This window comes from Streptomyces sp. NPDC041205, from assembly GCF_055591765.1.
On the sequence record NZ_JBVIZH010000004.1, the window covers coordinates 251816 to 308638 of the forward strand.

A 56823-nucleotide genomic window follows, 5' to 3' on the forward strand; every position below is an offset into this window, starting at 1 on the left:
TGGCCGTGTTCCGGACGGTCGCCTGCTCATCGCCCTGTGCCATGCAGAGCCGAATCGGCCGCCTTGGACTTCCAGTCCTTGCACACGCTGTCGGTCGCCCGAAGGCCGGCCGGCCGCCCTTTGGCTGGTTCATGTTCCCGCGTCCGACTTTCCACGCAGCTTCACGGACGCTGTGCTGGCGTTCTTGATGGCCGTCTCGATCTGGGACATCGAGGAACTGGACGTGAGTCCCGGCACCTTCGCGGTGTTGAGGGCGTAGAGCGTGAACGTGTACGGGTGCGAGGAGCCGCCCGGGCACGGGCCGAAGTACTGGCGGGAGTTGGCGCCGCTGCCCATGGCCTTCTGCTTCGCGCCGTCGAGGCCGGGGACGTCGAAGCCCGACCCCAGTTTCTCGGGGAGCGCGGGGCGGGCCGCGGGGACGTCCCAGAGGGCCCAGTGGAGCTTGTTGCCGTTGTTGGCGACGTCGGCGAAGACCACGGCGTAGGCCCTGGCGCCGGTGTCCCCCGCGCCCCAGGCCAGCGGCGGTGAGGTGTCCTGGCCCGCCGTGCCGTCCCCGGCGCAGGTGTACTTGTCGGGGATGGTGGCGTTGTCGGCGAAGGCGGTGCTGGACAGCTTGAAGTCCCCGGGCTGCGGGTCGGGTCCGCCGGAGTAGACGACGTCGATGAGCAGGATCCGGTCGTTGCCCGCCGTGCCGTCCTTGTCCGTGGAGGTGGTCAGCCAGATGTCACCGTCCGGGTCGACCTCCACGGTGCGCAGCCGGTCGTACGTCCCCTGGAAGTACGTCTTCTGCTCGACCAGGTTGGAGCTGGAGTCGATGCGCAGCCGGTAGACGCGCTGACCCTTGGTCGTGGCGACGAAGACGTGGTCGTTGACGATGGTCAGGCCGCTGGGAGAGGCGGACGCCACCGGCCAGGTCTTCTTCGGTGCGATGTAGCCGGAGCAACTGCCGCTGGTGCCCTCGCAGTTCGGCCAGCCGTAGTTGCCGCCCCGCTGGATCAGGTTGACCTCGTCCATGGTGCCGTCGCCGAACTCGGCCTGCCACAGGCGGCCCTTGGAGTCGAAGTCCAGGCCCTGCGGGTTGCGGTGGCCGATGGACCACACGGCGTTGCCGTACGGATTGTCCGAGGGGATCGAGCCGTCCGGGTTGATGCGCAGGATCTTGCCGTTGGGGGAGTTCTTGTCCTGCGCGCGGGAGTCGTTCTGGGCGTCGCCCATGCCCGCGTACAGCTTGCCGTCAGGTCCGAACCGCAGCCGCCCGCCGTTGTGGAAGCGGCTCTTGGCCATGCCGTCGAGCAGCACCTTGTAGCCGCTGAGCGTGTTGTTCTCCAGCGTCATCCGGGCGATGCGGTTGCCGTCGGACGAGGTGTGCAGGAAGTACACGAAGTGGTCGGTGGCGAAGTTCGGGGACACCTCCACGCCCATGAGGCCGCCCTCGCCGCCCGTGGTCTGGGAGTCGGGCACCTTGCCGAGCGGCGTCTTCTGCCCGGACTTGGTCAGGCGGTGCACGTTGAAGGTGTTCCGCTCGGTGAAGATCCCGGAGCCGTCCGGCAGGAACGCCACGCCCCAGGCGACGTCCACGCCGCTCGCGAGCGTCCTCACGGCGCCCGGGTCGGGGGTGCCGCCCGGCTGGGAACCAGCGGTGGTGACGCTGATCTCCGGCCCGAACGCCGACTTGTTGCCCTTGGCGTCGACGGCCCGCACCTTGAACGTGTACGCCGTGCTCGCCGTGAGGCCCGCGACGGTCGTCGACGCGGTCTCCGAGGTGCCGGCGGCGGCGCCGTCACGGTGGATCTCGTATCCCGTGACCTTCATGTTGTCCCTGGACGGCGTCCAGGCCAGGTCGACGCTCGTCGCCGTCTTGCCCGTCGTGCGCAGCCCCTCCGGGATGCTCGGGGGCTCGTCGTCGGGGGGCGCAGGCAGAGTGGCGATCGTGACGGCGTTGCTGGCGTCGGAGACGTTGGAGGCGGCGTCGCGTGCGAAGACGGTCCAGTCGTAGCTGGTCTCGGGCGTCAGGCCGGTCACCGTGGTGGCCAGGGTGCCGCCGTCGACCTGCTTCATCAACTGGCCGTGCTGGTACACGTCGTAGCCGGTGACCTTGACGTTGTCGGTGGCCGCGGCCCAGGCGAGGGACACGGAGGTGGTGGTCGGCTCCTTGTCCTTGCGCAGGTCCTTGGGAGCCGTCGGCTTCTCGGTGTCGGCCGGGCCCTGCGGGGTGACGGTCAGGCTGTCGAGGTTGGGGCCGTCCACGCCCGAGGTGGTGGCGCGGATCTTGTTCGGGCCCGACGTCAGCGTCGTGGTGACGGTGGCCGTCTTCCAGGTGGTCCAGGCGCCGGTGCCGGGGAAGGCGAGGTTGTCGGCGGCCTGGGCGCCGTTGACCGTGACGTCGAGCGGCCGGTCGGCGGACGAGCCGTTGGCGTAGCGGAAGTCGAGCTTCGTGGCGCCGGGCCGCTCCGCCTCGACGGTGAACTCGACGTACGCGTCGGACACCACGTCGAAGTTCACGAAGCCGGTGCCGGTGTGACCGGCGTGGTTGGACTCCACCTTGCCCTTGACGACCTGGGCGGACTCGGCCTCGTAGGTCGCGGCGCGGGGGAGGGGAGCGGAGTGGGCGGTGGGCAGGGCCACACAGAGCGCGGCGGTGGTGGCCACGGCCACCAGGGCGCCGAACGCCCTGGACGACCGGGGGCTGGTGCGTCTCACGGTGTCCTCCAGGGGAGCTGGTGCTGGGGGGAGGGGGGAGGAGGCGAGGTGCTGGACGCCGAGAAGGAGTTGGCGTCGGATCTGAACCGTTAGGAAGCTTTCCTGTCAGGTGAGGGAGCACGCTAAGCCTCGGATGTGTACCTGTCAACTGATCGCGTAGGACCCCGCACCCGAGCCCTCTCGTGGCCCTGCCACGGTCATGTGACTGACCATCTATACGGTGCATAGCGGCTAAAAACACCCGCACTCTAGGCGCACTCCGCTTCGGTCGTGATGGTCATTCACATGAATGAATGCCCCGAGGGGCCGGTGCGCGCCCCGCCCGCAACCGAGCCGCCGCCCCTTCCGCCGGACCGAGTGGACCCTGGAGCCCACCGTGGGCCCCGCCGTCCGGGGCCGCAAGGGACGTCTCTTCTGGTGGGCGGTGTGGTGGCCCCTCGGATGGTCCGTCGCCCTGGTCGTGACGATCACGACCCTGCTCGGCGAGGGAGACGGCGGCTTCGGTCCGCCCCGCCGGGTGATCTGGCGTGACGGGGCGGGCCGCGCCCACCTCGTCTTCCGCGGCATCGCCGACGAGTACCAGGTCCTGGAGGAGGGCTGGGACCCCCCGCCTGGTGAGCGCGCTCGTCGGCCTGCACCAGTCCTTCGACCCCTCGGACGGCGCGCCGTCCGACGGCTGGTACGGCGGGTGAGCGCGCCCCGGCACACGGGCCGGACCGCGCTCACGTGCCGCCGCGCTAGTCCCTGCGGTACTGCGCGGGCGAGTTCTTCGTGCCCTCGTCCTCGTAGGAACCGGCCTTGCCCCGGTCCACGTGGAACGTCGTCAGCGTGCTGACGGGCGAGCGCGGGTCGCGGCGGTCGCCGATGACACGCATGTGCGCGCTGAAGCGCTCCGGCGTGACCTCGTACACGTCGTAGCCGTACCGGTTGCCCTCGAAGTACTTCAGATGCGGGTTGGCCTTGCCCATCAGGGGGCCGTTGGCCGCGTTCCACTCCGCGGAGTACGCGCCGGACGTCACCGAGTGCGCGGTGAACTCCGTGCCCACCAGCGGGGATTCCGGCTGGTCGAAGTCGGTGCGGACGTCGTCGACGAACGCCGAGTGCCAGTCGCCGGTGATGACGACCAGGTCCTCAAGGCCGCTCTTGTGCACGTGCCCGAGGACCTCCTTGCGCTCGGCGAGGAAGCCGTCCCACTGGTCGGTGAACATGTACGAGCCGCCGGGCCGCCCCCGGAGCTGGCTCAGCATGATCGAGTTGGCCCAGACGTGCCAGGCGTCGGGGGCGCGGTCGACGGTCTTCTTCAGCCACGCCTTCTGCTCGGCGCCGAGGATCGTGCCGTCGGGCAGGTTCTGCGCCGAGCGGTACGAGCGCAGGTCGAGGACGGCGAGTTCGAGCAGGTCGCCCCAGCGGCGCACGCGGTGGATCTCCGGGTCGGGCAGGGCCGACCCGCCGAAGGAGTCCCGGTGCGGCATGTGCTCGAACCACGCCTGGTACGCGGCCGCGCGCCGCCGCATGAACGGCGCGCCGCCGCCGGTGCCGCTGTAGTCGTTCACGACTTCATGGTCGTCCCAGGTCAGGAACCACGGGTGAGCGGCGTGCGCCTCGCGCAGCGACGTGTCGCCCTTGTAGAGAGCGTGCCGTTTGCGGTAGTCGGCGAGGGTGAGGATCTCCGGGCCGTCGTGGTCGCGCACGTGCTTCTCGGGTACGCCGCCGACCTGGCCGTGCTCGTAGATGTAGTCGCCGAGGTGGACGACGAAGTCGATCTTCTCGCGGGCGATCCCGCGGTGCGCCGCGTAGAAGCCGTCATGGAACGCCTGACAGTTCGCGGCCGCGAAGGTCACCTTGGAGACGCGGCCGCGCGGCGCCGTCTTCGTACGCCCGACGCGGCTGGTCCTGCCGAGCGCCTTGAACGCGTACCAGTAGTGGCGCCCGGGCGCGAGGCCGCCGACCGGCACGTGCACGCTGTGGCCGAGCGTCGCGGACGCGGGCGCCGTGCCGCGGGCGACGACGCGCCGCAGCCCCGGGTCCTTGGCGACGACCCAGTCGACCTCGACGACCTCGGGCAGTCTCTGCTCCGCAGCCAGGGGTTCGGGCGCGAGTCTGGTCCAGAGCACCACCGAGTGCGGTTGCGGATCACCGGAGGCCACGCCGAGCGTGAAGGGCGCGCGGTCGTACTCGGCGCCCAGGTTCTCGGCCGCCTCGCGCGCCTGCGCGGGGGTCAGGCCGGAGGCGAGCGGCCAGGCGAGGCCGAGCGCGCCGGCGGCCGCGGCGGACTTGAGCAGGTCACGGCGGTTGACGGTCATCGGCGGTCTCCGGCGGGCTCGAGGGTGAGGGAAAGGGCGTCCGCGTAGCCGTCGTTGGAGGTTCCGCCGCCGCTGCGGGTGAAGACGAGGAGGACCCGCGCCGAGCGGGCCGTGGGCGGCACCGCCGCCTCGGCCGTGCGCTCAAGCAGCCCCGTGCGGCCTTCGCGGTCGGCCGCGCCGACGGGGCCGAGGACGCTGAGGGCGACCGGGGTGCCCTTGGCGTCGCGGAACTCCACGGAGAGGCGCGCGCCGTCCTCCTGCGTCGCGTAGCCACCGAGCCACGCCGTCACGGTGTACCGCACCTTGCCCGCGTCGACGGCGCGCCGCCCCGTGGGGCCGCTCCGGGGCAGGGGGATGTCCTGGACCAGCGTGGTCCGCGGGCTGTTCCCGCCTGCGAAGAAGCGGCTGCCGCGCCGGGCCGGACCGGGGTCCGCGGGCGTCGGGTAGCCCCCGCCGAGGCTGTAGGCGATGAGCGCGGGGGCTCCCTGGGCGACCTTCCAGCCGCGGACCGTCGCGACGGGGTCGGCCGTGCCGCCCGCCCCGCTCTCCGCGTCGCCGTTGACGACGAGATTCACGCACGCCTCCTGTTGATCGGTGAGTTGAGCGCGGTCAGCCCACCAGCCCCGCATGAACCAGGAGAAGCGTTTCGGCGAATTCTGTTACCGGCCTGACGCCGGAGCCGGGGTCCCCTCCGTTCCCGTGACGCCATGACCACAGCGGGCTAGGTTGAGGGCGGCAGGGGCCGACCGACCAGGGGGAGTCGTCATGACGTACGACGTATCGCTCATCAACAGCAACGTGCCGCACTCGGCGCGCATCTGGAACTACTGGCTGGGCGGCAAGGACTGCTACGAGGTCGACCGTCGGGTCGGCGACGAGATCCGGGCTGCCAACCCGGAGATCACCGAGATCGCCCGCGCCCAGCGGGCCTTCCTGGCACGCGCGGTGACCTACCTCGTCGCCGAGGCCGGGATCCGGCAGTTCCTGGACGTCGGCACCGGGCTGCCCACCGCGGACAACACCCACGAAGTCGCCCAGCGGACCGCCCCCGAGTCCCGGATCGTCTACGTCGACCACGACCCGATCGTCCTCGCCCACGCCGCGGCCCTGCTCACCAGCGCCCCCGAAGGCGCGACCGACTACATCCAGGCCGACCTGCGCGACCCCGGCACCATCCTGGAACGCGCCGCCGCCACCCTGGACTTCACGCGGCCCATCGCCCTGATGCTGCTCGGCATCACCGCCCACCTCACCGACGACTCCGCGTACGAGGTCGTGGCCCGCCTGACCGGCGCCCTGCCGTCCGGCAGCCACCTCGTCCTGTGCGACGACACCGAGGTGATCCGGCCCGAGCAGATGCGCCGGATGATCGAGCAGTGGAACGAGGCGGGCGACAACCCGCGCGTCAACCGCAGCCCCGAGGAACTCGCCCGGTTCTTCGACGGCCTGGACCTCGTCGAGCCCGGCCTCGTCTCCGTGTCCCGGTGGCGCCCGGAGCCCGGCGGATCCACGCCCCCCGCGGAGGTCGACGACTTCGGGGGCGTCGCCCGCAAGCCCTGACCCTGGCCCTGACCACGGCCGGGCGGCATTTTTTCCATCTCTTCCTCCCGCGCATCAACCTCCCGTGCCCGAGATGACTCTTCCTTCGCAACGGCCCTCGTCCTGACCAACTGACCAGGGGGCCAGAACAAGGAGGGGAACTGTGCGCACGCACAGATGGAGAAACGCCGCTCTTGCCACCGGCATGGCCGGGGTGCTCGCCGCCACCGGAGCGACCGCCGTCGCCGAGACGGGCAGCACCCAGGCCACACCCCAGGTGCCCGACCTGCGCGCCGACGTGAACCGCGACGGCACCGTCGACGTCGAGGGCACCGCCGACTCGGCCGGCGAGAACACCTGGACGGCGACCCGGGGCGCCGTCGTCCTGCCGAACGTCGACGACGACGCCAAGCGCTGCCCCGTCAAGGACGCGCAGGGCGAGCCCCTGACGGACGCCAAGCTGGCCCGCTGCAACGACGCGTCGGACACCAAGGTCAACGGCGCGCGCGACGCCGCCGACCTGGCCCGGCTCAAGACCGTGCCGCTGCCCAAGACCCCGGCGGGCAGCCACGGCACCGCCAAGACGGTCGGCGCCGGCGCCAAGAAGTCCCGTCTGTTCATCAAGCGCGACGGCCGCTGGACCCTGCTGCGGCCCACCGACAAGCTGACCACCAAGGAACTGCGCGACGGCGTCGAGCTGGGCGTCGAGGCGACCGACGTGGTGCGCGACGCGGCGAAGTGGAACGGAGAGGTGAAGGTCCGCTTCACCGTCACCGGCGGCGGCACGTCCCGCTCCGACGACGTCGTGCTGCGCACCGCCCCGGTCCTCACCCACCACCACCTGCAGCGCACCGAGGAAGTCCTCGTCACCGAGGTGCAGGGCCAGGGTCCCTACAGCCGCGCCCAGCAGAAGTTCGTCAAGGACCTCGCCAAGAAGGTGAAGGACGCCGGGATAGCCAAGCCCATGACGAAGTTCACCAAGTACGCCGACCCCTGGGCGCAGGACTTCGTCGAACCGGCCTACGCGAGCGTCCCGGGCCCGGGTGGCAAGCAGCACACCATGCGCGTCCTCATCCGTTCCGCGCAGCCGGACCGGGACGCCGGACGTGAGCTGTTCGAGAAGCTGCGCGGACCCGACGTCGGCGTCGTGCAGGTCAACGGGGTGCGCGACAGCGAGGAGTGGACGCTCAACTCCATGGGCAACCTGGAGACCATTCCGCCGTACACCCTGAACGGCAAGAGCTACCCCGCCGGACGCATCATCCAGGGCTACCGCGCCGACTCCGGCTCCAAGCCCGCCAAGGCGATGCGTACGTTCCTGAAGTCGCAGGGCGTGCAGGCGCCGCTGCTGCTCGACACGTCCTGGCTGACCGTCGGCCACGTGGACGAGTTCATCCAGTTCCTGCCCGCCGACACCCCGCGCGGCTGGCGCATCGGCGTCGCCGATCCGGCCATGGGCGTGGAGTTGCTCGCCAAGGCCAAGCGGGACGGCCACGGCGCCAAGAAGATGTTCTCCGTACCGAGTTCCCCTGACGTCCCGGCCCCCAAGGAGACCATCGACAAGGTCCTCGCCTCGTCGAAGTTCCACGCCGACAACAAGCTGGCGGCCGAGCGCATCAAGGCGAACCTCGACATCCTCAAGCGCGAGACCGGCATCACCGACGACGAGATCGTCAAGGTGCCCGGCCTGTTCACGCGCGACGGGGACGAGAGCAGCGCCCTCAGCGACAGCCGCAAGCTGCGCCGCATGGGCCCCGACCGGCTGCAGAAGTTCAACCAGCTGCGCGGCGCCGACGAGCAGAAGGACCGCGGCGGCGACGGCGCGGCCGCCCGCCAGGCGCCCACCCGGACGCACAGCGCCTACGTGCCGGGCGCCGTCAACGGCGTCCTGCTCACCCCGACGCGCTACCTGGCGCCCCAGCAGTGGGGCCCGGTCATCGGCGGCCGTGACATCTTCACCGACGCCGTGACCTCGGTGTACGCCAAGGCGGGCTTCAAGACGACCTACATCGACGACTGGTACACGTACCACCTCGGCATGGGCGAGGTGCACTGCGGCACCAACACACTGCGCGACGCCACCGCGCCGTGGTGGCCCAAGGCGTAGGGCCGTCCCCGCGGGACCGGCGCGCCACCACGGGCGCCGGTCCCGCATCCCGTCACCGGGTCGAGCCGCCGTAGCGCGTCTGCCGTCGGCGAATCTGCCGACGGCCAAGAAGCAGGCCGGGCCGCCTCCTCGCGATCCACAGTGGATCTCACCGACCGCACCACGACGAGGAGGCCGTGCGATGACACCGCCGTACACCCTGCCGCACACCGCCGGGACGCCCAGGCCGGCGTTCCCGCGCGCCGAGGACGGGGACACCCCCGCCAACCGCTTCGACGACCAGCTCGCCGCCCAACTCCTCGGCCAGCGCATCGTGTTCCTCGGCACCCAGGTCGACGAGGTCTCCGCGAACCGTGTCTGCGCCCAGCTCCTGCTGCTGTCCGCCGAGGACCCGCGCACCGACATCAGCCTGTACATCAACAGCCCCGGCGGCGGCGTGTACGCCGGACTCGCGATCTACGACACGATGCGGCTCATCCCGAACGACGTGTCCACGCTCGCCATGGGATTCGCCGCCAGCATGGGCCAGTTCCTGCTCACCGTCGGCACCCCCGGCAAGCGCCACGCGCTGCCGAACGCGCGCGTCATGATGCACCAGCCGTCGGCCGGTGTCGGCGGCTCCACCGCCGACATCGCGATCCAGGCGGAGAACCTGGAGTTCACCAAGCGGACCATCGAGAGGATCACCGCGGAGCACACCGGGCAGTCCCCGGAGACCATCGCCCGCGACGGCGACCGCGACCGCTGGTTCACGGCCGAACAGGCCAAGGAGTACGGCATGGTCGACCACGTCGTGACGTCGCTCGCCGACGTCCGCCCGGCGGCCTCGAAGCGACGGATGGGGCTGTAGAGATGGACCACTCCACGCGGCAGGCGGGCCCGTACCCGATGACCATGAGCCAGTACACGATCCCGACCGTCGTCGAACGCACCCCGCAGGGCGAGCGCGCGTACGACGTCTACAGCCGACTGCTCTCCGAGCGCATCATCTTCCTCGGCACCGAGATCGACGACGGCGTCGCGAACGTCGTCATCGCCCAGCTCCTCCACCTGGAGTCGGCCGCACCGGAGCACGAGATCGCGCTCTACATCAACTCGCCCGGCGGCTCCGTCACCTCACTCATGGCGATCTACGACACCATGACGTTCGTCGGCGCGCCGATCTCGACGTTCTGCGTCGGCCAGGCCGCCTCCACCGCGGCCGTGCTGCTCGCGGGCGGCGACCCCGGGCGGCGGTTCGTCCTGGAGCACGCCCGGGTGCTGCTCGGCCAGCCCGCAAGCGGCGGCCAGCAGGGCACCGTGTCGGACCTGAGCCTGCACGCCAAGGAAATGGTCCGGATCCGCGCCCAGGTGGAGGAGGTCCTCGCCCGGCACACCCATCACGACGTGGCGACGCTGCGCGCGGACACCGACCGGGACAAGGTCTTCACCGCGCAGGAGGCGGTCGCCTACGGACTCGCCGACGAGGTCGTCAGCCGCCGCCGGGCGGTGGCGGTCTGAGCGGCGCGCCCGCCGCGTACCGGGTGACGACCGGCTCCAGATAGTCGGCACGGCGCGCGGGGTCGGCGTGCGGACCGGCCAGCTCCGCCACCTCGGCCCGGGAGCCGACGAACGCGATCCGGTCCAGCTCCGGCTCGCGGCCCCGGGCCGTCTCGGCGGACACCACGGCCGCGAAGCGCTCGCGCAGCAGCACGGCCGCGCGGGGCGGAGCGAGGAACAGCACGCCGACGCTGCCGTGCGCCCCGCGCGTCACGAGCCACAGCCGCAGCTCCCCGGGCACCGACTCGACGCCGGTCTCCTCGGCCAGCTCCCGGGCGGCGTGCCCGCGCAGCGCGGCCAGGTCGAGGACCTGGCCGTCGGCGGGCGGCTCCACGCAGCCGCCCGGCAGCAGCCAGCGGCCGGGCGTGGACGTCGAGGGCCCCATGCGGCCCACGAGCAGGCGGCCGTCGCCGGTCGGCTGCACGACGTCGACGAAGAGCCCGGGCAGGCGCGCGGTGGCCCCCGGGACCCACCGCAGCGCGTAGCGCCGGTACGTCGTCCTGGCCCAGGTGAGGACCACGCCGTGCGAGCCTTCCCGGGTCAGCCCCGTGCACGCCGCCACCGGTCCGTCGAAGAGGCTCGGGTTGGCCCGGACCGCCTCGTCCCAGACGCGGTCCATGGCCAGCCGCTCCCACGGCGGCGGCTCGGGCGCGGGCGCCTCCACGAGGCGGACGCGGTGTACGTCCAGGAGCTCCACGCCGGGCGGGGGTGACGCCGGACCGGTCGTCCCGGCCGGGATTCCGGGCACCCTGGGCCTAGGCGGCGAGCCGGAGCTGGGCCCGGTGCGTGCCGTGGTTCGTTGTGCCGCGCGGCGCCGCGAGCGGGGTGGTGACGATGGACACCGCGCGCTGCTGGGGTGCCGTGGCCGGGCGCTGCCGGGCCGTCGCGGTGGGCGTCGCGACCCGCTGGTCCCGGGCGCGCGGGCGGCGCGCGGCGGCGAGCAGTTCGCTGTGGGCCAGCGCGAGGAGGTCGGCGAGGTCGAGGCCAAGGGCGGCGGCCGCCGCGGCGAGCACTTCGGAGGACGCCTCCTTGCGGCCGCGCTCCACCTCGGAGAGGTACGGCACCGAGATCCGCGCCGCGTCCGCGACATCCTTCAGCGTGCGCTCCTGGGCGCGGCGTTCGCGGCGCAGCACGTTCCCGACGAGGTGGCGCCACAGGGGCTCTTTGGGGGCGGGGCCGGGGCCCGGGGTGGCGCCGGGCGCGGGCGCGGTGGCCGGGGTGGCTTGCGGCGCTGCGGCCTCGGGGTCCCGGGACGGGCGCGCGGGGCGCGCGGGCCGCAGGGGGATGACGCGGGCGGCGGCCCGGCCCGCCTGGTGCGGAGGGCTCGTGGGATTCGTCGGGTTCGTCGCGTGGCTGCTCACGGCTTCAGGTTAGGAGTGGTGTTCCCGCGGTGGTTCGCGTTCTGCCGATGGCGTAGCGCGTTCTGCCCAGGGCGAAGTGCAAGGGAGAAGTCCAAAGGGGAAGGTCCAGGGCGAAGTCCTGGGGTGGGCGCGCCGCATGGCCGAGCCGGGCACGGGGCACGCTCGTCCGCGACACGCCGGAGCGCGTCGTCGGGAACCTAATCAATTGCCCCGCGCGTTGAAGCGGTTGGCGCCCCGGGCGCCCACCGCACACCGACCTCGCACCGAACTCCACGTCCCCACCGCTCGCGTCCCACCCGCTCACGTACGAACCACACGTACGAACCACCTGCCCGCTCGCCGACCGCCGCCGATCACACGCCGCTCCGGCACCGACTCGACCAGGAGGCCCCGCGTGCCGTATCGCACCCGGTCGGCTCGGCTGGCCGCGTCGCTGCTCTCGGCCGTCGTCGCCGTCCTGGCGTTCGCCGTACCGTCCCGCGTCGCGAGCGCGGCCACGGGACCCGCCGTCCAGGCCTGGACCGCCGCGACCCAGCCGAGCCCTCCGCACACCTCCAACTCCCCGGGCCAGCAACGCCCCAGGCCCCACGGCCCGTACGTCTCGTCCGGCCAGGACACCCCGCGCGCCGTCCACGCGACCGTCGCGCACCTCCACCACGCCCACGTCCCGCACCCGCCGTACCCCGGCGCCGCCGGCCCCAGTGCCGACCACGCGCCGCTGCGGGCCCTCGGCGGACCGGACGCACACCCGAGTACCTCCACACCGTCCACGCGGTTCGCGGACGCCGCGCCCGAGCCGCGCGGACCCCCGTCCCGACAGAGCTGACGACACCTCACCGGACGCCGCCCGCCAGGCCGGACCCGCCGGGGCACGAGCCTGCCCCGCGCCCGGACCGGTCCCCGGGCCGTCCCCCTTCGTCATGCCTTCCTCGTGGACCTCACGCACCCGTGAACCTCACGCACCCGTGAACCCCACGAACTCATGGACCTCACGGACTCCTGGCCCGCCCGGACCGATCGGCCTCACCGCCCCACGGCCCCCGGGCCCCATGGGTCCCCGTGGATGTGGAGAACTCCCATGCCCCGCGCACCCTTGTGGCGGGCGATCGTCGCGCTCGTCGCCGTCGCCGCCTCGCTGTACCTCGCCCTCACCCAGTCACCCCGCCTCGGCCTCGACCTCAGAGGCGGTACGCAGATCGTCCTGCAGACCAAGGACTCACCCACCGTCGAAGCCGACGCCGACGCCACGCGCAGGGCCCTGGAGGTCCTGCGGCAGCGCGTCGACGCCCTCGGCGTGTCCGAGCCGAGCCTCGCGCAGGCCGGGGACCGGCGGATCGTCGTCGAACTGCCGGGGGTGCGCGACCCCCGCGAGGCCTCCGAAGTGATCGGCCGCACCGCGCAGCTGACCGTGCACCCGGTGACCGCCGAGACCGACCGGAAGGGCTCGGCCCGGCCCGCCGCCGACGGCTCCCGCACCCTGCCCGACCCCGACCGGCCCGGCGGCTACGTCGTGCTGGGCCCGACCGCGCTCACCGGCGAGGGCGTCAAGAACGCCGAGGCGACCCTCGACCAGCAGTCCATGAACGGCTGGTACGTCACGCTCGACTTCCGTGGCAAGGCGGGCGGCGACTGGGCGCGGGTCACCGGTGAGGCCGCGTGCGCGCCGCAGGGCGCTCCCGAACGGCGCGTCGCCATCGTGCTCGACGGCAAGGTCATCTCGGCGCCCGGCGTGAACGCGGACGTCCGGTGCGGCACCGGCATCACCGGCGGCAGCACCCAGATCACCGGCGGGTTCGACGAGGACGAGGCCAAGGACCTGGCCGCGCTCGTCAAGGGCGGCGCCCTGCCGGTGCCCGTCGACGTCGTCGAACAGCGCACCGTCGGCCCCACGCTCGGCGCCGAGGCCATCGCCGCGAGCACCCAGGCCGCCCTCATCGGCCTGGCCCTGACCGCCCTGTTCATCACCTTCGTCTACCGGCTCCTCGGCGCGCTCGCCACCGTGGCGCTGGCCCTGTACGGACTCATGTCGTACGCGGCCCTGCTCGCGCTCGGCGCCACGCTGACGCTGCCGGGGCTCGCCGGATTCGTGCTGGCGATCGGCATGGCGGTCGACGCCAACGTGCTGGTCTTCGAACGCGCGCGGGAGGAGTACCTCGGCGCCCGCGCCACCAACCCGGACTCCCGCGACCGGGGCGCGGGCGCCAGAAGCCTCCCCAAGGCCCTGCACACCGGCTTCACCAAGGCCTGGAGCGCCGTCATCGACTCCAACGTCACGACGCTGCTCGCCGCGGGCCTGCTGTTCTCCTTCGCCACCGGACCGGTGAAGGGCTTCGGGGTGACGCTGTCCATCGGCGTCCTGGTGTCGATGGTGTCGGCGTTCGTCGTCACGCGGGTGCTCGCCGAGACCGCCGTCCGCCGCGGCTTCGTGCGCCGTCGCCCCCGCCTCACCGGCCTCGCCACCTCGGGGCGGCTGCGCACCCTGCTGGCGCGCCGCGAGCCGCAGATCGTGCGCCGTCGGCGCCGCTGGCTCGGCGCCAGTACCCTGCTCGTCGCCGTGGCCGTCGCGGGCATCGCGCTGCGCGGCCTCGACCTGGGCGTCGAGTTCACCGGCGGGCGCCTCGTCGAGTACAGCACCAGCAAGCAGGTCGACGCCGACACCGCCCGCAAGGCCGTCGCCGACGCCGGTTTTCCGCGCGCGGTGGTGCAGGAGTCCGGCTCGGACGACATCACCGTACGGACCGGTGAACTCACCGACGCCGAACAGGAGAAGATCAAGGAGGCCCTGGCCGAGAAGGGCGGCGGCCGGGCCACCGTCGAACGCGACGAGCGGATCGGCCCGAGCCTCGGCGACGAACTGCGCCAGAAGGCGCTCATCGCCCTCGGCATCGCCGTGGCCGCCCAACTGATCTATCTCACCGTCCGGTTCCGCTGGACGTTCGCGTCGGCGGCCGTCGCCGCGATGGTCCATGACGTGCTGCTGGTGGTGGGTCTCTTCGCGTGGCTCGGCAAGACCGTCGACAGCGTCTTCCTCGCCGCCGTGCTCACCGTCATCGGCTACTCCGTCAACGACACGGTGGTCGTCTTCGACCGCGTCCGCGAGGCCCGACGCCGCGACCCCCGCGCCGACCTGGCCAAAACGGCCAACACCGCCGTGATCCGAACGCTCCCCCGCACGGTGAACACCGGCATGGGCGCCCTGTTCGTCCTGGCCGCCCTCGCGGTCCTCGGCGGCGACTCGCTCGCCGACTTCTCGGTGGCCCTGATCGCCGGCGTCGTCGTCGGCGTGGCGTCGACGGTGTCCGTGGCGGTTCCGGTCGCCGTGTCCCTGGAGCGCCGCAAGCCCGCCCCGCCGCGCCGGCGGCCCGCGGGGGAGCGGGACCGGCCGAAGGACGGCAGTCCGCTGGAGGCCAAGCGGCACCGTGGGACGGGCGCGGTCGTCTGACGGCATGCGCAAGGGTGCCCGCCGGGTTCGCCGCTCCCTGAGGAGTCCCTGAGGAGGCGGCGACCCGGCGGGCACCCCCGTCGGTCACGCGATGTCACCCGGCCGCACGGTGTCACCCGGCCGCAGGGTGTCTCAGCGCGCCACCCGCCACGTCAGCGACCCCTTGAGCAGCTTCCGCAGCTCCGGGGCGCGGACCGCGCGGGTCGGGTCGGTGGCGCGCACGGTGACCTTGTGGGCGCGGCCGTCGGCGGGGACGCCCAGGGCCTTCGGCGTGATGGACCGCGCGTCGACGCCCTTCTTGACGGCGCGTCCGTCGACGGACCAACGCAGCCGGACGCCCTCGGCGGCGAGGACCTTGACGCGCTGGCCGCGCCGCACCTCCTTGTCGGTGGGGGTGACGGCGGAGACGGCCGAGCCGTGCCGGTGGAAGCCCGCGATCATGGCTTCGCGTCCGGGCGAGTTGAACTCCCGGCCGAGGGTGCGCATGATCGAGTTGTCCGTCGGCCGGTAGAGGCCGCGCGGGTAGTAGCCGCCGCCCTCGTACGCGCCGACGGTGCCGCCGTCGGGCGAGGACTGGCCGATCCAGCGGTACCACTTCTTCTTCTGCGCGGTCAGCTGGGCGGCGGTCAGCTTGCTGATGTTCGACTCCCACGGCTCGGCGCCCGTGTACGTGCCGTACTCGTCGTACACGTACTCGTCCGCCAGCTTGCCCAGGGAGTGCCCCGTCTCGTGCACGACGACCTGCGAGGACTGTTCGTTGTCGGAGGAGGCGGTGGCGATGCCGTCGTAGCCGGACGGCGAGGTGATGTCGTTGTAGCCCGCGCCGCCGTACTTGGTGGAGTTGGACAGCACGATCACCAGGTCGGGATCGGCGGCCTTGCTCGCGTACGCCTCCACCTTGTTGGTGTCGACGCACAACAGCCGCTCGATGCCGTCGCAGTAGAACGCCGAGCCGAGCGCGGTGTCCTTGCGGACGTCGCTCGTCGGGTCGCCCGAGATCCCCGACTGGCGCGAGTGGGCGTCCACCGCCCACACGTTGAAGAGGTTCTTGTACGAGGCGTACGGCTCGACGGCCGACACCTCCGCCCACTTCGTGCGCACGTCGGCGTGGAAGTCCTCCTGCTGGGCGGCGGTGTAGCCGTCGCCGATGAAGACGACGTCGGCTTTGGAGCCGACCGGGCCGTTCTGCACGATCGGGACGACGGTGCCGTCGTCCGCGGCGGTCCTGCGCTCCTTGGCGGTGAGCGGGTCGGGAGCAGGCACCTCGGTGTGCCGGGGGTGGCCTTCCGGGCCGGTGAAGTACTCCACGTGCTGGGTGGAGTCGGCGCCGCTCCGGGGGGAGGGCGATTCGGGCTCCGCGGTCGCGCCCGCGGTGGCGGCGAGGGTCGCCGCCAGGGCGATCCCGGCGGCTGTCGCGATCTTGAGCGGCGTACGTCTGGCTATGCCGGACTTGCGTCTGCGCATGGTGGGGGTCCTTCCGAAGTCCGCCGTGTAAGTGGCGAGTTAAAGCCGTTTAAGGCGTCGCTCAACGTAGAGGCTTCGGGGGCGTGCAGGCAATGGCGAGGCGCAAGATATGTAATGAGACAGATGAGTTCACGCCAGGGGTGGCGGTGGCCGTGGCGCCACGAGGGGCGGCCGCGGAGCCGGAACGCCCGCTCACCGGACACGGGTTCCTGGTGGCCGTACCCTTGACAGACACCTGAATTCCCTCCGGCATCTATGCATGACCGCCGTCATCGACTTAGCTCAGGGCCTGACCTAGGGAAGGGGAGAGGTGGCGGAGAACAGTCCCGAGGCCGCCCGGTCCGAGGAAGCCGTCGAGATCGGCCGCCGCGTGCTGAGGCTGCGTACCGAACAAGGGCTCACGCAGCGGCAGGTGGCCGAACCCGCCTACACGGCCGCGTACGTCTCCACGCTGGAGTCGGGCAAGGTGCGGCCCTCGGAGGCCGCGCTGCGACACCTCGCCGGACGCCTCGGCGTCGACTACGAAGAGCTGGCCACGGGCCGCCCCGCCCGCCTGGCCACGGACCTGCGGCTGCGCCTGACCGACGCCCGGCGCGCCCTGGCCACCGGCGCCCCCGAGGACGCCGCGGAACTCTTCCGCGCCCTGCACGAGGAGGCCGTGGCGCACACCCTGGTCGAGGAGCAGGCCACCGCCCTCCAAGGCCTCGGCGACTGCCTCCTGGAGTCCGGCGAACTCACCGACGCCCGCGACTGCTTCGCCGCCGCCGAACGCCTCCTCGCCGACCAGCCCCTGCCCGTGCGCGTCCCCGCCATCCGCGGCCGCGCCACCGCCCACCTCCTGACCGGCGAACTCCGCTACTCCTGCTACCTGCTCGAAACCACCCTCGACGAACTCAACGCCTCGGGCCTGCACGACCCCGACGCCCTGCTGCTCCTCTACACCGCGTCCATCGCGCCCTACATGGACATGGGCGCGCACGCCCGCGCCGCGCACGCCGCCGAACTCGCCCTCGCGCTCGCCCCGAGCGTCAGCGATCCCGCGCTGGTCGCCCATATGCACCGCGGCGTCGCCCGCACCCTCATCGCCGAAGGCCGCACCGCGGAGGCCGACGCGTCCCTCGCCAAGGCCCAGGAGCTCTACCGGCACCTGCACATCCGCACCGAACTCGCCCACTGCCACTGGATGCGCGGCTACGTCCACGCGCAGGACGGCGATCTCCAGGGCGCCGAGACCGAACTGCGCACGGCCCGCGACATGCTCGCCTCCAAGCGCGCCGCCCTGTTCACCGTGCAGGTCGAGGTCGAACTCGCGGACGTGCTGCGGCGGCGCGGCAAGGCCGACGAGGCGGAAGCGCTGCTGCGGCCCCTGCTCACGTCCGGCGAGGACGTCGGCGCCCTCGGCGCCGAGCGTGGCGCCGTGCACGCGGGCGGCGCCCACCGGCTGCTCGGCCTGATCGCCGAGGAGCGCGGCGACACCGACAGCGCCGAGGAGCACTACTGCGCCGCGCTCTCCCTCCTGGAACGCTCCAGCGCGGCGTGCGACTTGGCGGACCTGTGCCGCCTCCTGGGCGACCTGCTGCGCCGCACCGGCCGCGTCGAGGCCGCCCTCGACGCCTACCGCACCGGCCTTGGCCACCGCGCGGCCCCCGGCACCACGACCCTCGGCCCGGCCCCGGCGACACCCCCGATGTGAGTCCCTGCCGCCTCGGCCGTCCCGCTCGCGATGCCCGCGGACGTCACCCGCGCGGGGTCCCGGGGACCCGGGCCACACCCACGTAGAAGCCGCTCAGCTCACGCTGCGGGGCGGGCCCGTCCCTGAACCACTCGGTGGCGGTCACCAGGCCGGGCTCGACGAGGTCCAGGCCGTCGAAGAAGCGCTCCACCTCGGCGCGCGAGCGCATGCGCAGCGGCACCCGGCCGTCCTTGTAGGCGGTCGAGACGGACTGCTCCAACTGCGGGTGCTCGTCGGCGGTGCCGTGCGAGAACATCAGGTAACTGCCGGACGGCAGGGCGTCGACCAGGGCGCGCGCGAGCCCGTACGGATCCTCGTCGTCCATGATGAAGTGCATCAGCGCGATCAGGGACAGCGCGACGGGCTTGTCGAAGTCCAGGAAGCCGTGGGCGTGTTCGAGGATCGCGCCCGGCTCGCGGACATCGGCCTGGATGTAGGTGGTGGCACCCTCGGGCGCGCTGACCAGCAGTGCCTCGGCGTGCCGCAGCACGATCGGGTCGTTGTCGGCGTATGCGACCCGGGCGGCGGGCGTGATCGCCTGCACGATCTGGTGCAGGTTCGGCTCCGTGGGGATGCCGGTGCCGATGTCCAGGAACTGGTCGATGCCCTGGCCGGCCAGCCAGGCCGCGGCGCGCTGCATGAAGGCCCGGTTGCGCCGCGCGTTCTCGCGCGACTGCGGCGGCAGCTTCTGCGCCAGCTCCTGATCGACCAGATAGTTGTCCTTGCCCCCGAGCAGCCAGTCGTAGACCCGCGCCGGGTGCGGCTTGCTGGTGTCGATCACGTGGGGTTCGGATGCTGCCGTCATACGTGACTCCAGTGCGGGTGGGGCAGGGAGGGGCCGCGGCGCGGATGATCAGGATTATGTCAGCGCGCAGGGGGTGGTACGACGGGGGTTCGGGACTCGAACGGGTGCGTGAGCAAAGGGTGAGGGGCCGAGGTCACGCCTGTTCGGGCGTGTCCTGTACGTCGCCCAGGGTCGACGCGGCCAGGGGGTCGCCCTCGGCGAAGTCGCCGGGCGGGATGCCGGGGTGGTGGCCGCCGGACGCGGCGTCCGGCGGGGTGGTCGGGGCGAGGGCCAGGCGGGAGACGATGCGGTAGCGGTCGCCCCGGTAGAGGGAGTGGACGTACTCGACGGGCTGGTCCGCCGCGTCCGTGGTGAGGCGCTCGAAGAGCAGGGCGGGGGACAGCTCGGGCACGTCCAGGAGGCGGGCCTCGGAGCGGGTGACGACGGTCGGCTCGATCGTCTGCGTGGCCTCGTGGACCCGTACGCCGTGCCGCTCGCGCAGGTGCGCGTACAGGTCGCCCGACTCCAGCTCGCGCGCTGTCAGACCCGGCACCAGATCCGCCTTGAGGTGCAGGTGCTCGACGGCCATCGGCGTGCCGTCGACGAGCCGCAGCCGTGCCACGTACACGATCCGCCCGGCCGGTGACATCCGGAGCCTGCGGCCCACGCGGGCGCCGGCCGGGACGGTGGTGAACTCCAGGAGGCGGCTCGACCAGGTGCCCGCCGCCTGCGGCACCGACAGCGTGGCGCGGCCCGAGACCAGCTCCTGGGTGATCTTCTCCGGCGCGACGAACATGCCGCGGCCGTGCTCGCGGACGAGCAGTCCGGCCGCGACGAGTTCGTCGACCGCGGCCCGCAGTGTCGGCCGGGACACGCCGAGCTGGGCGCACAGGGCGCGCTCGGAGGGGATGCCGTCACCGGCCTGCCGGGACTCGATCAGTTCCAGGACGAAGTCGCGCACACGCTCCCGCTTGAGCACCGTCCCCGGTGCGTCGGTCTCCATGGCGTCCTCCGTCACCTCGCTGGTCAGGTGAAGTGTAGCCATGGTGCCGGTGTACGGAACCTGTCAACTCGATACGAGAGTAGGTGAGTTGGGGGCTGTGTGGTCTCGCGCGTCCAGGGTTGACGGGTCCCTGGTGCCGTGCCACCTTCATTCACCGGCAAGAGGTCAGCTGACCAGTTGTCCAACTGGTCAGTTCGAGGGTCGTCGGACCGGCACGCCGACCCGACCGGTTTCCCCCCACAGTTCCGGAGAGGAACGCCCCGTCATGACCCAGCACTTGACGCCCGCCTCGCCCCCGCCTCCCGCACCCGCCCGGCGCCCGCGCCGCCGCGCCGCTGCCGCCCTGGCCTGCGCCCTCGGCTGCGCCGCCCTCGCCGTCCTGCCCGCGGCCGCGTCCGCCGCGGACTCCCCGCGGGGCGACTCCCGGCAGGCCGACGCGCGCGGGGCGGCCGACGCGGTCCTGTTCGACGACTTCTCCTACACCGCCCACGACGACCCGCGCGTCTCCGCGCACGGCTGGAGCGTCCGCTCCGACTCCGGCGGCCCCGGGGTGCCCGGAGCGTCCTGGGTGCCGCGGAACATCACGTTCCCGTCGACCGGCGGCACCTCCGTCATGGACCTGGAGACGAAGACCGCGGGCACCGCCGCGAGCACCGAGCAGACCGAGATCCTCACCCGGTCGACCAAGTTCAGGAACGGCACCTACGCGGCCCGCGTGAAGTTCAGCGACGCCCCGGCGTCCGGCCCCGACGGCGACCGCGTCGTCCAGACGTTCTTCACCATCAACGACCTCAAGGCCCCGATGGCGGACGACTACGCCGAGTACGACTTCGAGTACCTGCCCAACGGCGGCTGGGGCGAGCCCGGCAACATCCTGTACACGACGTCCTGGGAGACCTACGCCCCAGACCCCTGGCAGGCCGTCAACCAGCACACCGAACGTCGCGAGAGCTTCGCGGGCTGGCACGACCTCGTCCTCACCATCGACGACCGGGCCATCACGTACTACATCGACGGCCGGCACTTCGGCACCCACGACGCCGCCTACCTGCCCGAGCGTCCCATGTCCATCAACTTCAACCACTGGCTGATCGACCTCGCGGGCCAGCCCGCCACCCAGCCCCGCTCCTACCACCAGCAGGTCGACTACGTCCTGCACGTCAAGGACCAGGTCCTCACCCCGGCACAGGCGACCCAGCGGGTCGCGGCGTACCGGGCCGCGGGCACGGCGTTCGAGGACACGGTGCCTGCGCCGTAGCGCACGCACCGGACCCGGGCGCGCACCGGGCGGGGCCGCCCACGGGAAGTGACGGGCCGCTGTGCTGGGATGAGTCCATGACAGCACCACGGCCCACGCCGCCCCGGACGGCCCCTGCCCGTACGGCGGTCGACTGGCCCGTCTCCCTCACGACGCCGCGCCTGACCCTGCGTCCCGTCGAGCAGCAGGACGTCCCCGACGTGACCCGACTGTGGACGGACCCGGAGGTACGCCGCCACCTCGGCGGCCCCGTCGCGGAGGATGTCGTGCGCGCCCGCAGCGAGCAGTGCGCGGGCGCGCCCGGCCTGTTCAGCGTCGTACGCACCGCCGACGGCGCGGTCCTCGGCCTGGTCGTGGCCGAGCCGGACGCCCGCGACGGCCGCACGGAGGTGTCGTACCAACTCCTGCCCGAGCACTGGGGCCACGGGTACGCGCGCGAGGCCGTCGGCGCCGTCGTGGACTGGGCCCGCGGCGGCGTCCGATCCTCCGCGCCCGGCGTGGTCGCGGTGACACAGCGCGCGAACCTCCACTCCGTGCGCCTGCTCCAAACCCTCGGCGCCCGCGAGGCGGACGCCTTCGTGGAGTGGGGCGAGCCGCAAGTGCTGTACGTGTTCGGCCCGGAGGCGCCATGACCGTCACGCTGCGCGTGGGCGCGACGGACGGGGTGCCCGGCATGGTGCTGCGGCCCTGGGAGGACGGTGACGCGGCGGCGCTGATCGACGCGTACCGCGATCCTGTGTTGCGGCGGTGGACGCGGATGCCCGTCCACGACCACGCCGACGCCGCACGCTGGTTGGCGGTGCGGCACAAGGGGTGGGCCACGGAGGACTACGTCAGCTTCGCCGTCGAGGAGGAGCGCGGGGGCGAAGGACGGGAGCTGGTGGCCAACGTCGCGCTCAAGGAACCCCGGAATGCCACCGGGGTCGGTGAGGTCGGGTACTGGACGGTGGCTGCGGCGCGCGGCCGGGGCGTCGCGTCGCGGGCCCTCGACGCGCTGACGGACTGGGCGTTCGGGACGTACGGTGACAGCGGGCTGCACTGGCTGCGGCTGCTGCATCAGGTCGACAACGTCGCCTCGTGCCGGGTCGCGGGGAACACCGGCTACGAACTGCACGCGGTGCTGCCCGTCAGACCGCCGTTTCCCGCGCCGGGGCATCTGCACGTCAGGCGGCGTGTCGCACCGGAGGCCACTCACAAGTGACCTGTAGTTGTCGGACGGGGAAATGCCCTGGTGGCCAACGGCGTTAATCAGCCGTTGTCTCGACGGTGAATTCCGTTGATTCGTGAAGCCCTCGACACTCGCTATTCCCGGCATTGAAAACGGTCACCGATGCAGCCTTTGCGGACCTCGTCGATCTGCGCTTGACTGCCGTGCGTCGGATGCCGAGACCAGCCGGGGGGACCTTCCTGTGGGGCACGCTCACACGCACCACGACGGGCACGATCACCAGGCAGGAGGCCATGGCGGGCACAGCCATGGCGTCTCCGCCGACGCCGACCGGCGATGGCTTTCGCTGGCGCTTGTATTGATTGGCGTTTTCATTTCGGTGGAGACGGCGATCGCATTCATATCCGGTTCGCTCGCGCTCCTGTCCGATGCCGTCCACATGCTCACGGACGCTTTCTCCATCGTCCTCGCCCTGGTCGCGATGCGGCTGGCCGCGCGGCCGGCGAAGGGCACGTACACCTTCGGGCTCAAGCGCGTCGAGATACTCTCCGCGCAGGCCAACGGCCTCACCCTGCTGCTCGCCGCGGTGTGGCTCGCGTACGAGGCCGTCGTGCGGCTGCTGCACCCGCCGGAGGTCACCGGCTGGATGGTCCTCGCCACCGCGCTCACCGGCGTCGCCGTGAACCTCGCGGCGACCTGGTGCCTGTCCAAGGCCAACCGCGCCTCGCTGAACGTCGAGGGCGCCTACCAGCACATCCTCAACGACCTGTTCGCGTTCATCGGCACCGCCGTCGCCGGTGTCGTCGTCATGACCACGGGCTTCGCCCGCGCCGACACCCTCGCCACGCTCTTCGTCGTCGTCCTCATGGTCAAGGCGGGCTGCGGGCTGCTGCGCGACTCCGGCCGGATCCTGCTCGAAGCGGCGCCCGCGGGCCTCGACCCCGACGCCATCGGCGACCGGCTGGCCGCAGCGCCCGCGGTGGCGGAGGTCCACGACCTGCACATCTGGACCATCACCTCCGGCGAGCCAGCCCTGTCCGCCCATGTCCTCGTCCACCCGGGCGGCGACTGCCACGCGGTACGCCGCGACCTCGACCACGTCCTCGCCGAGACGTACGGCCTCACCCACACCACGCTCCAGATCGACCACGAGGACGACGCCCCGCACCCCGCCGCCGCGTCGGCGTCCGCGTCCACCGGCGGTGCCACGGCACCCCACTGCGCCAACGGCCACGGCCCCACGCATCGGCGTGAACCACACGCTCACTGACGGCCGGTGACAACTTCGGGCGCCTACCGGCGTGCTCAGACGTGCAGTTCGGGCGACAGTCCGGTCCAGCGGAGCTCGGGGGGGGCAATGCCCGGTGTCGTTGTGGAGGAGCAGGGACGCCGGGCGGCCGGGTGCGTAACGGATCACGGTGAGGCCCGCGTTGGTGTGGTTCAGGCCGAGCCGGCGCCACGCGGGCGCGTCGAGTGCGGCACGCGCCAGCCAGCCGATTAGGAAGTTGTGGGTGACCACCAGCTCGTGGCGGGGCGTGTCGCCCTCGACGGGGCCGGTGAACCGGTCGCGGGCCGCCTGCGCGAGGGCGGGGCCGCGCTCCCGCTCGCACGCGGGGAAGGCGGCGAGCCGGTCCAGCACGGTGGCGTCCGAGTCCTGCGGAAACTCGCCCCGGGTCGGCAGGTGCGGGATGTAGTCCCCGGCGGCCTCGGACAGCGTGAGGGGGACGTCGGGGAGTTGGTCGTGGACGAGCCCTGCGGTCTGCGCGGCGTGCGGCAACGGGCCGTGGCTGATCTCCGCCGGCGGGGTGCCGCGGCGGCGCTCGCCGAGGAGGACGGCCTGGCGGCGCCCGCGGTCGGTCAGTCGGATTCGTCCGGGGACGCCTCGCCTTGCCGGGCGAGATAGAGGTAGCGGGCGGCGGTCGCGGTCATCGAGGTGCTCCTGGGTGGTGGGCGGTGATGGTTCCGGTGGGGGTCATGGGGCCGAGACCAGCAGGTGGACGGCCAAGGCGACGATGAGGGCGCTGGACGCCAACGCCGTGCCGAGGCGGCCACGGCGGCCCGTGAGGGCCCGGCCGACCAGTGCGCCACCCCCGGCGAGCAGCAGTTGCCAGCTCGCCGACGCGGCGAAGGCGGCAAGGGTGAACACCGCCTGGTCCAGGCGGTCCGGCGCCGCGTCGGTCTGGCTGCCGACGACGAGCGCGGCGAAGTAGATGACAGTCATCGGGTTGAGCAGCGTGAGGGCGAGGAGGCTCGTGTACGCCCGGGCGGGTGTCACCGGGTTCTCGTCGCTCCGCCCGGCCGTGTGCGGTCGGCGGTACGCGGCGAGGGCCTGCGTGGCCGAGCGCAGCGCCAGGGTGATCAGGACGCCCGCGGAGATCCAGCGCAGCGGGCCGATGAGCGGGCGCACGACGGGGGCCGCCGTCGCGCCCGCGACCGTGGCGACCAGCGCGTACACGCCGTCGGCCGTGGCCACCCCGAGGGCCGCGCAGGCGCCGGTCCGCAGTGAGGTGCGCGCGGTCAGCGCCATCAGGTGGGCCGCGACCGCCCCGACCGGGATGGCGATGCCGTACCCGGCGAGGAGGCCACCGACCAGATACCCGGTCACCGTCGCGGAAGCGTCGGCCCCCACCGTCGGCCGGACCGCTGCTGCCGCTTCACCGGACGACCGGTGGAGGCGGGCGACAGCGGGGCGGCGGAGAGCGTGCTCAGGGGCACGCGCGGGATGAACGACATGGGCAGATCGTGTGGCGAGGGTCGGCGCTCGGGCAAGTGAATTTGTGGAGTGGTGTGGGGCGGAGCCGGGTGGTGCGGGGCGGCGGTGCGGTGCCGGGTGGTGCGGGCGAGCGGGGTGCGGCGGAAGGGGGGCGGTCCCGTGCGACGTGGGGCGGTGCTCGGCGCGCTGTGGCGAGGGAGGTGCGGGGTGGGCGGAGCCACCCCGCACCTGGCGAGTCCTCGGCGTAAGCGCGTCCGCGTCACCGCGCCCGGGTCACCGCGTCGGCGGCGGCGCGCCAGGGCCGAAGCGCCCACGTCACCGCTCCGGGTCCAGCGCGCCAGGCCCGAAGCGTCCACGTCACCGCGTGGCGTTCGCCAGCGCCCGGCGCGTCGACGGCATCATCGCCGTGCCCGCGGGCTTCGACCAGCGCCGCCTCGCCGCGGCGGCCGAGGGCGTTCCCGCGGTCCTCGCCGGCTGCCCGCCCGAGGGCTTCGACGCCGACTGCGTCCTGGTCGACGACTTCGGCGGCGCCCGCGCGGCGCCCGCCCGCCTGCCGGCCCACAGCCACCACCGCGCGTGGGCTTCCTCGGCTCACCGCCGCCGTGTACACCGGCACCGAGCGCCCGCGCGGCTACCACGCCGCCGCGGGCGTGCCCGCCCGCACCCGCCTCGTCCGCCAGGGCCAGACCGAACCGGCTGAGGCGGAGCGCGCCGCCGAACTCCTCGCCCTGCCCGAGCCGCCGACCGCGCTGTTCTGCTCCAACAACCGCAACACCACAGGGGCGTTCCGGGCCCTGCCTGCCACCGGCGCGGACACCGCCCTCGCGGGCTTCGACGACTTCGAACTCGCCGACGCGCTGGGGCTGCCCTCACCCTCGTCACGTACGACAGCGACGAGTTGGGGCGCGTGGCGGGGCGCCTCCTCATGGAGCGGATACGGGAGCGGAAGGGCGGGGGAGCGGGCGCGTACCGGCGTGTGGTGCTGCCCACGGGCCCTGTGGAGTAAGGGAGTTGAAGAGGGGTTCGGGCCTCAGAATTCGAAGCGTCGCGCCGACCGGGACAGCACCGCCGACGTGGTCTCGACGCCCCAGACCCCGCGCAGCTCCGCCGTCAGCGCGTCCATCAGCTTCGCCACGTCCGCCGGAGCCGACTCGTGCAGCGCCTCCACGATGATCAGGACGTCCGTCGTGGTGTCACGGACCGCCGAGTAGCCGCTCTGCCGGTTGGTCCAGCGTCTGGCGTGGGCACGGCGGGCATCGTCGGCGAAGATCACCTCGCGCGGGTCGGGGCACTCCTCCGTCCCGGCGAACGTCTCGTAGACCTCGTCGCCGTCGGCGTACCGGACTTCGAGATCCCCGGAGATGAGGGACACGTCGAAGACTCCGACCGGGATGCCGTACGCGAGGGACACGGCGTTGCAGAGGTCGATCAGGGGGTGGATGCGGGGCAGGGAGCCCTCCTTGCGGAAGCGGCGCAGGAGGGATTCGGAGGCGCAGCGGTACTGGGTCGGCTTGAGGCCCATCGCGGCGAAGGCGCGCCGCCAGGCCCGCACCTCGGGCAGGCCGCTCTCCTGCGTGGCGGCGAGCCGTTCGGCCGCTGCCGCGCCGAACGTGGCGACGGGCCGGTCGACCGACGCGTCGGCGGTGATGCCCCGAGTGAAGATCACCCCGGGGACCAGCTGGGGGAAGTCCTGCCAGAGGTCGCTCGCATGCTGGAAGTGCACGGTGTTTCCGTTCGGGAGGGGTCGGGAGATCGGGAGGTCGGGAGGAGGGGCGGGACATCTGGAGACAGGGGGGCGGGGCGATGCGGGGCGTGGTCAGAGGAAGGCGAGTTTGAGACCGAGCGCGGCGAACGCGCCCGCGAAGACGCGCCGCAGCCATGCCATGACCCGGGGCCGCCCGATCACGTGGTCGCGCACCGCCGCGGCGAACACCCCGTACAGGGCGAACACCACGAGCGTCACCAGCATGAAGCAGGCGCTGAGTTCGGCCATGCGCAGGAAGCTGTGGGGATCGTTCTTGTCGACGAACTGCGGCAGGAAGGCGAAGAAGAAGACGGTGAGCTTCGGGTTGAGCAGATTCATGAGGACGGCCGACGTGATGACGTCGGCGACCGAGCGCGGCGCGCCGTCCCGCTCGGCCGCGAGGTCGCTCTTGTCGCGCAGGGTCTTCCACGCCATGAAGAGCAGATACGCCACCCCCAGGTACTTGAGCGTCTGGAACGCGATGGCGCTGGTGTTGAGCAGCGCGGCGAGACCTGTGAGGGCGGCCAGCATGTGCGGCACGATGCCCACGGTGCACCCCACGGCCGCCACGACACCGGCCCGGGTGCCCCGCGAGAGACCGGCCGCGACGGTGAACAGCACGCCGGTGCCGGGTGTCACGGTCAGGATGAGCGTGGTCAGCAGGAACTCCATGGCTTGACTCTCCCGCCACAATGGATTCATGAACAGGTCCAATGGATCTCCCTCCCACAGGTCCATAACGCAGGTCGGCAAGGCCGTGGCCGCCTCCGACTTTCTGCAGCTGAACCCGGCCGACGCCCCCAGGGGCGGGATGTCGGACTGGCTGGCCCGGCAGATCCGGCGAGCCGTGGCCGAGGGGCTGCTGCCGCCCGGGAGCAGGCTGCCCGCCACCCGGGTCCTCGCCGATGAGCTGGGCGTGTCGCGGGGCGTGGTGACCGAGGCGTACCGGCGGCTGACGGAGGACGGGCACGTCGAGGGGCGGGGGCGCGCCGGGACCGTGGTTCTGGCGGCGCCGCTCGCCCGGCCGGCGGAGGGTGGCCTGGGGGAGGGCGGTCGGGTGGGGTCCGGCCAGGCGGGGCGACGGGCGGGGGAGCGCCGGTCCGCGGCGCGCCGGGCGGGGGTGCGTGACAGCGCGTCAGAGGAGCGGGCGCTGTTCGACGACCCCCTCGACACCGGCGTCTTCGACGCGCTCCGTGCCGCACCCGCCCGCGTCGACCTCTCGCCGGGCCTCCCGGACCTCGCCGCGTTCCCCCGCGCGGCGTGGCTGCGTGCCGAGCGCGCGGTGCTCGCCGGACTCGTACCGTCGGACTTCGGCTACGGCGACCCGCGCGGCACCCCGGCGCTGCGCCGCGCCGTCGCCCGCTGGCTCGCCCTGAACCGCGGGATCGCCGCCGACCCGGACGAGGTCCTCGTCGTCGCGGGCACCGCCCAGGCGCTCGGCCTGCTCGCCCTGGTCCTCAAGGACGAGGGCGTCACGCACGTCGCACTCGAGGACCCCAGCTCCCTGGGCATCCGGCAGCACCTGCGCAACTCCGGCCTCCAGTCGCCGCCCGTGCCCGTCGACGAGCGGGGCGTCCGCGTCGACGCGCTGCGCGCCACCGGAGCCCGGGTCGCGCTGCTCACCCCCGCCCACCAGTTCCCGACCGGCGTCGTCCTCGACGGCGTCAGGCGCCGCGAACTCGCGGACTGGGCCCGGGACGGCGGACTGATCATCGAGGACGACTACGACGCCGAGCACCGCTACGACCGCCCGCCCGTGCCCGCGCTGCGCTCCACCCTCGCCGACCACGTCGCCTACGCGGGCAGCGTCTCCAAGCTCCTCGCGCCCGCCCTGCGCGTGGGCTGGCTGCTCGCCCCGCGCCGCTACCGGGACGCCCTCGTCGACGCCAAGCGCTTCGCGGACCTCGGCAACGCGGCCCTGCCCCAGCTGGTCCTCGCCCACCTCATGGAGTCCGGTGAGCTGGAGCGCCATCTGCGGTTCCTGCGCCGGCGCCACCGCGGCCGGCGGGACGCCATGATCGCGGCTCTCGCGGACCGGCTGCCGGGAGCCGTCGTCCACGGCGCCGCCGCGGGCCTGCACCTGACGGTCACCCTGGAGCCCGGCTGCGACGACACCGCGCTGGCCGCGGCCGCCCTGGAGCGCGGCGTCAAGGTGCAGCCCCTGTCCTGGCACGCCCAGCGCCCGGGGCGGCCGGGCCTCGTCCTCGGCTACGCGGCGAGCACGCCGTCGGACATCCGGGAGGGCGTGTCGGTCCTCGGGGACCTGCTCCACTGAGCGGACGACCTGATCCTGCGCCGGCGGCATTGACGAACCGTCACCCCGCTTCTACCTTCGACGCGTCCAGTCGTACGTCAGATATGAGACGTGATACGTGAGAGCCGAGAGGCGGACATGACCTCCGTGCCCGTACCGATCCCCTCCCGCACCCAGTTCGTGCAGGAGGCGATCAAACACCGCATCCTCACCGGGCAGTTGACGCCGGGGCAGCCCTTGGTCGAGACCGAGCTCGCCGAGTCGTTCGGAGTGTCCAAGACGCCGGTGCGCGAGGCGCTCAAGACGCTGGCCGGGACCGGGCTCGTCGTGATGAACCAGTACAAGGGCGTCGCGGTGCGCACCGTGGACGCGGACATGGCGCGTGAGGTCTACGACGTACGGCTGCTCCTCGAACCGGAGGCGCTGCGGCGCACGGTGCGCGGTGGAGCCTCCCTGGACGCCGCGGCCGAGGCGCTGGCCCGCGCCGACGAGGCCGCGGACGCCGCCGAACGCTCCCTCGCCAACAGGGAGTTCCACCGCGCCCTGTATCTGCCGTGCGGCAACCCGCTGCTCGGGCGGATGCTCGACGAGGTCCGTGACCAGGCCGCGCTGGTCTCGGCGGTCGCCTGGGCCGCCGAGCCGTCCTGGCGGCGCGAGGCCGCCGAGCACCGCGAGATCCTGCGGCTCGCCCTGGCGGGCGACGGCGACGGCGCGGCGAGCGCCCTGCACGCGCACATCGCGTCGTTCGTGGAGCGGGCCTTTCCCGAGGGCGGGACGGGCGACGGGCGGCAGTGACGTCAGGACGCCCCCGGCACGCCGCACGCCGCCCCGGTCCGCGACGGCACGGGCCGCACGGGGCGGGCTCTAGCCCTCCTTGCCCGTGAACACGCGCCCAAGGAGGGCGTACAGCGTCGCCCGGTCCTCGTCGTCGAGGGTGGCGAGGCCTGCTGTCGTCGTGTGCATGTTGGCGCGGATGGTGTCGATGGTCTGCTCGCCCTCGGAGGTGAGGACGACGTTCTTGACGCGGCGGTCGCCGGGGCTCGGCTCGCGGCGGACCAGCGAGCGCTTCTCGAGGCGGTCCACGATGCCCGTCATGTTGGAGGCGTCGCAGGCCAGCGTCTCGGCGAGCACACGCATCGCGGCGGGGCCGCGGCGCAGCACGGTGAGCGTCTTGGCCTGGCTCGCCGTGAGGTTCTCGCGGGCGGCCGCGGCCGTGAAGTCGCCGTAGTAGGCGCCTAGCGACACCGAGAGCAGCTCCATGAGCTGGCCCGTGCCGACGCGCGGGTGTCCTGGCATGTGATCCACCTTACGCCCAGAAACTTGACCATCTCAAATATTGACGTCTACCGTAAAGGCATTACTTGAAGTTCTCAAGCTTCTAGGTTCTTAAGTAGTTGGGAAAGAGTTTCCGTGTCTCACGCACAGCACACGGCCCCCGCACGGGCTTCCGGGCAGACCGCGGTCGTCCTGGTGCTCGGGCTCGCCGCCATGGTCGTCTCGATGATGCAGACGCTGGTCGTCCCGATCCTCGGGATCATCCAGAGCGAACTGGACGCCACCACTGCCAACGTCAGCTGGGTGACCACGGCCACGCTGCTGTCCGCCGCCGTCTTCACGCCCCTCCTCGGCCGCTTCGGCGACATGCACGGCAAGAAGCCGACCCTGGTCGGCGTGCTGCTCGTGATGATCGCGGGCTCCGTCCTCGCCGCCACCACGACCTCGCTGACCTGGCTCATCGTCGGCCGCGTGATGCAGGGCGCGGCCACCGCGATCTTCCCGCTCGCGCTGTCCGTGCTGCGTGAGGAGATCAAGCCGGAGAAGCTGCACGGTGCGATGGCCCTGGTCAGCGGCACGCTCGCGTTCGGCAGCGGCCTCGCCCTGGTCGGCGCGGGCCTGCTCACACAGGGCTCCGACCCCGACTACCACCGGGTCTTCTGGCTCGCGGTCGTCCTCGCCGTGGTGGCGCTCGTCGGCGTGCTGTTCGTCGTGCCCGCCTCGCGTTCGAAGACGGGCGGCCGCACGGACTGGCTCGGCGCGCTCACCCTCGCGGCGCTCCTCGTCCTGCTGCTCCTGCCGATCTCGCAGGGCCATGAGTGGGGCTGGACGTCCGGCCGTGTGCTCGGCAGCTTCGCGGCCGCCGTCGTGATGGCGGGCGTGTGGGTGTTCACCGAGAAGAAGGTGAAGGAGCCGATGGTGGACATGGAGATGTTCACGCACCGCCCCGTGCTCTTCACCAACCTGGCGGGCCTGCTGCTCGGCTTCGCGATGTTCGCCCAGTTCATCGGCGTCTCGTACCTGGTGCAGATGCCCGAGCAACTGGCCGGCTACGGCTTCGGTGCCTCCGTGCTCGACGCCTCGGTCGTCTACCTCCTGCCGACCACGCTCGTCTCGCTGGTGGGCGCCCAGTTCGGCGGCGTCCTGGTCCGCCGGATCGGGGCCCGCGTCACGCTGGCCGCCGGTGCCGCCTTCGGTGTGATCGGCTTCGCCTGGCTGACCCTGGCGCACGGCACCACCGCCTCGGTGATCGGCGCGGGCATGGTCGTCGGCCTGGCGATCAGCTTCGGGTACGCCGCCATGCCGGCGCTCATCGTCGCCAGCGTCCCGGCCCACCAGACGGGCATCGCCAACGGCATCAACTCCATCTCCCGCTCGGTCGGCAGCGCCATCGCGAGCGCGACCATCACCTCGCTGCTCGCGTCGAAGACCATCAAGCTCCCGGCCGGGATGCCCGCGCTGCCCGAGGAGAGCCAGTTCACGCTGAGCTTCGCCATCGCCGGAGCGGCCTTCGTCCTGGTCGCGGCGGTCTCCCTGCTCGGGCTGAAGGCGGCACACGCGCCGCGTACGCCCGTGCTGCGGAAGATGGCGGAGTCGGAGACTCCCGAGCGCGCCGGGGTCTGAACCCCCTAACCGCTCGGATCGGAACCGGCGCGCGGCCCGGCCGCCTACAGGTGGCCGGGCCGCGCGCCGTCCGCTGTCCGGACGAGCCGGGTCCGGGCCCGGTGCCCCAGCTACCCGGCCGCGTCCAGGGCGTCCGTGCGGGCCTCGATGGCCCGCAGTACCGCGACCATGTCCTCGCCGCCGTGCCCCAGCGCCACCGTGTCGGCGAACAGCGAGTGGCAGACGTCGAGCAGCGGCGAGGCCACACCGGAGGCCCGTGCCGCGTCCGCGACCAGCCGGTTGTTCGTCAGGACGTCCAGCGCCGCGGCCTGCACGCCGAAGTCCCGCGCGAGCAGCTTGGGCGCCTTCATCCGGGAGACGCCGCTCGCCATCGGCCCGGCGTCGAGCACGTCGAGGAACAGCTTCGTGTCCAGGCCCTGGCGCTCCGCGAAGTGGAACGATTCCGAGAAGCCCGTGACCGTGGTGATCAGGAACAGGTTCACCGCCAGCTTCATCAGCAGCGCGCCCGGAACCGAACCGCACCCGAACGTCTCCCGGCACATGGGCGCGACGAACGGCCGCACCTCGGCCACGTCCCGCTCCGCGCCCGCCAGCATCGCCACCAGCAGCCCCGCCTCGGCGGGCTCGCGCGACCCCGACACCGGCGCCTCCACGTACCGCCCGCCCGCCGCCCGCACCTCGGCGCCGAGCGCGCGCGAGTACTCCGGTGAGGTCGTCCCCATGTGCACGACGGTGTGCCCCGCGACCCGGGCGCCGAACGCCGGGGTGTCCCGGCCGAGCGTCGCGTCGATCGCGGCGCTGTCGGCCAGCATGAGGATGACGACGGGAGCCTTTTCGAACACCTCGTCCACGTCCACCGCCACCCGCGCCCCGGCGTCGCGCATCGGCGCGCATCGGGCGGCGGTGCGGTTCCAGACGATCAACTCCGCCCCGGACCGCGCGAGCCGGAGCGCCATGGGCTGCCCCATGACACCCAGCCCCATGAACCCCACGTCCATCCCGAACTCCCGTCCCCGAACGTCGAGGCCGTGCGGCCGAGGTCATCGGCCGGGCCGTCTATGACGGCTGTCATAGTAGCGGGGGAAGTACGGTTCGGCACAGGAGAGTTCGTGCGGGGAGCGGGCCACCGTGTGCGACGTGCCCGGTCCGCGTGTGAGGTGCCGGGTCCGCGTACGGCGTGAGAGGTTCGCGTACGACGCGACGCGTGAGGTGGAGGCGACAGCGTGACCGCAGGTGAGGCGTCCGGGCGGGGGCCGCGTGAGCGCATGGTGTTCAGCGCGGCCCAGTTGCTGCGCCGGGGAGGGGTCGGCGCCACCGGCATGCGGGACGTGGTCGAGCACGCGCGGGCGCCGCGCGGCTCGCTCCAGCACTACTTCCCCGGGGGCAAGGAGCAACTGGTCAACGAGGCCGTGGAGTGGGCGGGCCGGTACGCGGCGGGCCGTGTCGCACGGTTCGTGGCGGGGCTGCCAGAGCCGACGCCGAGCGGGCTGTTCGCCGCGATGGTGCGCCAGTGGACGGACGAGCTCGCGGCGGCGGGCCAGACGTCCGGCTGCCCGGTCGTCGCGGCCGTCGTGGACCGCGCTGCCACGAGCGAGTCCACACGGCAGGCCGCCGCGGCGGCGTTCGCCACCTGGACCCTCCCGGTGGCCGCGGCGCTCGCCGACATGGGAGTGCCGCCCGCCCGGGCCGAAGCGCTCGCCACCGTCATGATCAGCGCGGTGGAGGGCGCCCTGCTGATCGCCCGCGCCGAAGGGGACGTACGCGCGCTGACGACAGTGGCGCAGGAACTCGGCCCGCTCCTGGACGGTGCGGTCGTCCGGCGCTGAGCCGACCCGCCGCAGCCGCACCCAGGTCCGGGCCCGCCGAGCCCGGACGCCCGCACCTCCGGCCGTGCGCCCCGCCCTACCCCCGTACCTCCGAAGCCGCCGCCGTCCGCCGCGCGTGCACCAGCGCCTCAAGCACCACCGGATGACCGAGGTGGCGCGCGACCAGCACCAGATGGTCGCGTTCCGCGGCGGCGGGCACGTCCTCCCCCGGCAGCGCCGCGAGCAGCATGTCGGTGTCGGCGGGCGGCAGCCCCCGGCCGCGCGCGTCGGCGGCGTACAGCAGGGTCGCCGCCGCCTGCGCCGCCACGACGTCGAAGCCGACGAACCCGCGCCGCGCGAGCTGGTCCACGGCCCGGGCGGGCGCACTGCTCATCCAGGGGCTCAGGCTGCGGGCACCGTCACGGATCTCGACGAGCCTGCGGGACAGGGCGATCCGGGTGTCCCAGCCGCCCCAGAGGAGGCCGGGGGCGAGAACGAGCTGCGGGTCGGCGCGCACGACCGTCTGCCACAGCGGGCGCAGGGCCTGGTAGTCGCGCCGCTCCCGTCTGCGTGCGGTGACCGACAGACGGACCAGGCTGTAGTTGGCGACGAGGCCGCTGACGGCGGTGGTCAGCCACGCGGCCTCGGCGAAGCCCTCGAGGGGCAGGCCGCCCGCCGCGCCGACCATCGCCGTCAGGACGCAGACGACATGGAGCAGGTCGAGGGCGACGGCCAGCGCGAACTCAAGGACGCACCGCCGCAGTTCGGGAGCGAGCCGGGGGCCCGCAGACGCCAGCAGCGCGCGGCAGCGCCGCACGGTGGTCATGACGACGGCGGTCACCATGGCGAAGTACACGAGGTGAAACGCCACGGCGTCCGGGGTGTGCACGTAGTCCGGGGCGAAGAGAAGAGGACGCGCCTCGCCGCTCGGTTCGGCCCGGGCATAGAGGACCGTCATGGCGGCGACCGTGGCCGCGTAGAACGGGGCCCAGGCGAGGAGCGTGCGGTGCGGCGCGCCGTCCGTGTGCTGCTCGGGGTGCCACAGCACCGACATCAGATGGGCGTGGCCGACGCACAGCAGGCCCACGATGTTCGCGAGCAGGGCGGACAGATGGGGCGCTGCGAACGCGGTGTCGACGGCGCGGTACACGGCGGGCGTGGCCAGCAGGAAGATGACGCTCGCGAGGAACAGGGACGACGCGGAGACCTTGAGCAGGACCGCCGGTTCGCGCCGGGCGGCGAGCGCCTTGCCGGTGGCCAGGAGCAGGGCGAGGGCGGCGGCGGTGAGACCGACCGCGGTCAGGGTCGCGTGCCACATCACAGGTTGGAGCGCCGGTTGGCGAAGGAGGTGAGCGGCGCCGTGTGGCCGCCGTCGTCATCGAGGGACAGCAACAGCATGCCGACGGTGGCGAACACCTCCGCCGACCACTCCTCGTCCTCCTCGTAGCCGGTGCGCAGTTGCACGGGCCGGGTCAGCACCTCCCGCACCACGTCGGCGGGCAACGAGGGCATCTGCTCGGCGACGAGGTGCGGTTCCAGGAGGTCGCAGGCCGTGACGGCGTGCGGATCGACGTCCGCGGGGCTCGAGCTGAGCAGGTGGTAGAGCTCGTGCAACAGGACGTGCAGCCCTTGGCGTTCGCTGGTGTTGGCGGTGATGACGATGGTGTCCTCGGCTTCCCCCTGGACGCAGAACCCGCTGATGTGCGAGGGCAGGGGCAGCTTCTGGACGGTGATGTTCCGGCCGCGCGCGCGGGCGACGGTGTCAAGGAGCGTCTGCAGCCCCTGGCCCGGCCGCAGTCCGAGGTCGTCGTGGATGATGCGGATGGCCCGCCGCCGCGCCCTGGCCCAGGCGCGGCGCTTGCGCACGGCGGAGCGGATGCGGTGCGAGGCGTCGGCGACGCGCGCCCGGCCGGTGTGGCTCCACACGGCGGGGGCGACGACGGTCGGCACGGGTCAGCTCTCCCGGCTCGGTCCGGTGCCGGGCCGGGCGCGCCCGGCACCCGGTGGTGGCACGGCTCTTGGGACCGGTCGAGCCAGTCGTGCCGCCGCCGCTCTGCGTTCCGGTTCCGCGAGACACGGGACCTGTGCCCGTCTGCTGGCGCCTCTCATAGGCCGTTCACGCTCCCCGTTCCCTACGTGATGGGCGTGTGCCCGCTGACCTGCGCAGGGACAGTATCAGGCCGGTGACGTAACGGTTCGGCGGCACCGCGTGTCAGCCAACGGACGGCGCCGGTCCGGAATTTGGACCGCGGCGCTGGTCGGGCGGTGGTTACGACCGGAAGTCGAACACTGTACGGCCGGAGCCTGTGTCAACAATTGAAGACGGCGCTGGCCGGGGACGGTTGGGGCGGATACTCTCAGGTCGCCCCAACGAGTTCCGTGGCCCATGGAGACCTTCAGGTGAACGCAGCCGACCACCAACCGGCGCCCGGACACGAGATCGCCCGTCTCCTCGCCGACGTGGACGCCTACGCCCTGCGTCTTGGGACCTCGCGCGGCCGCCTGCTGGATGTCGTGCTCATCTCCCGCGCGACCGGCATCGAGCCGGAGCGGGTGCGGGCCCTGCTCGCGGGTGAACTCCCCGAGGAGGAGCCCCGGGAGAAGAACGCACGGGAGGGCTTTCGCAAGGCGCTGTTCCAGCAGCGCCTGCGCTTCCTGCAGCGGACCCGGCTCAAGGAGACCGCTGCGGGCAAGGAGCCCTATGGGCTCAGGGAGATCTCACGGGCGACGGGCATCTCGGCGCAGCACGTGTCGAACCTGCTCAACGGCGAACGTGGTGCGAACCACGACCACGCGGCCCGCCTGGAGCTCTTCTTCCGGGTGCCGGAGGGCTTCTGCTCCCGCACCGAGGGCGCCGCGCTGATCGCGTATCTGCGCCGGATGGTCAACGAGGACCTGCCGAAACTCGCCACGCGCGCTGTCCTTCAGGAGCTCGGCGCGCGCTCGGTGGCCTTGCGCAGTACGGCGGACGGCGCCCAGATCGACACGCTGCGGGACCTGCTCCCGGCCCTGGACGAACTGGTCAAGGTGATTCAGGGGCGTAAGCAAGGTGATTCAGGGACGTAAGGCGGGCGGGGCCCGGAGGGCGGCGGCGGGCGTCCGTAGCGCGGGTGCGCTACGCGCGTTGTGGTGCAGGGAGAACAGTGAGGCGATGCCTCTGCGGGTTCATTCGAGGCGCACGCCCATGACATGCATCGTTCTCAATCGTTGACACCGCCTGTGATAGTGCATCAGGATCTGTCTCACGCCAGGGCCGGGGGCAGGCCGGCTCTGACGGGGAACGAAGCCTGCCCGGATGTTCCATTCGTCCGCATGACCTGATTTCGGGCTTCCCGCGTGGGGGCGGGGGAAGCCCGACGACGAGTCATCGGTCCTGCTCATGCCCTGATCGGCCTTCGTGCCGCGTCGCCGCACGCTGGGTGCCCGCCCAACTGCGCCGTCGTTTTCGGGGATTGGTCGGCCCCTGCGAATGGAACGAGCGTTTCGTCAGGTGATGCCAGGACCGCCGTGGCCCGTACCGGGGCCGCGGTGGGGCGGGGAGGAGCGATCAACAGGTGACGACACCAATCGGCACCCCGAGCTCCTTGGTGGTGCGGCCCGAGGAAAGACAGCGGTCACGGTCCCGAACGGGACGAAGGGAGCCCCTGCCCGGGGGAGCCCGCCGCTGCAGGGAGCGAGCGACGCCCGTCCTCGCTTCCGCTGGGCGGGGGTGGGGCCCCCGCTCGCCGAGCCACCTGATCCTGATGAGCCGTGCTCACGTCATGACGGGGCTAATTCAGGAAGATGCCATGGATGCTACTGCTACGTCCCTAGCCGCTTCGGCGGGGGCCATCATCGCCGATGAGCATGGCGATGTACTGATGGTGAACCCGATGTACACGGCCTACTGGAACCTTCCCGGTGGCCATGTCGAAGCGGGGGAGAGCCCGAGCGCCGCCTGCGCCCGGGAAGTCCGTGCGGAGCTGGGTCTGGACGTCGAGATGGGGGACCTGCTCGTGGTCGCCTGGGTCGACTCCGACGGCTTGATGCCTCGCGTGTACTACATCTTCGACGCCGGAGAGGTCACCGCCGAGCAACGGCGTGCCATCACGCTGCGGGAGGACGGCGCGGGGCAGTACCGCTTCGCGTCCCCGGAGCGGATCGACGCGTCACTGATTCCGCCGTTCGTCAAGCCCATGTGGGAAGCGGCGCTCACGGCCCGCAAGGACAAGCGGCTCGTGTGCATCGAAGTGGAGGTGTGAACAGCGTGACCGCTCACGCCAGGTGAGCGGGGAGCGGGGGAGAGGACGACAGACGAACGAACGAGAAGCGCGGGAGAGATCCGAGCCGACCGGTCCCTGTCCCGATACCTCACCCTCGCGCAGGACCAGGAGCCGTCGCCCCGCCCGGGCGGCGGCTCCACCCGTGTCCGGACGAGAACGCAACACCGTTCAGCCCGTTCTTAACGCTTTCCTGTCGACAGGACGCGCCGCCCGCCTCCGCGGCCGGGCGCGGGCGCCCAACTTGGCCTGAGAACCGGTGGGTGCGCACTCCCGCCCATGACATCGTGGACCATCGAATGGTATGGACCTGACAAGTCTGTCCGGGGTGCGCGTCGTTACGGCGAACTGCGCGCGCGGGCTGTGTCGGTGAGGGGAGCGTACGCATGCGCGGGTCGACGGTCTTGCCCGGTACGAGTCAGGGAAACGGAAGCCATCCCGAGGCGGGCGGCCTGCCGATCCACCGCCTCGAGGTGCCGATGCCCAACACGCTGCCCTTCGCCATCGGCACCTTCGACACCATCGGCCCGATGTCCCGGGCCTCCTTCCCGCACCGGCACACCTTCCACGAGATCGTGCTCGTCACCGGCGGCACCGGCAGTCATGTCGTCGACCTGACCCGCTTCACCCTGCGCCCGCCCCACCTGTGCTTCATCGCGCCCGGGCAGGTGCACTACTGGGACGGCGTCCGGGGCCTGGAGGGGTGCGTCGTCGTGTTCACCGACGACTTCCTCCTGGAACACCCCGCCGACCGCGCCCTGCTGCGCCGTCTCGGCCGCCGCCCCTGGCTGGAACTGCCCGAGCGGGACGCGGACTGGGCCGCGCGTCTCGTCGCCGAGATGGACCACGAGTACCGCACGGGCGCCGAGGGCTTCGGCGGCGTCCTGCGCGCCCTCCTCCACATCCTCGTGGTGCGCGCCGGGCGCCTCCCCGCCCCCGGCCGGTCGCACCCGCAGGGCGTCCCGGCTCCCGAGGCCGCCCGCCCCGCCCCCGCGGCCGCCCAGTTCGTCGCCCTGGTGAGCACGCCCCGCGCGCTGCCCTGGTCCGTGCGCGACTGCGCCGGACACCTCGGGGTCTCGGTGAGCCACCTCAACGAGGCAGTGAAGGCCGCCATGGGCCGCACCCCCGGCGAACTGCTCCGCCAGGCCCGGGTGCACGAGGCGAAACGCCTGCTCGCCTGCACAGATTTGACGGTCCGTCAGGTCGCGGATCGGGTGGGCTTCGCCGACCCCGCGTACTTCTGCCGCTTCTTCCGCCGCGAGACCGGCGCCACTCCCGGTGACTTCCGCCGTGGCGGTGGCGATATTCACCACGACCACCGCATTGCGTCCATCGCCCCGCCCGGGCCCGCCGCATAGCTTCTTAGCCGATCCCCACCCCCCACTCAGGAGGAGCGATGGACGGCGACACGCCCACCAACGGGCACGACATCAGCGAACAGCCCTCCGGCCCCCCGACCGCCGAGCCCGCGGACCCGGCCCCGCGCGCCCCGCGCCCCGGCCCGAGCCGCAAGACGGTGCTCCGTGCCGCCCTGGCCGCGGGTGTCGCGGCGCCGGTGGCGATGATGGGCGTCCCCGCGCTCGCCCGCACCAGCGCGGGCAGCGGCAAGGCCCCCGAGGTCACCCCGTCCTGCGACGACGGAGACGACCCGACACCGCCCCAGACGGAGGGCCCGTACTTCAAACCCAACTCGCCCCGGCGCACCTCGCTCATCGAGCCCGGCACCCAGGGCACCCGACTCACCGTCACCGGCTACGTGTTCGGCCTGGCCTGCCTGCCGATCCCGCAGGTGCTCCTCGACTTCTGGCAGGCCGACGCCCGCGGCGCCTACGACAACGTGGGCTTCCGGATGCGCGGGCACCAGTTCACCGACGCCCGCGGCGCGTTCACGCTCACCACGATCTTCCCCGGCCTCTACCCCGGCCGCACCCGCCACCTGCACGTCAAGCTGCAGGCTCCCGGCCGCCCGGTCCTCACCACCCAGCTCTACTTCCCCAACGAGCCGCGCAACAACACCGACCCGATCTTCGACGCCCGGCTGCTCATGAACGTCCGGGACGTCGGCAACACCAAGGAGGCCGACTTCGACTTCGTCCTGCGGGTGCCCCAGACGCCCTCGCCGACCGACCCCCCGACCCAACCGCCGGGCGGCACCTGGGCCGTCGGCACCGGCTACAAAGTCGGCGACCGCGTCACCCACGACGGCCGCGCCTACGTCTGCCTCCAGGGCCACACGGCCCAGCGCGGCTGGGAGCCGCCGTCGGCGCCGTCGCTGTGGCGCGCGGTCTGACGCGTCCGCGGTGATCACCCGTCGGAGCGGACCGCCCGGGGGCCGCGGCCTGCCCCACGGCTCCGTGCTCTGCGCCGAGGGCCGCTTCTGAGAAGCACGAGCGTGACGCGGCGGCCCTGGCGGATCCGGGCCGCCGCGTCCGTGTGGTCACGCGCGGCGCACGATGTCGCGTACGAGGGCGAAGGAGCGGTGGCGGTCGGGGGTGCTGTGGACGGGCGTGACGGTCATCAGCTCGTCGGCGCCCGTGGCCTCGACGACGCGGGTCAGCGCGGCCTCGACCGTCTCGCGCGTGCCGCGTGCCTGCTGGCCGGTGAACGCCGCGAGCGCCTGCTCCTCCTCGGCGGTGAACCGGTGGGCGGCCGCGTCGGCGGGCGTGGGGAACGGCCGCTCGCCGCGGCCCTTGAGGAGCCCCGCCTTGATGACGTCCATGGGCCTCGCCAACTCGGCCGCCCGCTCTTCGGTGTCCGCGCACACCGTCTCGACGCACACCAGGACGCGCGGGGCGGTGCTCCAGCGCGAGGGCCGGAAGGCGTCCCGGTAGCGCTTCAGGGCCGCGAGGGTGTTGTCGGGCCGGATGTGGTGCGCGAACGCGATCGGCAGGCCCAGCGAGGCGGCGAGGTCGGCGCCCGCGTCGCTGGACGCGAGCAGCCAGGGCTCGGGCAGTTCGCCGATGCCGACGTCGAGCAGGTGATCCAGGGTCGCGGCGACGTCGCGGCGGTACTCGTCGTCGGTGGTGGGGTCGGCGCCGCGGCGCAGCGCCCGGGCCGTGGGCTCGTGGAAGGTGCCGGGCCCGCGGCCGATGCCGAGGTCGATGCGGTCGGGGTGCAGGGTCGCGAGCGTGGCGAACTGCTCGGCGATGGTGATCGGAGCGTGGTTCGGGGCGAGGACGCCGCCGGAGCCGAGCCGGAGGCCGGGCGTGGTGGCGGCGGTGTGGGCGGCGAGGAGCGCCGGCGGGAAGGCGCCGATGGCGGGCGACCGGTGGTGCTCGGCGAACCACAGCCGGTGGTAGCCGAGGCGGCTCAACTCCCGCGCGCTGCGCTGGCAGTTGGCCAGCGCGTCGGCGGGGGTGGTGCCGGCTTCGACGATGGACACCTCTAGGGCGGAGAGCGGAAGATCGATCACTCCGTCAGGATAGGCCGGGCGCCGGGCGGGTCTCCGGGGGGCCGTCCGCAGACCTCGGCTGCGTGGACACGCGCCGCACGGGCCGCCGGTGCGGAGCCGCGCCCCCCGGCGTGTGCATCCGCCGGGCCCCGCCGCGCTCTGGCCATTTCCCTCGCGCACGGCAAGGATGCGTTGCCCCGGGGCGACGCACCGCGCCAGGGGCCGGACGGGAGGAAGGCACCGCGATGGGTACACACGCAGCGCCGCGCACCCGCAGACCCACACTGTTCGCCGCCGTGGGCGCCACGCTCCTCGCGGCCCTGCTCGGCATCCCGCGCGCGGACGGGGCGCCGCGCTCGGCCGACCTCTGCCGCACCACGGGCACCGGGCTGCCGCGCGGTGACTGCGGCCCGTTCTGGCAGGTCCTCGCGGAGGACTTCGACGGCGACCGGGTGCCGCTCGGGTCGTTCAGCGACTGCGACCACCACGTCGACACCTCCGCCGCGTACTGCGGCGGCCTTCGCGGCTCGTACCGCGACAACTGGTGGGCGTACCCGACGGGTTGGCGCGACACCGCCAACGACCGGGACCGCTCCGTCGTCGGCGTCTACCATCCCGAGGACACGGTGAGCGTCGGCCCTGCGCAGAACGGCGACGGGCGCATGCGCATCCGGATGTGGCGGCCCGACGACGGCGGGCCCGTGCACGCGGCGGCCGTCGTACCGCGCGCCGTGATGCAGATGAAGTACGGCAAGTACAGCGCGCGCATCAAGGTCACCGATCTGGCGCCCGGCTACAAGTCGGCGTGGCTGCACTACGGCGGCGGCTGCGAGATGGACCACCCCGAGGGCGAGTGGACGGGCTCGCTCAGCGCCTTCCACCACCCGTGCGGCGGGGGCGAACAGGGCTCGTTCCAGGGCGCCGACGACTGGACCGAGTGGCACACCGTGTCGACGGAGTGGACGCCCGGCCACGTCCGCTTCTTCGTCGACGGCCGCCAGGTGGGCCACGACACCCGTGACGTACCGGACCGCCCGCTGTCCTGGGTGCTGCAGAACGAGAGTGCCTTGGAGGGGCCGACGGCGGCGCCGGGCAGCAGCGCGCAGCTCGAGGTCACATGGGTCGCCGCGTACGCGTACGGCTGGAGGTGAGGCGGGACCGTCCGCGCCGCGCCGTGCCGGGGGTTTCGGGCGCGGCGCGGACGGGTGCGGGTGCCGGTCAGTCCCAGCGGTAGCCGTCGCCGAAGTTCAGGGTGTGCTCGAGCACGTCCTCCATCGGGTCGTCGATCTGGCCGGTGTTGATCAGCCCGATGACGGGGCCGTTGTGGGAGCCGCTGTGGTGGGTCTCGTCGGCGTGTGCCGCGCCCGTCGACAGGGCGAGCGGCACGGCACACATCGCTGCCACCAGTACCCCGCGCGTGGCCTTGCGCGTCCAACTGCTCTTCACTGCGTGCTCCTTGATCCCTCGCCCTGCCGGAGCCGCGCACCACCTGGCGGGGAGGCGCCGGCACCCGGGAGAACAGCCGTCCCGACCGTCTCGCGGTGCTCAACATCGGCCCCGGCCACGAGGTCACCGACGATCATACGAACGTGTCGGTCGGCGTCCTGATCCACTTCGGTGTCAACGACCTGGGCGTCCCCGGCCGCGCCGCCTCAACGACTGGGGGCGCTGAGCCAGCGGGCTGCTGAGTCGGCGGGATGGTGGGCCGACAGGTTGATGTGGTGACGTGTTGATGCGCTGAGAGGACCGCTGAGCTGCGGCGTTCGGCACGGATGGCGTGAAGTCGATGCTCCGTCCGTGAACGCCGGGAGCGTGACGGGCCGCAGGAGCGGGCGGGAGCCTCAAACGGCGCGTTGCGGGGGCGCGGGGCAGTGCTGTCCGGCGTGGGTCGGGGTGTGGCGGGGCGTGCTCGGGCAGGCCGGGGAGCCGGGGTTTCCGGGTGCCCGGACATGAGTGAGCGCCCGGGCGGAGTGGACCGCCGGGCGCGGTGGACGGCTTGATGTGGCTCGGCGTGGGCGGCCCGACGACCCGGCGGGTCCCGCGCCGTCGTCGACTGCCCGCGCGGGCCTCAGTGGCCGTGCGGGATGAGCCGGCCCACCGCCTTCCACGTCGCGAGGATGCCGCGACGTTCGACGTCGGGCGGCCCGGCCGGGGCGGGGACCTTGGCGGCCGGCTGCCGGAACGCGAGCGGCTCCCAGTCGCACGGCGGGGCGGGGGAGTGGGCGAAAGTGCCGCCCTGGCCCGCGCGGTCCGCCGCGGCGAGGTCGTCGTCGTGCGCCTTGAGCCCGACGCTGACGAACGTCAGCAGGAGCGCGACGTCGATGTCGCAGTCGAGGAGCACGGTGATCCACGACGCCCCGGGGCGCACCCGGATCGCGGAGCTGTGGGCCAGCTGCGGGCGCAGCCGGTCGACGGCCGCGCGGGTCAGGCACACGTCGGCCGCCCCGTCGGAGTGGAAGTGGACGATGTCGTAGCCCGTCGCTCCCGGCGCCCCCGCGATCCCGAAGGAGCGTCCGACAGCGCACCGGGCAGAGCCACTTACGAGGTTCGGCCACGACTCCAGCTCGGTCATGGCGCGTTGTGCCGCGGTCATAGGTGCCATCGTCGCGCGGATTTCACTCTGCCAACTACCCCTGTTCACGCATTGCTTGGTGATGAACGCTCTTCTCGGCCACCCCATCTCAAATGAAGATCGCGAGGTCACATCGCCGCCCGGCCCGCCGCACCGCCCGAACGGGGGCGCCGTGGCCGAGCGCGCGATGACGCCCCCAGGCGTGACGCACGTTACAGAGCCTTCCGGGAACTCCCTCTCCCGCCCGCTCGACCCTTGGACCGGCCAGGTCACCACCCGACCGGGCCCGCACCACCGTCCGGCACCCAGGAGAGCACGTCATGCCCGCCGCACCCACCGCCCCCGCCCCCGTCGACGGGCCACCGGCTCCACCACCGGATCCCTCCCCACGGCGCTCCGCCCTGGCCCCGCTCCGCCCGCTCGTGTTGCGCCTGCACTTCTACGCCGGTGTGCTCATCGCGCCGTTCCTGCTGGTCGCCGCGGTGACGGGGCTGCTGTACGCCGGCTCGTACACGGCGGAGAAGATCGTGTACGCCGATGAGCTGACCGTCCCTGTCGGCGACCGGAAGCTGCCAGTGGCGCGGCAGGTCGCCGCGGCCCGCGCGGCCCACCCGCAGGGCGAGGTCAGCGCGGTCCGACCGGCGCCCGGGGGCGGGGAGACCACCCGGGTCCTGCTGTCGGGCGTCCCGGGCGTGGACCCCGAGCGCACCCTCGCCGTCTTCGTGAACCCCTACACCGGCGAGGTGCGCGGCGCCCTCGAGCAGTACGGCTCCAGCGGCGCGCTGCCGCTGCGCACCTGGGTCGCCGAACTCCACCGCGATCTGCACCTGGGCGAGCCGGGTCGCCTCTACAGCGAGATCGCCGCGAGCTGGCTGTGGGTGCTCGGCGGTGGCGGCCTGGTGCTGTGGTTCGGGCGGCGCCGGGCCCGCCGCAAGGTGCGGGGCACGACGGGCCGCCGCCGCACGCTGACCCTGCACGGAACGGTCGGCGTGTGGACGGCCGCCGGGCTTGTCTTCCTGTCGGCGACGGGGCTCACGTGGTCGGCGTACGCGGGACAGAGCATCGCCGACCTGCGCGAGGCCGTGGGGCAGACGACGCCGACGGTGTCGACGAGCCTGGCGGCCGCGGGGGAGTCCGGCGGCCAGACCGGGGGAGAGCACGCCGAGCACGGCGGGGGCGCGTCCGGTGGTGCGGGCACGTCGGGCGACGGGAAGGACGTCGGCATCGACGCCGTGCTGGCCGCGGCCCGTGACCGGGGGATCTCCGGCCCGGTGGAGGTCGTGCCGCCGGCCGACGCGTCGTCCGCGTACGTTGTCAAGGAGATCCAGCGCGGCTTGCCCGGGAAGCAGGACTCGGCCGCCGTCGATCCGGCGTCCGGGAAGGTCGTCGACGTACTCAGGTTCGACGACTATCCGGTGCTCGCCAAGCTGACGCGGTGGGGGATCGACGCGCACAGCGGCACCCTGTTCGGCCTGGCCAACCAGGTCGTGCTCGGCGTCATCGCCATCGGTCTGGTCCTGCTGATCGTGTGGGGTTACCGGATGTGGTGGCAGCGCGGGCGGGGCAGTGCCTTCGGCCGTCCGCTGCCGCGCGGGGCCTGGCAGCACGTTCCGGCGTACGTCCTGGTGCCGCTGATGGCCGTGGTCGCGGTGCTCGGCTACTTCGTGCCGCTCCTGGGGATCCCGCTGGTGGCGTTCCTGGCCGTGGACATCGCGCTCGGGGAGATCGCGTACCGGCGCGGGAAGCGCAGTTACGGACCCGCCGGGGTCTGAACCGAGTGTTTCCGGCGGCGGGGACGTGCCGCCGGAACCGTGAAGCGTCGGCGGCCGTCAGTGGCCGCCGACGCTTCGGCGTCCGGGGGTGCTCAGCAGCTCAGATTGCCGCCGGGGTCGACACCGAGGACCTGCGTGAAGGCCTTGTACTTGTCGATGCGGCTCTGCACCTGGCCCGGGTTGCCGCCGTTGCACTCCAGGCTGCCGTTGATGGAGCGGATGGTCTCGCCGAATCCGGCGCCGTTGACCATGGCGTTGTGCGGGGTCATGGTGCCGGGGCCGTTCTGGGTGTTCCAGTACCAAAGGCCCGTCTTCCAGGCGACGGCCGCGTCGTTCTGCACCAGGTCGGGGTTGTTCAGGAGGTCGATGCCGAGTGCGTCGCCCGCGGCCTTGTAGTTGAAGTTCCAGCTGAGCTGGATGGGGCCGCGGCCGTAGTACTTGTCGTTGCCCGCCGGGCAGCCGTAGGGCTGGGTCTTGTCGCAGTAGTGCGGGTAGTTCGCCTGGTTCTGCTCCACGATGTGGACAAGACCGCCGGTCTCGTGGCTGACGTTGGCGAGGAAGGCGGCGGCCTCCTGCTTGCGGACGGTGTCGCTGCCGGTGTTCGTGAAGCCCGGGTAGGCGCTGAGGGCCGCCGTGAGGCCGTTGTACGTGTAGAAGGGATTCCGGCTCGGGAACATCTGGTTGAACTGGGACTCGCTGACGATGAACGCCGCGGCCGCCTTGCCGGACGAGGGCTTGTCGGCCTTGTCCGTCTTGTCGGCCGACGCCGGCGACGCGAACGTCAGCAGCGCGGCGGCGGACGCGGTGGCGGTCAGTAGTCCGAGTATGCGAGATCGCATGGCTCACTCCATGGGGGGACGCCGAAGAACGGCGGTGTGAAGTGCGTGTGTGGGGTTCGGTCCGGGTGCCGGAGCGCGGACCGCCGCGGGCCGGACGGTGGGTGTGGGCAGCCAAGTGCCCGCCGGACAACGGGATTCCGCTTCGTTGGACTAGACCATACCGATAGCCGTGTCCGCGTCAAGGGTGTGAACGGTGCGGTCTGTGGCGGCCGTTGGGACGGCGGGTGTCGCGCGGCTCGGGTGCGGGTGCGGGCCGTCGAGGCCGACGGCTGGTGCGGGGGCGCGTCCGTGCCGTCCCGCTCTCCGGTGCGCAACTCTGAATGCCGGTCGGCGAGTTGAATCACCCCGTGCGGCGGAGAAGTTCCCCCACAGTCCATGGACAGCGCGGGGAGTCGACCCTCACGATGGTGTGCGACCACGGATGAAGGAGAGGTTCACATGCGTAGACGTCAAGTGCTTGTGGGCGGCACCGCCCTGTCCGCCGCGGCGCTCGCGTCACCGTGGCGGACCTCCACCGCCCTGGCGGCGGCCCCCGCGCCCGCCGACCGCACGGCACCCGCCCCCGAACTGCCGTCCAGGGACGAGATCAGCCGCGTACTGCGCCGCGTCGCCGACCACTGGATCGGCGCGCACACCGACCCGGGCGACAACGGCTGGGCCAACGCCACGTTCTTCAGCGGTCTCCTCGCCCTGCACCGCCTGACCGGCGCCGCGCCCTACCTCGCGTACGCCCGCCGCTGGGCGGAGAAGCACGCGTACGGACTCAAGGGCGGCGTCACCACCCGGCACGCGGACAACCAGTGCGCGGGCCAGGCCTACCTCGACCTGTACGAACTCGAGCCCGAGGCGTGGAAGCTCACCGCGATCGAGACCTGTCTGCGGCGCATGACGCTCACGGACCAGCCGGCCAAGAACGACGACTGGTGGTGGGACGACGCCCTGCACATGGCCATGCCGCCGTTCGCCCGGCTCGGCGCGCTGCGCGAGGACCCGCGCTACTGGGACAAGCTGTTCGCCCTGTACCGCCACACCAAGTCGGCCGAGGGCGGACCCGGTCTGTACGACGCGGGCGCGTCGGGGCTCTGGTACCGGGACAAGCGGTTCCTGCCCGGCGGGATCGTCTCGCCCGGCGGCAGGCCGGTCCTCTGGTCGCGCGGCAACGGGTGGGTGGCGGGCGGTCACGTCAAGACGCTCAAGGCGCTGCCCGCGAGCGCACGCCACACCGCCGAGTACCGCGCCACGCTCACCCGCCTGGTCACGGCGGTGGCGAAGGCGCAGCGGCCGGACGGCTTCTGGAACGTCAACCTCGCCGACCCCGCCCATCTGTCCGGGCCGGAGACCAGCGGCACGTCCTTCTTCGTCTACGGGACGGCGTACGCGGTGGCGGCCCGGCTGGTCGACGCGGCGACGTATGTGCCGGTGGCCGCGCGGGCGTGGAACGGGATGGTCGCCACCGCCGTGCGCCCGGACGGCTTCCTCGGCTTCGTCCAGAAGGTCGGCGACCGGCCGGAGTCCAGCCAGCCCGTGACGTACGAGAGCACCGCGGACTTCGGCGTGGGGGCCTTCCTGCTCGCGGGGACGGAGCTGGCCCGGCTCGCGCGCTGAGGAACTGGCGCGGGGCGTCGGCGCGTCGTGCGGGGAACGCGATCGCCGGGCGCGCGTGGATCCACACGCGCCCGGCGAAGGTCGAGCGTGCTACTGCCGAGTGATCAGAGTGATCAGATCACGTCGACGGCGTCGCCGGTGGCGCTCACCGAGGACGTCGTCGTGTTGCCGGCGAAGGTCCAGCGGTAGCTGCCGTCGACGGAGGCCTTGACCGTGGTCTTCAGGTTGCCCTTGTTGTCGGTCTTCACGGTCTTCACCGCGGTGTAGGACGTGGCGCCCTTCTTCTTGAACTCCAGCTTCGCGGACTGGCCGGTGTAGCCCGCGTACTTGTGGGTCTCCCAGTTGGCGCGGGTCAGCGCGCCGGTGACGGTGAGCGTCTTGCCCTTCTTGATGGGCTCCGGCGAGGCGTTCACCGTGAGCTTGGCCTGGCGCTGGACCTTAAAGGAACCGGCCTTCTCCGCCAGGATGGTGTCGATGTCGTTCGCCGTCACCAGGGCGTCGACGTACCACGTGCCGGCCGGGGCGTTGTCGAAGAAGTCCGTGTCCGGGTCGAGCGTGAACTTCGCCGTGCAGGTCGACGTCGTCGTGCTGTCCGCCACGCACTTGGGGTTGCCCGTCGGCAGGGCGTGGCCGGCGCCGCCGCCGAACAGCGAGAGGTCGGCGGTCTCGATGCCCGAGTCGTCCGACGCGGTCACCGAGACGGTGAAGGTCTTGCCGGCGGTGGTGCCGAGCACGACCGGCTTGCCGCCGTTCACGACGACCTTGTCGATGGTGACTTCGCCGGCCGGCGCCGCCACGGCGCCGGGCGCGGCGAAGCCCGCCGCTGCCACGGCCAGGGCCGAGCCGAGCATGGCGACGCGAGTGCGGTGTCGCATGGATCCCCCCACGGGATGATGCCGGGTCAGAAGTGGTGCCCGGCGAGAGATGTGAACGGGATGACAATACGGTCTTCACGTCATCTCCATCATTGTGTTGATCGCCACGCGTGTCGCGTGCAACCTTTCGCGCCACGGAATGTCAAAACCCGAAGGAGCTTTCGGGCTGTCGCCCGAAGTGATCATTCCGCCGGTGCGGGACGCGGTGAGCGCGCCGGAGCCCACGCGCAAGGATTGTGCGGAGCGCTCATCTGGAGGATCGTCGGCCCTCCATGGCGCGGGAGCGTGCGGCCGTGCTGCGGCCGCTGCGGGACCGTGCCGGGCCGTTCAACGACCCAGAGGGCGCGCGGTCGTTCAAGGATCCAAGGGGTGACGAGAGGGTGAGGGGAATTCGTGCCCACGAGGCACGGCGTTCCGGTACGTGAGGCGAGACACCAGGACCCCGACCGAGCAGCCCGCCGCGCGGGCGGTGAGCGCCGCCCTGCAGTCCGCGCCGTGGCCCCTCCTCCTCGCCGGGGCCGACGGACGCGTCCGGTGGGTCAACACCGCGGCGACCGCCCTGCTCCCCGGCGTCGGTGCCGGGACCTCCCTGGCGCGGCACGCCCCGGCCTGGCTCGCCGACGCACACGCGCGCCGCGACCGTGAGGCCGCCGGGGCCGTGGCCGGGCGTGCCGTGCGGGCCGAGGCGACCGCGGCGGGCGACGCCGAGGGCGTGCTGTGGTGGCTGCGTGACGACCCCGGGCCGCCCACCGCGCCGCGCACGGGACGCGAGCGCGCCCGCTTCCTCGCCGACGTCTCCGACGAGCTGTTCGCCCGCCTCAACCCTCAGGAGTGCAGGGGGAGTACGGCTTTGCTCGCCGCGCGGCATCTCGCCGACGCGGCCGTGGTCATCGGCGCGGGCCGGGGCGCGCGCCCACCGGTGGCCGCCGCCCGGCGCGACGGGCAGGTCACGCACGGGCGGCTCGCGGGTGACCCGGCCGAGGTGCCGGGGCTCGCGGAGGCGTTGCAGGGGTTTCCGCCCGTTCCGGCACGCTGGCTGGACCCGGCGGCTCTGCCGTCGTGGATGCTGCCCGAGGCTTTCGAGGGGTGGGGTTCGGGCGCGGGGCCGGGCTTCGCTGGTGGGCCGGGCTCCGTCGGCGGCTCGGGTACTGCGGGTGGGCCGAGTTTTGCGGCTGGTCCGGGTTCCCCGGATGGTCCGAGTTCCGCGGGTGGTTCGGACTCCCCGGATGGTCCGAGTTCCGCGGCTGGTCCGGGCTCCCCGGGCAATCCGCGCCCGCCCGCGGGCTCCCACCCCTACGACGGCCCCGACTCCGCCACCGCGCCCGGCGGTTCCGAGGTCCCGGGGGCGCTCATGGTCACGCCGCTGCCGGGGCGCGGTACGCCTCTCGGCGCGCTGGTCCTGATGCGCCGGGCGGGGGCGGAGCCCTTCACCGAGGACGACGAGGCCCTCGCCCGCCTCTTCGCGGTGCGCGCCGCGGCCGCCCTGTCCGCGGCGACGCTGCACACCGAGCAGACGGCCGTCGCCGCACTGCTCACCCAGGACACGCTCCGGCCCGGCCCGCGCCGCGTCGACGGCGTCGAGTTCGCGGTCGGACACCGCCCCGCGGACGGTGAACTCGGCGTCGGCGGCGACTTCGTCGACATCAGCACCGCGCCCGAGGCGGGCGGCGAGACCCACGTGGTCCTCGGCGACGTATGCGGCAAAGGCCTGGAGGCCGCAGCCCTTACCGGGAAGATCCGCACCACCCTGCGCGCCCTGCACCTGCTCGAACCGGACCACCAGCGGTTGCTGCGCGCGCTGAACGCCGCCCTGCTCGGCACCGACGACAGCCGCTTCGCGACCCTCGTGCTCGCCTCGGTCCGCCGTCGTGGCAGCGCCGTCACCCTCCGGCTGACCAGCGCCGGACATCCGCCGCCGCTCATCGTGCGGCGCGACGGGGGTGTGCTCGCCGCCCCGACCCACGGCACCCTCATCGGCGCCCTGCCCGAGGTGTTCACGCAGTCGTACGAGACGACGTTGCGCCCTGGAGAAGCCTGCCTGCTGTACTCCGACGGCGTCACCGAGGCCAAGGGCGGCCCGCTCGGGACCGACCAGTTCGGCGAGGAACGGCTGCGGGCGGCGCTCGCGGAGTGCGCCGGGCATCCGCCGGAGGCGGTCGCCGAGCGGGTGCAGATGCTCGTCGCCGACTGGCTCGGCGGGCGCCGCCACGACGACATCGGCCTGGTGGTCATCGCCGTACCCCGTCGCCGTACCCACCTCACCGCGGCCCCTGCCCCCTGAGCCAGGACGAACGCCTGGGGGCCGTGCGCCCTGTGGCACCGCTGTGACGGGAGGAGTGGCTTCCGCCACAGCGTGCCGGGTGCGGGGCTGGTGAGGTGAGCCCTTGCCGAGGAGAGGGGGTGAGGTCCGTGCTGGTGGGTTTCGGTGTCCCCGCGGTCTGCGCCATCGGCGCGCTGATCGCTGCCGCGGGCGTCGTCGCGATGGTGCTTCCCGGGCGGCCCGAGCCCTGGCCGGCACACCTGTTGCGGCGCGCGGCGGCGATGGCCGCCTGTGCGGCCGCGTCCGTCTACTCCCTGGGGTTCTTCGCCGTGCTGACGGCCGACGTGGCGGTCGGCGACGGTGCGGGTTCGGTGCCGACTCCGGTCTGCCATGACGGCTTCGACGAGGACACGGTTCGAAACTTCTCCCACGCCCGGTCCTCGTATCTGCCCCTGGGCTTCGACTGCGTCCGCGACGACGGCACCGTCTACTCCAGCGATGCCGACTACGTGTGGATGAACTGGGCGACGCTGTCCCTCGCGCTGTGCGCCGTGCTGCTCGCCGTCGGCGCGCGCTACGTGGGGGAGTTCCGGGCCCGGCGGGCCGACGTGACGACATGAGACCACCGCCCCGACGTGCTGAAACGTTGCGGCGAGCCAAGCGGAAGAGGCCCGACCGTCAGACATGAATTCGACGGGTCCCCCATGGGGGGATGGCCGGGGTGGGACCGTGCCCGGCGGGTCGAGACTGTCGGCATGCAGTGGACGCATGATGATGCGGCGACCCAGTGCTCGGTCGAAGTTCACGCCGACAAGAGACGTGGGGTGCGGGTAGTGGCGGTGGTCGGCGAAATGGACGTCGAGTACGAGCCGGACATCGAACTCGCCCTGGAGGCAACTCCTTTGACGCTCCGGCTGGTCCTCGACCTGACCCGGCTCGAATTCGCGGACTCCACGCTGCTGAACATCCTCATCCGCACCCACCGCAGACGCGACCTGCGGATCCTCGGCCCGATACCCGCGCAGCTGCGCGACCTGCTGCGGGTGACAGGCACCCTCGGGCTCTTCCACGTGTGCGAGTCCCTGGAGGAGGCGTGCGCGCCATGACCCACTCCCCGGACGTGACCGCGCGCGACGCGGCCCACGGCGTGACGGCGCCGTGCCCGCTGTGCGACCGGGCGACGGTTCAGGGGGCATGGTGCCCCACGGCCGGAGACCGTCCCGCGCTCCTCGCGGTCGACGCCGAGGACTGCGGCATCGGCGGGGCCCGCCGGGCCGCCCGCGCCTACGCCGCCGTACGCTGCCCCGCCGTCGACGCCGCCGATGTGGCGCTCGTCGTGTCGGAGCTGTGCACCAACTCCTTCAGACACGCCACGGGTTGGTGGCGGCTGCGGCTGCACGGGCACCACGACGGCCTGATCGCGGACATCGACGACGCCAGCGAGCAGCCGCCCGTGCCGCGCCTCCCCGACACCCACGACGGCACCGGTGGCATGGGCATGCTGCTCGCCGCCACGCTGACGACGACGCTCGACGTGTACGTGTACTCCGGCGGGAAGACCGTCCGCGTCACGTGGAAGGCGCCCCGCGACTGATGCCCCGCGCCGGGTCCCCGTCCCCGGCCCGCTCCCGGATCCACTCCCGGGTCCTGGCCCCGCCCCGAGAACCCGCCCGGCCCCGCCCGGCCCCGGCGGACCGCAACCCCCGCTGGAGGTCCCGATGACACCCACGGCCACCACCCCCGAAGAACGGGCCGCCCCCTGGGCCGCCGCACTCTGGCACGCGGTCATGGCGGGCGACGAGTCCACCGCCACGGACACCGCCCGCGCCGCACTCCGGGGCGGCCTCGACGCCGAATGCGTGCTCCTGGACGTGATCGGTGCCGTGCAGCGGCGCGTGGGCGAGGAGTGGGCCGCCAACAAGCTGACCGTCGCCCAGGAGCACGCCGCGACCGCCATCAACGAACGCGTCATCGCGGCTCTTTCCCGACCGCCCGCAGCGGCCCCCGCCCCGCCCCGGCCCGGCGAACCACCGGCCGCGGACCCCCACGACGCCCTGCTCGGCACCCGGGCACCCTCCGGTACACCCGCGCACGCCCGCATCACCGTCGCCTGCGTGGACGGCGAGTGGCACGCCCTGCCCGCCCGGCTCCTCGCCGAAGTCCTCACCCTGCGCGGCTGGCGCGTCGACTTCCTGGGCGCGCAGGTCCCCACCGCGCACCTCATCGCCCATCTGCACCACACCGGCGCCGACGCGGTGGCCCTGTCCGGCTCCCTCGCGACCCGGCTGCCCACCGCCCACGCCGCGATATCCGCCTGCCGGGCCGCCGGAGTGCCGGTCCTCGCGGGCGGTGCCGCCTTCGGGCCCGGCGGACGCCACGCCGAACTGCTCGGCGCCGAACTCTGGGCCGGGGACGCCCGCACCGCCGCCGCACGGCTCACCGAGCGCCCGCCGCGACGGCGCACCGGCCAGCCGTTCGCCCACGAACCGCTGAAGCACCTCCTCGACCAGGAGTACACGCTGATCAGCCGCTCGGCACCCCAACTCGTACGGGCGACCCTCAACGGACTGCGCTCCCGCTTCCCCGCCCTCCTCGACTACACCGAAGCCCAGTACCAGCACACCGCAGACGACGTCGCTCAGATCGTCGCCTTCCTCGCCGCCGCCCTCTACGTCGACGACTCCGGCCTGTTCGCCGCCTTCGGGCGCTGGACCGCCGCCGTCCTCGCCGCACGCCACGTACCGGTGGAGTCGCTGCTGCACGCACTCGACGTCCTCAGCGCGGAGGTTCGCGACTTCCCGCGCGCCGCCGCGATGATCCGCGAAGCGCACGAGACGGTGCGGACCTCGGCGGGAGAGGCGACGGAGTGACGACCGCGTGCGGCACCCGGCGGCCGCACACGGCGCGCGGTAGGCGGCCTCTTGGCTGTCCGCCTCGGCATCCGGCATCCCTGGCGACCGGCGGGCGAACAGCCGTCGGCCGCCGCGCTCCCGGCCCCACGCCCCTAGCCACCGCGGCCCCGACCGAGCATGCTGCGTGGACGGCATCCGCCACCGGCTCGACGCAGACCACCACCGGCTCGGGGGAACGCATGAGCAGTTCCGAGAACGACCCGGAAAGCACCCGGCCGCGCTGGGCGATCCAGTTCGACGCGGACGGCGGCGAGGCGGACGGCGAGCAGTGCGCGCGGGTCGCGGACGCCGCACGCGCGGCGGACATCCGCGACCTGGTGCTCCTCGCGCACACCGCGCACAACGACGCCGAGACCACCGCCGACGTCGACACCCGCTTCCGCGCCCTGTTCACCGACGGGACCGAGGCCGACGGCGTGGGCTTCGCGAGCGTGCACTGGCCCGGCATGCAGTTCGCGCCGGAGCCGCGGCTCACCGACGCCACCGAGTCCGCGCTCCGCCGCACGTTCCCCGGCCAGGACGGCCTCATCGCGGACCTGCGCTCCCTCGTGGACGAACGGCCGCGCCGGTTCAGCGCCGTCGACGACGTGGGGATGCTGCTGCGGCGCCTCGTCGAGGAACCCCTGCACGCTCCTGCCGCCGCCTACGCCACCGACATGGGCGACGAACTGCTGCCCCAGTCCGACCCGGCGATGCTGTTCGACAGCTCCGCGCACGTCTGCGAAGGCTTCGCCCGCGCCCTCGAACAGGCCCAGGAGGAGGCGGAGCGCGCCGAACAGCGCCCCGAGCGGATTCAGCAGCCGGGACGGGGCACCGAGGCGCCCACGGTGTCGAAGTCCGGAACGCTGACGGAGGCCGAGACCGCGGGACCCCGCCCCGCCGACGCCCCCACCGACTGGCTCGCCCGCCCCGACCCCCTCACCCCCAGCACCCGCCCCTTCGGATCCGCGGAGTCCGAGCGCGCCCTCGACCGGCTCTGGGACGGCGCGCGACAACTCCTGTGCCAGGCCGTCTCGTACGCCGTTAGGCGGCGCGCCGGCATGATCGGCGGGGCCGGGCTCGCCCCCGCCCTCGGACAGCTCGCCGAAGCCCTGCCGGACACGCGCATCCATCTCGTCGGCCACGGCGCCGGGGCCCGGCTCGTCGCGTACGCCGTCCAAGGGCTCAAGACGGAGGCGGGCAGGCCCGCCTCCGTGACGCTGCTTCAGGCCGCCCTGTCCCACTTCGCGTTCGCCGCCCACCTGCCGCAGCAGATGCGCGGCGGCGGCGCGCTCGCCGGGGTGGCACAGAGTGTCGCGGGGCCGGTGGTGTGCGCGTACTCGCACCACGACCTTGAGCTGGGCCTGCTGTTCCCGCTGGCCTCCCGCATGCTCGGCGAGTCGCCCTCCCTGGTGGGGGCCGACCGGCTCTGGGGCGCGCTCGGCTACGACGGGGTGCAGGGCGTCGAGGGCTGCCCCACCCTCACCCTCGCCGACGCGCTCACCGAGGACGCCCTGCCCAGATCGGGATACGTCAGCGTCGACGCCTCCGCCGTCGTCCGCGGCGGAGTGCCGCCGCAGGGCGCGCACTTCGACGTGTTCCATCCCGAACTCGCCCGCCTGGCCCTCGCCGCGGGCCGTGTCGAGAGGTAGCTCACAGCGGGGTGCGCGAGCCAATTCCGGATCGTCAGGTGTGGGACCGGGAGCGAGGGGCAGACGCGTCTTGAGTCCCCGGATCGTGACACGGGGTGCCGTCGAGAGAAGGGTGGATCGTGTGGCTGCCGCGATGGGTGCACGCAGGCCGACAGTGTCCGGGATCCGGTCGACGAGGGCCGAGGCCTGCGTGGAGGGAGAACTGCCACTGATCGAAGCACCGTCGACCGTGGAGCCGCACAACGCGCGGGTGCTCTCCCGGCAGTTCTTCGACCGCCTCGCCGTTCTGGAAGAGGGCACGCACGACCACCAGTACGTGCGCAACACGCTGATCGAGATGAACCTCTCGCTCGTGCGCTACGCCGCCTCGCGCTACCGGGGCCGCGGCGACGACATGGAGGACATCGTCCAGGTCGGCACGATCGGCCTGATCAAGGCCATCGACCGGTTCGACCTGACGCGCGAGGTGGAGTTCGCCACCTTCGCCGTCCCCTACATCGTCGGCGAGATAAAGCGCTTCTTCCGCGACACCAGTTGGGCCGTGCACGTGCCGCGCCGACTCCAGGAAGCGCGCATCGAACTGGTCAAGGCCACCGAGGAGCTGGCGACCCGGCTCGACCGGGACCCGACCACCGCCGAGCTGGCCGAGCTGATGTCCCTGTCCGAGGAAGAGGTCATCGAGGCCCGCAAGGCCTCCAACGGCTACACCTCCACGTCCCTCAACGCCGCGCTTCTCATGGGCGGTGGCAACGACGACGGCGAGGCGGCCCTCGCCGACTTCATCGGCGAGGAGGACGCGGCGTACGAACTCGTCGAGGACTTCAACAGCCTGGCCCCCCTCATCGGTGAACTCTCCGAGCGCGACCGGGAGATCATCCACATGCGCTTCGTGG

Annotated in this window: 49 protein-coding genes and 2 pseudogenes (1 of these 51 running past the window's edge); 29 read left to right on the forward strand and 22 right to left on the reverse strand. The window is 72.8% G+C overall.

Annotated elements, in window-relative coordinates; genetic code table 11:
- Nucleotides 1-129: 129 nt before the first annotated feature.
- From ACZ6BG_RS20920 to ACZ6BG_RS20930, 3 genes are all read right to left on the reverse strand, one after another.
- The gene (locus ACZ6BG_RS20920) at nt 130-2700 is read right to left on the reverse strand and encodes a PQQ-dependent sugar dehydrogenase (RefSeq protein WP_469003479.1); all 2571 of its coding nucleotides are present in this window, start codon (nt 2698-2700) and stop codon (nt 130-132) included.
- Nucleotides 2701-3437: 737 nt separating this feature from the next.
- Complete coding sequence (locus tag ACZ6BG_RS20925) at nt 3438-5003, reverse strand: alkaline phosphatase D family protein (RefSeq protein WP_469003481.1); 1566 nt, start codon at nt 5001-5003, stop codon at nt 3438-3440.
- Nucleotides 5000-5578 (reverse strand): phosphoesterase, encoded by a 579-nt coding sequence (locus ACZ6BG_RS20930; RefSeq protein ID WP_469003483.1) that lies wholly within the window; start codon nt 5576-5578, stop codon nt 5000-5002. Before ACZ6BG_RS20930 ends, ACZ6BG_RS20925 begins: the two co-directional genes overlap by 4 nt.
- A 190-nt stretch (nt 5579-5768) precedes the next feature.
- On the opposite strand from ACZ6BG_RS20930, the gene ACZ6BG_RS20935 reads away from it, so the two are divergent.
- The 4 genes from ACZ6BG_RS20935 to ACZ6BG_RS20950 all read left to right on the forward strand — a co-directional run bounded on the left by ACZ6BG_RS20935 (nt 5769) and on the right by ACZ6BG_RS20950 (nt 10149).
- Entirely contained in the window at nt 5769-6563 is a 795-nt protein-coding gene (locus ACZ6BG_RS20935) for an SAM-dependent methyltransferase (RefSeq protein WP_469003485.1), read from the forward strand.
- Between the two features lie 184 nt (nt 6564-6747).
- Nucleotides 6748-8649, forward strand: coding sequence for a protein-arginine deiminase domain-containing protein (locus ACZ6BG_RS20940; RefSeq protein ID WP_469004123.1), 1902 nt, complete (start codon nt 6748-6750; stop codon nt 8647-8649).
- A gap of 181 nt (nt 8650-8830) precedes the next feature.
- Entirely contained in the window at nt 8831-9499 is a 669-nt protein-coding gene (locus ACZ6BG_RS20945) for a ClpP family protease (RefSeq protein ID WP_469003487.1), read from the forward strand.
- Nucleotides 9500-9543: 44 nt separating this feature from the next.
- A complete protein-coding gene (locus ACZ6BG_RS20950; protein WP_190117179.1) occupies nt 9544-10149 on the forward strand; it encodes a ClpP family protease in 606 nt (201 codons plus the stop codon).
- On the opposite strand, the gene ACZ6BG_RS20955 is transcribed toward ACZ6BG_RS20950, so the two are convergent.
- Nucleotides 10121-10885 (reverse strand): NUDIX hydrolase, encoded by a 765-nt coding sequence (locus ACZ6BG_RS20955; protein ID WP_469003488.1) that lies wholly within the window; start codon nt 10883-10885, stop codon nt 10121-10123. The two genes, ACZ6BG_RS20950 and ACZ6BG_RS20955, sit on opposite strands and share 29 nt — an antisense overlap.
- Nucleotides 10886-10943: 58 nt before the next feature.
- Nucleotides 10944-11474 (reverse strand): helix-turn-helix domain-containing protein, encoded by a 531-nt coding sequence (locus ACZ6BG_RS20960; RefSeq protein ID WP_469004125.1) that lies wholly within the window; start codon nt 11472-11474, stop codon nt 10944-10946.
- A 469-nt stretch (nt 11475-11943) separates the two neighbouring features.
- Here ACZ6BG_RS20960 and ACZ6BG_RS20965 point away from each other — a divergent pair, with 469 nt between their 5' ends.
- The gene (locus ACZ6BG_RS20965) at nt 11944-12375 is read left to right on the forward strand and encodes a hypothetical protein (RefSeq protein WP_469003489.1); all 432 of its coding nucleotides are present in this window, start codon (nt 11944-11946) and stop codon (nt 12373-12375) included.
- 252 nt (nt 12376-12627) lie between these two features.
- Nucleotides 12628-14991, forward strand: a complete 2364-nt coding sequence (secD, locus tag ACZ6BG_RS20970; RefSeq protein WP_469003491.1) for a protein translocase subunit SecD — start codon at nt 12628-12630, stop codon at nt 14989-14991.
- A gap of 132 nt (nt 14992-15123) precedes the next feature.
- Here secD and ACZ6BG_RS20975 read toward each other — a convergent pair whose 3' ends face one another.
- Entirely contained in the window at nt 15124-16455 is a 1332-nt protein-coding gene (locus ACZ6BG_RS20975) for a M64 family metallopeptidase (RefSeq protein WP_469003492.1), read from the reverse strand.
- 310 nt (nt 16456-16765) lie between these two features.
- On the opposite strand from ACZ6BG_RS20975, the gene ACZ6BG_RS20980 reads away from it, so the two are divergent.
- Nucleotides 16766-18148, forward strand: a complete 1383-nt coding sequence (locus tag ACZ6BG_RS20980; protein ID WP_469003493.1) for a helix-turn-helix domain-containing protein — start codon at nt 16766-16768, stop codon at nt 18146-18148.
- Nucleotides 18149-18191: 43 nt separating this feature from the next.
- Here the strand turns inward: ACZ6BG_RS20980 and ACZ6BG_RS20985 are convergent, their stop codons facing one another.
- A complete protein-coding gene (locus ACZ6BG_RS20985) occupies nt 18192-18992 on the reverse strand; it encodes an SAM-dependent methyltransferase (RefSeq protein ID WP_469003494.1) in 801 nt (266 codons plus the stop codon).
- A 133-nt stretch (nt 18993-19125) separates the two neighbouring features.
- Nucleotides 19126-19974 carry a GntR family transcriptional regulator gene (locus ACZ6BG_RS20990; RefSeq protein WP_469004127.1) on the reverse strand — a complete coding sequence of 283 codons (849 nt, stop codon included), beginning with the start codon at nt 19972-19974 and terminating at the stop codon, nt 19126-19128.
- 457 nt (nt 19975-20431) lie between these two features.
- Here ACZ6BG_RS20990 and ACZ6BG_RS20995 point away from each other — a divergent pair.
- From ACZ6BG_RS20995 to ACZ6BG_RS21010, 4 genes and pseudogenes are all read left to right on the forward strand, one after another.
- Nucleotides 20432-21232 (forward strand): annotated as a pseudogene (locus ACZ6BG_RS20995) (glycoside hydrolase family 16 protein); the annotation flags it as partial.
- A 77-nt stretch (nt 21233-21309) separates the two neighbouring features.
- Nucleotides 21310-21864 (forward strand): GNAT family N-acetyltransferase, encoded by a 555-nt coding sequence (locus ACZ6BG_RS21000; RefSeq protein ID WP_469003496.1) that lies wholly within the window; start codon nt 21310-21312, stop codon nt 21862-21864.
- Nucleotides 21861-22433 (forward strand): GNAT family N-acetyltransferase, encoded by a 573-nt coding sequence (locus ACZ6BG_RS21005; RefSeq protein ID WP_469003497.1) that lies wholly within the window; start codon nt 21861-21863, stop codon nt 22431-22433. Before ACZ6BG_RS21000 ends, ACZ6BG_RS21005 begins: the two co-directional genes overlap by 4 nt.
- Nucleotides 22434-22641: 208 nt before the next feature.
- Nucleotides 22642-23670, forward strand: a complete 1029-nt coding sequence (locus ACZ6BG_RS21010; RefSeq protein ID WP_469003499.1) for a cation diffusion facilitator family transporter — start codon at nt 22642-22644, stop codon at nt 23668-23670.
- 35 nt (nt 23671-23705) lie between these two features.
- On the opposite strand, the pseudogene ACZ6BG_RS21015 reads toward ACZ6BG_RS21010, so the two are convergent.
- The 5 genes and pseudogenes from ACZ6BG_RS21015 to ACZ6BG_RS21035 form a co-directional block, all read right to left on the reverse strand.
- Nucleotides 23706-24329 (reverse strand): annotated as a pseudogene (locus tag ACZ6BG_RS21015) (histidine phosphatase family protein).
- Nucleotides 24330-24372: 43 nt separating this feature from the next.
- Nucleotides 24373-25029, reverse strand: a complete 657-nt coding sequence (locus ACZ6BG_RS21020; protein WP_469003501.1) for a LysE family transporter — start codon at nt 25027-25029, stop codon at nt 24373-24375.
- 343 nt (nt 25030-25372) lie between these two features.
- The gene (locus ACZ6BG_RS21025) at nt 25373-25684 is read right to left on the reverse strand and encodes a hypothetical protein (RefSeq protein ID WP_469003504.1); all 312 of its coding nucleotides are present in this window, start codon (nt 25682-25684) and stop codon (nt 25373-25375) included.
- Between the two features lie 459 nt (nt 25685-26143).
- Complete coding sequence (locus ACZ6BG_RS21030; RefSeq protein WP_469003507.1) at nt 26144-26836, reverse strand: B3/B4 domain-containing protein; 693 nt, start codon at nt 26834-26836, stop codon at nt 26144-26146.
- Nucleotides 26837-26929: 93 nt separating this feature from the next.
- Complete coding sequence (locus ACZ6BG_RS21035) at nt 26930-27529, reverse strand: LysE family translocator (protein WP_469003510.1); 600 nt, start codon at nt 27527-27529, stop codon at nt 26930-26932.
- Between the two features lie 28 nt (nt 27530-27557).
- Here ACZ6BG_RS21035 and pdxR point away from each other — a divergent pair, with 28 nt between their 5' ends.
- Together pdxR and ACZ6BG_RS21045 are read left to right on the forward strand one after the other, a co-directional pair.
- The gene (gene pdxR, locus ACZ6BG_RS21040) at nt 27558-29132 is read left to right on the forward strand and encodes a MocR-like pyridoxine biosynthesis transcription factor PdxR (RefSeq protein ID WP_469003512.1); all 1575 of its coding nucleotides are present in this window, start codon (nt 27558-27560) and stop codon (nt 29130-29132) included.
- Between the two features lie 117 nt (nt 29133-29249).
- A complete protein-coding gene (locus ACZ6BG_RS21045; protein ID WP_469003514.1) occupies nt 29250-29906 on the forward strand; it encodes a GntR family transcriptional regulator in 657 nt (218 codons plus the stop codon).
- A gap of 69 nt (nt 29907-29975) precedes the next feature.
- Here the strand turns inward: ACZ6BG_RS21045 and ACZ6BG_RS21050 are convergent, their stop codons facing one another.
- Nucleotides 29976-30407, reverse strand: coding sequence for a MarR family winged helix-turn-helix transcriptional regulator (locus ACZ6BG_RS21050; RefSeq protein WP_469003516.1), 432 nt, complete (start codon nt 30405-30407; stop codon nt 29976-29978).
- A gap of 114 nt (nt 30408-30521) precedes the next feature.
- On the opposite strand from ACZ6BG_RS21050, the gene ACZ6BG_RS21055 reads away from it, so the two are divergent.
- Nucleotides 30522-32009 (forward strand): MFS transporter, encoded by a 1488-nt coding sequence (locus ACZ6BG_RS21055; RefSeq protein WP_469003518.1) that lies wholly within the window; start codon nt 30522-30524, stop codon nt 32007-32009.
- Between the two features lie 110 nt (nt 32010-32119).
- Here the strand turns inward: ACZ6BG_RS21055 and ACZ6BG_RS21060 are convergent, their stop codons facing one another.
- Nucleotides 32120-33007: an NAD(P)-dependent oxidoreductase gene (locus tag ACZ6BG_RS21060; protein ID WP_469003520.1), complete on the reverse strand. Its 888-nt coding sequence runs from the start codon at nt 33005-33007 to the stop codon at nt 32120-32122.
- A gap of 267 nt (nt 33008-33274) precedes the next feature.
- Between ACZ6BG_RS21060 and ACZ6BG_RS21065 the strand changes: the two genes are divergently transcribed.
- Nucleotides 33275-33835: a TetR/AcrR family transcriptional regulator gene (locus tag ACZ6BG_RS21065; RefSeq protein ID WP_469004130.1), complete on the forward strand. Its 561-nt coding sequence runs from the start codon at nt 33275-33277 to the stop codon at nt 33833-33835.
- A 76-nt stretch (nt 33836-33911) separates the two neighbouring features.
- On the opposite strand, the gene ACZ6BG_RS21070 is transcribed toward ACZ6BG_RS21065, so the two are convergent.
- On the reverse strand, nt 33912-35132 hold the full coding sequence (locus ACZ6BG_RS21070) for an MAB_1171c family putative transporter (RefSeq protein ID WP_469003522.1): 1221 nt from the start codon (nt 35130-35132) through the stop codon (nt 33912-33914).
- Nucleotides 35132-35764 carry a hypothetical protein gene (locus ACZ6BG_RS21075; RefSeq protein WP_469003524.1) on the reverse strand — a complete coding sequence of 211 codons (633 nt, stop codon included), beginning with the start codon at nt 35762-35764 and terminating at the stop codon, nt 35132-35134. The genes ACZ6BG_RS21070 and ACZ6BG_RS21075 overlap by 1 nt, the downstream gene beginning before the upstream one ends.
- A gap of 450 nt (nt 35765-36214) precedes the next feature.
- On the opposite strand from ACZ6BG_RS21075, the gene ACZ6BG_RS21080 reads away from it, so the two are divergent.
- The 4 genes from ACZ6BG_RS21080 (at nt 36215) to ACZ6BG_RS21095 (ending at nt 40363) form a co-directional block, all read left to right on the forward strand.
- On the forward strand, nt 36215-36880 hold the full coding sequence (locus ACZ6BG_RS21080; protein ID WP_469003526.1) for a helix-turn-helix transcriptional regulator: 666 nt from the start codon (nt 36215-36217) through the stop codon (nt 36878-36880).
- Nucleotides 36881-37602: 722 nt separating this feature from the next.
- The gene (locus tag ACZ6BG_RS21085) at nt 37603-38055 is read left to right on the forward strand and encodes an NUDIX domain-containing protein (protein WP_380849991.1); all 453 of its coding nucleotides are present in this window, start codon (nt 37603-37605) and stop codon (nt 38053-38055) included.
- Nucleotides 38056-38459: 404 nt separating this feature from the next.
- On the forward strand, nt 38460-39431 hold the full coding sequence (locus ACZ6BG_RS21090; RefSeq protein WP_469003529.1) for a helix-turn-helix transcriptional regulator: 972 nt from the start codon (nt 38460-38462) through the stop codon (nt 39429-39431).
- Nucleotides 39432-39469: 38 nt separating this feature from the next.
- Nucleotides 39470-40363, forward strand: coding sequence for a dioxygenase family protein (locus ACZ6BG_RS21095; protein ID WP_469003531.1), 894 nt, complete (start codon nt 39470-39472; stop codon nt 40361-40363).
- 147 nt (nt 40364-40510) lie between these two features.
- On the opposite strand, the gene ACZ6BG_RS21100 is transcribed toward ACZ6BG_RS21095, so the two are convergent.
- Nucleotides 40511-41485 (reverse strand): MsnO8 family LLM class oxidoreductase, encoded by a 975-nt coding sequence (locus tag ACZ6BG_RS21100; protein ID WP_469003533.1) that lies wholly within the window; start codon nt 41483-41485, stop codon nt 40511-40513.
- A gap of 224 nt (nt 41486-41709) precedes the next feature.
- On the opposite strand from ACZ6BG_RS21100, the gene ACZ6BG_RS21105 reads away from it, so the two are divergent.
- The gene (locus tag ACZ6BG_RS21105; RefSeq protein ID WP_469003535.1) at nt 41710-42615 is read left to right on the forward strand and encodes a glycoside hydrolase family 16 protein; all 906 of its coding nucleotides are present in this window, start codon (nt 41710-41712) and stop codon (nt 42613-42615) included.
- 67 nt (nt 42616-42682) lie between these two features.
- On the opposite strand, the gene ACZ6BG_RS21110 is transcribed toward ACZ6BG_RS21105, so the two are convergent.
- A complete protein-coding gene (locus ACZ6BG_RS21110; protein WP_469004154.1) occupies nt 42683-42910 on the reverse strand; it encodes a hypothetical protein in 228 nt (75 codons plus the stop codon).
- Between the two features lie 622 nt (nt 42911-43532).
- Complete coding sequence (locus tag ACZ6BG_RS21115) at nt 43533-44057, reverse strand: luciferase domain-containing protein (RefSeq protein WP_469003537.1); 525 nt, start codon at nt 44055-44057, stop codon at nt 43533-43535.
- 299 nt (nt 44058-44356) lie between these two features.
- Here ACZ6BG_RS21115 and ACZ6BG_RS21120 point away from each other — a divergent pair, with 299 nt between their 5' ends.
- A complete protein-coding gene (locus ACZ6BG_RS21120; protein ID WP_469003539.1) occupies nt 44357-45808 on the forward strand; it encodes a PepSY-associated TM helix domain-containing protein in 1452 nt (483 codons plus the stop codon).
- A gap of 92 nt (nt 45809-45900) precedes the next feature.
- Here the strand turns inward: ACZ6BG_RS21120 and ACZ6BG_RS21125 are convergent, their stop codons facing one another.
- On the reverse strand, nt 45901-46647 hold the full coding sequence (locus tag ACZ6BG_RS21125) for a chitinase (RefSeq protein WP_469003541.1): 747 nt from the start codon (nt 46645-46647) through the stop codon (nt 45901-45903).
- Between the two features lie 438 nt (nt 46648-47085).
- On the opposite strand from ACZ6BG_RS21125, the gene ACZ6BG_RS21130 reads away from it, so the two are divergent.
- Nucleotides 47086-48252: a glycoside hydrolase family 88 protein gene (locus ACZ6BG_RS21130; RefSeq protein WP_469003543.1), complete on the forward strand. Its 1167-nt coding sequence runs from the start codon at nt 47086-47088 to the stop codon at nt 48250-48252.
- Between the two features lie 113 nt (nt 48253-48365).
- On the opposite strand, the gene ACZ6BG_RS21135 is transcribed toward ACZ6BG_RS21130, so the two are convergent.
- Entirely contained in the window at nt 48366-49127 is a 762-nt protein-coding gene (locus ACZ6BG_RS21135; RefSeq protein WP_469003545.1) for a calcium-binding protein, read from the reverse strand.
- A gap of 421 nt (nt 49128-49548) precedes the next feature.
- Between ACZ6BG_RS21135 and ACZ6BG_RS21140 the strand changes: the two genes are divergently transcribed.
- The 7 genes from ACZ6BG_RS21140 to ACZ6BG_RS21170 all read left to right on the forward strand — a co-directional run.
- Nucleotides 49549-51408: a PP2C family protein-serine/threonine phosphatase gene (locus ACZ6BG_RS21140; RefSeq protein ID WP_469003547.1), complete on the forward strand. Its 1860-nt coding sequence runs from the start codon at nt 49549-49551 to the stop codon at nt 51406-51408.
- 119 nt (nt 51409-51527) lie between these two features.
- A complete protein-coding gene (locus ACZ6BG_RS21145) occupies nt 51528-52007 on the forward strand; it encodes a hypothetical protein (protein WP_469003549.1) in 480 nt (159 codons plus the stop codon).
- 135 nt (nt 52008-52142) lie between these two features.
- On the forward strand, nt 52143-52493 hold the full coding sequence (locus tag ACZ6BG_RS21150) for an STAS domain-containing protein (protein ID WP_469003551.1): 351 nt from the start codon (nt 52143-52145) through the stop codon (nt 52491-52493).
- Nucleotides 52490-52981, forward strand: coding sequence for an ATP-binding protein (locus ACZ6BG_RS21155; RefSeq protein WP_469003552.1), 492 nt, complete (start codon nt 52490-52492; stop codon nt 52979-52981). The genes ACZ6BG_RS21150 and ACZ6BG_RS21155 overlap by 4 nt, the downstream gene beginning before the upstream one ends.
- 124 nt (nt 52982-53105) lie before the next feature.
- Nucleotides 53106-54257 (forward strand): cobalamin B12-binding domain-containing protein, encoded by a 1152-nt coding sequence (locus ACZ6BG_RS21160; RefSeq protein WP_469003554.1) that lies wholly within the window; start codon nt 53106-53108, stop codon nt 54255-54257.
- Nucleotides 54258-54478: 221 nt separating this feature from the next.
- Nucleotides 54479-55930, forward strand: coding sequence for a hypothetical protein (locus tag ACZ6BG_RS21165; protein WP_469003556.1), 1452 nt, complete (start codon nt 54479-54481; stop codon nt 55928-55930).
- Nucleotides 55931-56063: 133 nt separating this feature from the next.
- Nucleotides 56064-56823, forward strand: partial view of an RNA polymerase sigma factor SigF gene (locus ACZ6BG_RS21170; RefSeq protein WP_469003558.1) — the 5' portion only. Its footprint extends 119 nt past the window's final position; the window shows 760 of its 879 coding nt (coding positions 1-760); it begins with the start codon at nt 56064-56066; the stop codon falls past the right edge of the window.

Excerpts from the sequence above, each read along its gene's own strand:
- ACZ6BG_RS20925 (WP_469003481.1), bottom strand. The coding sequence starts at position 5,003 with ATGACCGTCAACCGCCGTGACCTGCTCAAGTCCGCCGCGGCCGCCGGC.
- ACZ6BG_RS20935 (WP_469003485.1), top strand. The coding sequence starts at position 5,769 with ATGACGTACGACGTATCGCTCATCAACAGCAACGTGCCGCACTCGGCG.
- ACZ6BG_RS20940 (WP_469004123.1), top strand. The coding sequence starts at position 6,748 with ATGGCCGGGGTGCTCGCCGCCACCGGAGCGACCGCCGTCGCCGAGACG.
- ACZ6BG_RS20945 (WP_469003487.1), top strand. The coding sequence starts at position 8,831 with ATGACACCGCCGTACACCCTGCCGCACACCGCCGGGACGCCCAGGCCG.
- ACZ6BG_RS20950 (WP_190117179.1), top strand. The coding sequence starts at position 9,544 with ATGAGCCAGTACACGATCCCGACCGTCGTCGAACGCACCCCGCAGGGC.
- secD (WP_469003491.1), top strand. The coding sequence starts at position 12,628 with ATGCCCCGCGCACCCTTGTGGCGGGCGATCGTCGCGCTCGTCGCCGTC.
- ACZ6BG_RS20975 (WP_469003492.1), bottom strand. The coding sequence starts at position 16,455 with ATGCGCAGACGCAAGTCCGGCATAGCCAGACGTACGCCGCTCAAGATC.
- ACZ6BG_RS20985 (WP_469003494.1), bottom strand. The coding sequence starts at position 18,992 with ATGACGGCAGCATCCGAACCCCACGTGATCGACACCAGCAAGCCGCAC.
- ACZ6BG_RS20990 (WP_469004127.1), bottom strand. The coding sequence starts at position 19,974 with ATGGAGACCGACGCACCGGGGACGGTGCTCAAGCGGGAGCGTGTGCGC.
- ACZ6BG_RS21000 (WP_469003496.1), top strand. The coding sequence starts at position 21,310 with ATGACAGCACCACGGCCCACGCCGCCCCGGACGGCCCCTGCCCGTACG.
- ACZ6BG_RS21005 (WP_469003497.1), top strand. The coding sequence starts at position 21,861 with ATGACCGTCACGCTGCGCGTGGGCGCGACGGACGGGGTGCCCGGCATG.
- ACZ6BG_RS21035 (WP_469003510.1), bottom strand. The coding sequence starts at position 27,529 with ATGGAGTTCCTGCTGACCACGCTCATCCTGACCGTGACACCCGGCACC.
- pdxR (WP_469003512.1), top strand. The coding sequence starts at position 27,558 with ATGAACAGGTCCAATGGATCTCCCTCCCACAGGTCCATAACGCAGGTC.
- ACZ6BG_RS21045 (WP_469003514.1), top strand. The coding sequence starts at position 29,250 with ATGACCTCCGTGCCCGTACCGATCCCCTCCCGCACCCAGTTCGTGCAG.
- ACZ6BG_RS21050 (WP_469003516.1), bottom strand. The coding sequence starts at position 30,407 with ATGCCAGGACACCCGCGCGTCGGCACGGGCCAGCTCATGGAGCTGCTC.
- ACZ6BG_RS21060 (WP_469003520.1), bottom strand. The coding sequence starts at position 33,007 with ATGGACGTGGGGTTCATGGGGCTGGGTGTCATGGGGCAGCCCATGGCG.
- ACZ6BG_RS21065 (WP_469004130.1), top strand. The coding sequence starts at position 33,275 with ATGGTGTTCAGCGCGGCCCAGTTGCTGCGCCGGGGAGGGGTCGGCGCC.
- ACZ6BG_RS21070 (WP_469003522.1), bottom strand. The coding sequence starts at position 35,132 with ATGTGGCACGCGACCCTGACCGCGGTCGGTCTCACCGCCGCCGCCCTC.
- ACZ6BG_RS21085 (WP_380849991.1), top strand. The coding sequence starts at position 37,603 with ATGGATGCTACTGCTACGTCCCTAGCCGCTTCGGCGGGGGCCATCATC.
- ACZ6BG_RS21090 (WP_469003529.1), top strand. The coding sequence starts at position 38,460 with ATGCGCGGGTCGACGGTCTTGCCCGGTACGAGTCAGGGAAACGGAAGC.
- ACZ6BG_RS21095 (WP_469003531.1), top strand. The coding sequence starts at position 39,470 with ATGGACGGCGACACGCCCACCAACGGGCACGACATCAGCGAACAGCCC.
- ACZ6BG_RS21105 (WP_469003535.1), top strand. The coding sequence starts at position 41,710 with ATGGGTACACACGCAGCGCCGCGCACCCGCAGACCCACACTGTTCGCC.
- ACZ6BG_RS21115 (WP_469003537.1), bottom strand. The coding sequence starts at position 44,057 with ATGACCGCGGCACAACGCGCCATGACCGAGCTGGAGTCGTGGCCGAAC.
- ACZ6BG_RS21120 (WP_469003539.1), top strand. The coding sequence starts at position 44,357 with ATGCCCGCCGCACCCACCGCCCCCGCCCCCGTCGACGGGCCACCGGCT.
- ACZ6BG_RS21125 (WP_469003541.1), bottom strand. The coding sequence starts at position 46,647 with ATGCGATCTCGCATACTCGGACTACTGACCGCCACCGCGTCCGCCGCC.
- ACZ6BG_RS21130 (WP_469003543.1), top strand. The coding sequence starts at position 47,086 with ATGCGTAGACGTCAAGTGCTTGTGGGCGGCACCGCCCTGTCCGCCGCG.
- ACZ6BG_RS21135 (WP_469003545.1), bottom strand. The coding sequence starts at position 49,127 with ATGCGACACCGCACTCGCGTCGCCATGCTCGGCTCGGCCCTGGCCGTG.
- ACZ6BG_RS21150 (WP_469003551.1), top strand. The coding sequence starts at position 52,143 with ATGCAGTGGACGCATGATGATGCGGCGACCCAGTGCTCGGTCGAAGTT.
- ACZ6BG_RS21155 (WP_469003552.1), top strand. The coding sequence starts at position 52,490 with ATGACCCACTCCCCGGACGTGACCGCGCGCGACGCGGCCCACGGCGTG.
- ACZ6BG_RS21160 (WP_469003554.1), top strand. The coding sequence starts at position 53,106 with ATGACACCCACGGCCACCACCCCCGAAGAACGGGCCGCCCCCTGGGCC.
- ACZ6BG_RS21165 (WP_469003556.1), top strand. The coding sequence starts at position 54,479 with ATGAGCAGTTCCGAGAACGACCCGGAAAGCACCCGGCCGCGCTGGGCG.